At 46.0% G+C, this 57,671-nt stretch carries 44 protein-coding genes and 2 riboswitches (1 of these 46 running past the window's edge); of the genes, 29 read left to right on the plus strand and 15 right to left on the minus strand.

Features of this window, described 5'->3' with window-relative positions; genetic code table 11:
* Nucleotides 1-540: 540 nt before the first annotated feature.
* Nucleotides 541-762 (plus strand): hypothetical protein, encoded by a 222-nt coding sequence (locus A8708_RS36075; protein WP_068663433.1) that lies wholly within the window; start codon nt 541-543, stop codon nt 760-762.
* A gap of 167 nt (nt 763-929) precedes the next feature.
* Here the strand turns inward: A8708_RS36075 and A8708_RS10340 are convergent, their stop codons facing one another.
* Nucleotides 930-1,577, minus strand: coding sequence for a hypothetical protein (locus A8708_RS10340; protein ID WP_204787511.1), 648 nt, complete (start codon nt 1,575-1,577; stop codon nt 930-932).
* A 118-nt stretch (nt 1,578-1,695) separates the two neighbouring features.
* Between A8708_RS10340 and A8708_RS10345 the strand changes: the two genes are divergently transcribed.
* The 4 genes from A8708_RS10345 to A8708_RS10360 all read left to right on the plus strand — a co-directional run bounded on the left by A8708_RS10345 (nt 1,696) and on the right by A8708_RS10360 (nt 3,682).
* Nucleotides 1,696-1,992, plus strand: a complete 297-nt coding sequence (locus tag A8708_RS10345) for a hypothetical protein (RefSeq protein ID WP_068663435.1) — start codon at nt 1,696-1,698, stop codon at nt 1,990-1,992.
* Nucleotides 1,986-2,621, plus strand: coding sequence for an HAD-IA family hydrolase (locus A8708_RS10350; protein ID WP_068663436.1), 636 nt, complete (start codon nt 1,986-1,988; stop codon nt 2,619-2,621). The genes A8708_RS10345 and A8708_RS10350 overlap by 7 nt, the downstream gene beginning before the upstream one ends.
* A gap of 155 nt (nt 2,622-2,776) precedes the next feature.
* Nucleotides 2,777-3,253 (plus strand): signal peptidase II, encoded by a 477-nt coding sequence (gene lspA / locus A8708_RS10355; RefSeq protein WP_068663437.1) that lies wholly within the window; start codon nt 2,777-2,779, stop codon nt 3,251-3,253.
* Nucleotides 3,254-3,346: 93 nt separating this feature from the next.
* Entirely contained in the window at nt 3,347-3,682 is a 336-nt protein-coding gene (locus A8708_RS10360) for a hypothetical protein (RefSeq protein WP_068663438.1), read from the plus strand.
* A 64-nt stretch (nt 3,683-3,746) separates the two neighbouring features.
* On the opposite strand, the gene A8708_RS10365 is transcribed toward A8708_RS10360, so the two are convergent.
* Entirely contained in the window at nt 3,747-5,897 is a 2,151-nt protein-coding gene (locus tag A8708_RS10365; RefSeq protein ID WP_068663439.1) for a DNA topoisomerase III, read from the minus strand.
* Between the two features lie 194 nt (nt 5,898-6,091).
* Between A8708_RS10365 and A8708_RS10370 the strand changes: the two genes are divergently transcribed.
* The 3 genes from A8708_RS10370 (at nt 6,092) to A8708_RS10380 (ending at nt 8,846) form a co-directional block, all read left to right on the plus strand.
* A complete protein-coding gene (locus tag A8708_RS10370; protein ID WP_068663440.1) occupies nt 6,092-7,714 on the plus strand; it encodes a sensor domain-containing diguanylate cyclase in 1,623 nt (540 codons plus the stop codon).
* 20 nt (nt 7,715-7,734) lie between these two features.
* A complete protein-coding gene (locus tag A8708_RS10375; RefSeq protein WP_068663441.1) occupies nt 7,735-8,418 on the plus strand; it encodes an NAD(P)H-binding protein in 684 nt (227 codons plus the stop codon).
* A 134-nt stretch (nt 8,419-8,552) separates the two neighbouring features.
* Entirely contained in the window at nt 8,553-8,846 is a 294-nt protein-coding gene (locus A8708_RS10380) for a Dabb family protein (protein WP_068663442.1), read from the plus strand.
* Between the two features lie 146 nt (nt 8,847-8,992).
* Here the strand turns inward: A8708_RS10380 and A8708_RS10385 are convergent, their stop codons facing one another.
* The gene (locus A8708_RS10385) at nt 8,993-9,850 is read right to left on the minus strand and encodes an AraC family transcriptional regulator (RefSeq protein WP_068663443.1); all 858 of its coding nucleotides are present in this window, start codon (nt 9,848-9,850) and stop codon (nt 8,993-8,995) included.
* Between the two features lie 144 nt (nt 9,851-9,994).
* Between A8708_RS10385 and melA the strand changes: the two genes are divergently transcribed.
* Nucleotides 9,995-11,293 (plus strand): alpha-glucosidase/alpha-galactosidase, encoded by a 1,299-nt coding sequence (melA, locus tag A8708_RS10390; RefSeq protein WP_068663444.1) that lies wholly within the window; start codon nt 9,995-9,997, stop codon nt 11,291-11,293.
* A 280-nt stretch (nt 11,294-11,573) separates the two neighbouring features.
* A complete protein-coding gene (locus tag A8708_RS10395) occupies nt 11,574-16,841 on the plus strand; it encodes a M4 family metallopeptidase (protein ID WP_068663445.1) in 5,268 nt (1,755 codons plus the stop codon).
* A gap of 192 nt (nt 16,842-17,033) precedes the next feature.
* Here A8708_RS10395 and A8708_RS10400 read toward each other — a convergent pair whose 3' ends face one another.
* From A8708_RS10400 to A8708_RS34770, 6 genes are all read right to left on the minus strand, one after another.
* Complete coding sequence (locus tag A8708_RS10400) at nt 17,034-17,351, minus strand: dehydrogenase (protein ID WP_068663446.1); 318 nt, start codon at nt 17,349-17,351, stop codon at nt 17,034-17,036.
* A gap of 131 nt (nt 17,352-17,482) precedes the next feature.
* Nucleotides 17,483-19,681, minus strand: coding sequence for an MMPL family transporter (locus A8708_RS10405; RefSeq protein WP_068663447.1), 2,199 nt, complete (start codon nt 19,679-19,681; stop codon nt 17,483-17,485).
* Between the two features lie 73 nt (nt 19,682-19,754).
* Nucleotides 19,755-21,134, minus strand: coding sequence for a sensor histidine kinase (locus tag A8708_RS10410; RefSeq protein ID WP_068663448.1), 1,380 nt, complete (start codon nt 21,132-21,134; stop codon nt 19,755-19,757).
* The gene (locus tag A8708_RS10415; RefSeq protein WP_068663449.1) at nt 21,131-21,811 is read right to left on the minus strand and encodes a response regulator transcription factor; all 681 of its coding nucleotides are present in this window, start codon (nt 21,809-21,811) and stop codon (nt 21,131-21,133) included. The genes A8708_RS10410 and A8708_RS10415 overlap by 4 nt, the downstream gene beginning before the upstream one ends.
* Nucleotides 21,812-21,986: 175 nt before the next feature.
* Nucleotides 21,987-22,433, minus strand: coding sequence for a cupredoxin domain-containing protein (locus A8708_RS10420; RefSeq protein ID WP_068663450.1), 447 nt, complete (start codon nt 22,431-22,433; stop codon nt 21,987-21,989).
* A gap of 75 nt (nt 22,434-22,508) precedes the next feature.
* The gene (locus A8708_RS34770) at nt 22,509-22,991 is read right to left on the minus strand and encodes an HPP family protein (protein WP_082927412.1); all 483 of its coding nucleotides are present in this window, start codon (nt 22,989-22,991) and stop codon (nt 22,509-22,511) included.
* A gap of 113 nt (nt 22,992-23,104) precedes the next feature.
* On the opposite strand from A8708_RS34770, the gene A8708_RS10435 reads away from it, so the two are divergent.
* The 6 genes from A8708_RS10435 to A8708_RS10460 all read left to right on the plus strand — a co-directional run bounded on the left by A8708_RS10435 (nt 23,105) and on the right by A8708_RS10460 (nt 31,148).
* Entirely contained in the window at nt 23,105-24,016 is a 912-nt protein-coding gene (locus tag A8708_RS10435; RefSeq protein ID WP_068663453.1) for a LysR family transcriptional regulator, read from the plus strand.
* 359 nt (nt 24,017-24,375) lie between these two features.
* Nucleotides 24,376-24,975 carry an undecaprenyl phosphate transporter UptA gene (gene uptA, locus A8708_RS10440; protein WP_068663454.1) on the plus strand — a complete coding sequence of 200 codons (600 nt, stop codon included), beginning with the start codon at nt 24,376-24,378 and terminating at the stop codon, nt 24,973-24,975.
* Between the two features lie 75 nt (nt 24,976-25,050).
* Nucleotides 25,051-25,617, plus strand: a complete 567-nt coding sequence (locus tag A8708_RS10445) for a thioredoxin family protein (RefSeq protein ID WP_068663455.1) — start codon at nt 25,051-25,053, stop codon at nt 25,615-25,617.
* Between the two features lie 21 nt (nt 25,618-25,638).
* Nucleotides 25,639-26,262 (plus strand): MBL fold metallo-hydrolase, encoded by a 624-nt coding sequence (locus A8708_RS10450; protein ID WP_068663456.1) that lies wholly within the window; start codon nt 25,639-25,641, stop codon nt 26,260-26,262.
* 542 nt (nt 26,263-26,804) lie between these two features.
* Entirely contained in the window at nt 26,805-27,101 is a 297-nt protein-coding gene (locus A8708_RS10455) for a hypothetical protein (RefSeq protein WP_068663457.1), read from the plus strand.
* A 134-nt stretch (nt 27,102-27,235) separates the two neighbouring features.
* A riboswitch (cobalamin riboswitch) is annotated at nt 27,236-27,435 on the plus strand.
* A gap of 173 nt (nt 27,436-27,608) precedes the next feature.
* Complete coding sequence (locus A8708_RS10460) at nt 27,609-31,148, plus strand: S-layer homology domain-containing protein (protein WP_068663458.1); 3,540 nt, start codon at nt 27,609-27,611, stop codon at nt 31,146-31,148.
* 78 nt (nt 31,149-31,226) lie between these two features.
* On the opposite strand, the gene A8708_RS10465 is transcribed toward A8708_RS10460, so the two are convergent.
* From A8708_RS10465 to A8708_RS10480, 4 genes are read right to left on the minus strand one after another with little or no spacing between them, the layout of a single operon-like run.
* Nucleotides 31,227-33,701 (minus strand): energy-coupling factor transporter ATPase, encoded by a 2,475-nt coding sequence (locus tag A8708_RS10465; protein WP_068663459.1) that lies wholly within the window; start codon nt 33,699-33,701, stop codon nt 31,227-31,229.
* Nucleotides 33,674-34,564, minus strand: coding sequence for an energy-coupling factor transporter transmembrane component T (locus A8708_RS10470; RefSeq protein WP_068663460.1), 891 nt, complete (start codon nt 34,562-34,564; stop codon nt 33,674-33,676). The genes A8708_RS10465 and A8708_RS10470 overlap by 28 nt, the downstream gene beginning before the upstream one ends.
* Nucleotides 34,561-35,490: a DUF4430 domain-containing protein gene (locus A8708_RS10475; RefSeq protein WP_068663461.1), complete on the minus strand. Its 930-nt coding sequence runs from the start codon at nt 35,488-35,490 to the stop codon at nt 34,561-34,563. Before A8708_RS10475 ends, A8708_RS10470 begins: the two co-directional genes overlap by 4 nt.
* Nucleotides 35,490-37,133, minus strand: a complete 1,644-nt coding sequence (locus A8708_RS10480; protein WP_068663462.1) for an S-layer homology domain-containing protein — start codon at nt 37,131-37,133, stop codon at nt 35,490-35,492. Before A8708_RS10480 ends, A8708_RS10475 begins: the two co-directional genes overlap by 1 nt.
* A gap of 135 nt (nt 37,134-37,268) precedes the next feature.
* A riboswitch (cobalamin riboswitch) is annotated at nt 37,269-37,466 on the minus strand.
* Between the two features lie 148 nt (nt 37,467-37,614).
* On the opposite strand from A8708_RS10480, the gene A8708_RS10485 reads away from it, so the two are divergent.
* The 6 genes from A8708_RS10485 to A8708_RS10510 all read left to right on the plus strand — a co-directional run bounded on the left by A8708_RS10485 (nt 37,615) and on the right by A8708_RS10510 (nt 44,743).
* Entirely contained in the window at nt 37,615-38,526 is a 912-nt protein-coding gene (locus A8708_RS10485; protein WP_068663463.1) for a LysR family transcriptional regulator, read from the plus strand.
* A 101-nt stretch (nt 38,527-38,627) separates the two neighbouring features.
* Nucleotides 38,628-40,916, plus strand: coding sequence for a 5-methyltetrahydropteroyltriglutamate--homocysteine S-methyltransferase (gene metE / locus A8708_RS10490; protein WP_068663464.1), 2,289 nt, complete (start codon nt 38,628-38,630; stop codon nt 40,914-40,916).
* Between the two features lie 451 nt (nt 40,917-41,367).
* Complete coding sequence (locus tag A8708_RS10495; protein WP_068663465.1) at nt 41,368-41,907, plus strand: NUDIX domain-containing protein; 540 nt, start codon at nt 41,368-41,370, stop codon at nt 41,905-41,907.
* A gap of 120 nt (nt 41,908-42,027) precedes the next feature.
* Entirely contained in the window at nt 42,028-42,309 is a 282-nt protein-coding gene (locus A8708_RS10500; RefSeq protein ID WP_068663466.1) for a LysR family transcriptional regulator, read from the plus strand.
* 191 nt (nt 42,310-42,500) lie between these two features.
* Nucleotides 42,501-43,640, plus strand: coding sequence for a Gfo/Idh/MocA family protein (locus A8708_RS10505; RefSeq protein ID WP_068663467.1), 1,140 nt, complete (start codon nt 42,501-42,503; stop codon nt 43,638-43,640).
* A gap of 20 nt (nt 43,641-43,660) precedes the next feature.
* Nucleotides 43,661-44,743 carry a Gfo/Idh/MocA family protein gene (locus A8708_RS10510; protein ID WP_068663468.1) on the plus strand — a complete coding sequence of 361 codons (1,083 nt, stop codon included), beginning with the start codon at nt 43,661-43,663 and terminating at the stop codon, nt 44,741-44,743.
* Here the strand turns inward: A8708_RS10510 and A8708_RS10515 are convergent.
* Nucleotides 44,727-45,632 carry an AraC family transcriptional regulator gene (locus tag A8708_RS10515; RefSeq protein ID WP_068663469.1) on the minus strand — a complete coding sequence of 302 codons (906 nt, stop codon included), beginning with the start codon at nt 45,630-45,632 and terminating at the stop codon, nt 44,727-44,729. The genes A8708_RS10510 and A8708_RS10515 overlap by 17 nt on opposite strands.
* Before the next feature lie 605 nt (nt 45,633-46,237).
* Here A8708_RS10515 and A8708_RS10520 point away from each other — a divergent pair.
* The 7 genes from A8708_RS10520 to A8708_RS10550 all read left to right on the plus strand — a co-directional run bounded on the left by A8708_RS10520 (nt 46,238) and on the right by A8708_RS10550 (nt 56,771).
* A complete protein-coding gene (locus tag A8708_RS10520) occupies nt 46,238-50,842 on the plus strand; it encodes an RCC1 domain-containing protein (RefSeq protein ID WP_068663470.1) in 4,605 nt (1,534 codons plus the stop codon).
* Nucleotides 50,843-51,055: 213 nt separating this feature from the next.
* Nucleotides 51,056-52,279, plus strand: a complete 1,224-nt coding sequence (locus A8708_RS10525; protein ID WP_068663471.1) for a sensor histidine kinase — start codon at nt 51,056-51,058, stop codon at nt 52,277-52,279.
* A gap of 3 nt (nt 52,280-52,282) precedes the next feature.
* Nucleotides 52,283-52,915, plus strand: a complete 633-nt coding sequence (locus A8708_RS10530) for a response regulator transcription factor (RefSeq protein ID WP_068663472.1) — start codon at nt 52,283-52,285, stop codon at nt 52,913-52,915.
* A 162-nt stretch (nt 52,916-53,077) separates the two neighbouring features.
* Entirely contained in the window at nt 53,078-53,806 is a 729-nt protein-coding gene (locus tag A8708_RS10535) for a (Fe-S)-binding protein (protein WP_056618519.1), read from the plus strand.
* Entirely contained in the window at nt 53,803-55,317 is a 1,515-nt protein-coding gene (locus A8708_RS10540; RefSeq protein WP_068663473.1) for a LutB/LldF family L-lactate oxidation iron-sulfur protein, read from the plus strand. Before A8708_RS10535 ends, A8708_RS10540 begins: the two co-directional genes overlap by 4 nt.
* Nucleotides 55,310-56,050, plus strand: coding sequence for a LutC/YkgG family protein (locus A8708_RS10545; protein ID WP_068663474.1), 741 nt, complete (start codon nt 55,310-55,312; stop codon nt 56,048-56,050). Before A8708_RS10540 ends, A8708_RS10545 begins: the two co-directional genes overlap by 8 nt.
* A 13-nt stretch (nt 56,051-56,063) precedes the next feature.
* A complete protein-coding gene (locus tag A8708_RS10550; protein ID WP_068663475.1) occupies nt 56,064-56,771 on the plus strand; it encodes a FadR/GntR family transcriptional regulator in 708 nt (235 codons plus the stop codon).
* Between the two features lie 349 nt (nt 56,772-57,120).
* On the opposite strand, the gene A8708_RS10555 is transcribed toward A8708_RS10550, so the two are convergent.
* On the minus strand, nt 57,121-57,671 hold the 3' portion of the coding sequence (locus A8708_RS10555) for a Ger(x)C family spore germination protein (protein WP_068663476.1). Its footprint extends 529 nt past the window's final position; the window shows 551 of its 1,080 coding nt (coding positions 530-1,080); its start codon lies off the right edge, out of view — the gene reads right to left on this strand; it ends in the stop codon at nt 57,121-57,123.

Below are 57,671 nucleotides of genomic sequence, written 5' to 3' on the forward strand. Positions count from 1 at the left end.
TGTTGCGTTAGACCTTAAGGATCTTAATTATCCATCGTCCCGATGGATAATCCTACATTACACAAACTTCTTGACGCTACCCCTCGGGGAAGGGAATAGCGCCCAAAAAGGGCGCTATCTGTGTAAATCGCCCGCAGAATAGGCGGGAACTCGGAAATAAGGCCCAAAAAGGGCCTTATTCCAGGACGAGGCAGCCTCGGCGAAGGGAATAGCGCCCGAAAAGGGCGCTATCTGTGTAAATCGCCCGCAGAATGGGCGGGAACTCGGAAATAAGGCCCAAAAAGGGCCTTATTCCAGTGCGAGGCAGCCTCGGCGAAGAGAATAGCGCCCAAAAAGGGCGCTATCTGTGTAAATCGCCCGCAGAATGAGCGTTACAGGAAGATCGCTCACCTGATAACGATAGAAAGGGATATTCTTCAGGTCAAATTGGCCCAGGGAGTATCCCTTTCTTGTTAAGTATCTAATTTGTTTAAAGGATGAAGTATGCGCATATGTGGACGATTTTGTGAAGAGTAGAGGGAAGTAAGGATAGAGTGAGAGTTGGTAGCAGTAGCAGTAGCAGTAGCAGTAGCAGTAGGAGTAGGAGTAGGAGTAGGAGTAGGAGCAGTAGCAGAAGCAGACCGTAAAAGTAGCCAATTGTTTAATCTGATTGGACAATTCAAACAAATCAATGTGAAGTCTACTCTTAGCCCAGAAGGGAATGGGCTGATCAGTGGATGTAGTCCCTTAGACATTGTCCAATGTAGTGATACGGGAACGTAGGTACCCTATTTGGGCTATTTCAGCCGGATTTCATGTGAAACGGAACGTAGATCCGCTATTACCGGATTATCAGCCATAAATCGGCATATCGCGATGAGATAGTGTCTTCACGTTCCGTTACTCCAATGAAATGGGCAAAATTGTCTAAATAGCGCCATCACGTTCCGTTATTCTACCCGAACATTTGCCTGCGAGCTAATAATCTCGGTATTCGGAGCTCCATGGTTCCCGATGATACCAGCCTCGCTATCTGCCAATCCTGCTTCATCCAGGTTGTTTCCTTCGCGCAGTAAGTAGCCAAAAAACAAAATGTAGTACGACACGATGATGAAGAAAACGCCTGCGGTGACGGGATCTTTGGAAAATTGAGAGAAATCAGCAGGTGTGAAGCTAGTTGTTGACCCGGTTGAAATAGCAACACTAGCGTAGCGGTACGCAATGCGACCTAGGAAGAGTACAAGGACGGTGATCTCAATCCAGAGATGTGTGCGATAGTACCAGCCATCACTTCGATGCTCGAAGCGTGTATGGCGAATTGCAGTTCGTCCGAGTAAGGCGCCGCCGGCAAGTCCAATAAGATAGCCGATGAAATGGACGGGATGGACGAAGCCCAGGAGGAAGATAATCACCCCGAATAGGCTGAACAAAGACAGACGAAAGGTGAGTCTGCCACGGGAAAGCTTTTGAAAGCCAATGGTGCGCTTCACCCGTCGATAAATAAAAAAACTAAAGATAAGAAACGGAATTACATAATGTAAAGAGTCCTGCAGGAGAAGCACCTCCAAACCAATTGTTGTATTTCCTAATTGTAGCAAATTTGGACGGTCTATCGTGAGAAATGTTATTCCGTTTACAAAATTGTGTCATACACTTAATAGTAGTTCGATACACTTACTATTACACACTCAAAGTGCCGCAAGGAGTTGACGGTAAATGGCTATGATCACTCATGTTAATGTATGTAACACTGTTAATGAAATTTACTGTTGTCTTCGTAATAAAGTTGTGAAGCTGGACGCGCAGCAAAAGGAGCAATTCTGCAATGGCTGTCGAATGTTTGCAGGTGGTGCAACAGGCTACGACCATGGTGTTTCTTGTACGTGGGAGGATTTGCGAACGGTAAGTAATCCATATGTGGTCCTGGATCCAGCTCAAGAGTTTAAACATAATCAAATTCGCCAAGTGCCGCCCGAGGGTCCGGCCTTATTTGTATATACACCCAGATGGTAAAGCACATCCTATTCGATTTTGACGGGACACTTGTCGATTCCAGGGCGCTCCTGGTTAAGCTCTATAATGAAATGGCCATGCAACATCGTTTTCGTCCCATTCGCGAACAGGACTTGGGACCGTTGCGCTCTATGTCGATTTCCGAACGCGTAGATCGCTTAGGGGTACCTGTGCTCCAAATACCTAAGCTGATGGTGGCGGGGCGCCAGCTCTACCACGAGAACATCCGATCTCTGCAAATTGTGCCTGGTATGAAAGAGGTCATTGCGAAGCTTTCCACACAAGGGGTTAAAAGCTCCATTCTTTCCTCTAATTCAGAAGCGAATATTCGGCTTTTTTTACGAAAAAACAAGCTCGAAGGTGCGTTTAAGGAGATTATTTCTGCAAAGCATATTTTCGGTAAGCACCACTCGATTCGCAAAGTGATGAAGCAATGGGGAACGACGCCTGCACGGATGATTTATGTGGGGGATGAGTTACGGGATATTGAGTCCTGTAAAAAGTTAGGCGTACCCATCGTAGCCGTAACGTGGGGATATGATTCACCTCAACTACTCCTCAGTGGAAATCCGGACCATATGGCACACACGCCTAGTGAGCTGTACCGAATACTAATAGGCCTAAGTTGAGGAACCGTAGCCGATCGAGAAGAGCCGCCACAGAAGCGTCTGAGGGGGCTTTTTGATATGTCATATAATCAGAAATCGCAGAATTAACAGGTAGTCCCCCATTTCAAGTAAAATAAGAATAAAGTTGTAGTTTAAGAGTCGATGGGAGGGTTAAAATGCTATTCTATTCAATTATTGTCGTGATTACAGCTGTTGATCAGCTGTCTAAGTATTGGATACGCTCCGTGATGAAGGTTGGCGAATCCATGCCATTTTATAAAGATATCATTTCATTTACGTATTATCAAAATAGTGGGGCAGCAGGCAGTTCGCTGCAGGGATGGGCTCCTATACTCGGTGTTCTAGCGGTTCTCATTGTGGCAGGGATATGGTGGTATCGTAGAAAAGGCGGTTTTCCGGGAACGTTAAAACAAAGTGCTGCTGCACTCCTTGTAGGTGGGGCGATTGGTAACGGCATTGAGCGACTTCTATTCGGGAAGGTCACCGATTTCATCGTCATTAACTCGGGGAATGGGATTATGAATCTAGCGGATATTGCCATTAATATAGGTGTTGTTCTGTATCTGGTGGACATGCTGTTATCGCAGAGGGGGAGATGGAAAGGGAATGGGAAGAATCCGCAAATTTCTTAGGTATTTAAGCCCTTACATGAGAGATTCATATAGATCTAAAGAACTATTTGTGGTATCCTTCTAGTAGGAATACGTCATGGGAGGGATAGTCACATGAAAGAGGATCGACAAGTACTTGTTGATGAGTTTTTTGCGATGATTCGAAAGCTGAACCGCACGGGATCGGATATTATGCATGTAAGGGAGTTTTTCTGGCGATCTTCGGAAATTCGCGGATTTGTCCCGCCAACTGTTGAGTTTATGACGGTTCTCAAAACGTATAATGCAGTGCTTTTTCATGAGTTTCGGAAATCGCTAGTGCCTCATACTAGTATGCACATCCTAGCTAATGTTCACATGGAAGCCGGAGATGCACTGGTTAGCTTGGGGATCACAACGTTAGAAGATCTCGAATTAGCGGTAAAAGGCCGGATATTAACTAGAGCATAAGCATCGTCCTATCATACAAAAGCCCAAGCGAGCAACTAGTCGCTTGGGCTTTATTTGGTTGGTGTTAGTCTTCTTTCTTCTGCTGCTGAAGGGCTGCAAGCAGTTTGTCTGCAAGTGAGTTGCCAACGCCGGCAGAATCGGAGAATTGCTCAATCAGCTGGCGATTAACTTTGGCTGTAGCCTTGCGGCCGCCACCTCGTGACTCACCGTCGATTTTCTCAACAACATTGCAGGGACGACATTGAAAATATTTGCCGGCTTTACCCGTGTGTATTTCCATCTTTTTATGGCACTGTGGACATCTATGGTTCGTTAATTGTCCGTCAGCTTCACGTTTATACGAGCATTCACGACTGGAACAAACCAGATATCGTCCTCGTTTGCCTTTGACTTCTTGAAGGAATTCCCCGCAATCTGGGCATTTACTGCCGGTTAAATTATGCGGCTTATACGCTGCGGAGCTGTGTTTGACTTCATCGACTAGTTCAGCTGCTTTCTTGCGAATACTACTGAGGAAAGCTTCCATGCTGCCTTTGCCTTTGGAAATGCGTTCAAGTTCGAGCTCCCAGCGTGCTGTAAGCTCAGGTGAACGGAGCTCCTCAGAAGCAAGCTCGATGAGCTGCGTGCCCTTGCCAGTAGGAATGAGCAAGGAGCCTTGGCGTTCGATCGTGTCAGAGGACACGAGTTTCTCGATGATATCAGCACGAGTCGCAGGTGTGCCAAGACCGAACTTTTCCATCTGCGATAGCAGGGAAGCCTCATTATGGCGAGAAGGCGGCTTCGTTTGGCGGCTAACTTGGCGAACGTTGCGAGCGGTAACGGCGTCTTTCTCTGAAGCTTGGGGCAACAGCTGCCCTGTATCTTCTTCGGATTCGGTGTCTTCGCGATCAGGATCGGTGAAATCGGTGGCGCCGTAGACATCTTTCCAACCGGCTTGCTTCACGACTTTACCTGAAGCGTACAGCTTCTCTCCAGCGATTTCAATCGTTAACTTGGTTTCATCGTAGCGGCAAGGACCGCTGAATAAGGCTAAGAATCGGCGAAGAATCAGGTCGTAGAGTCGACGCTCATCTGCGCTTAATGTTGAAAGTGAGATCGCCTCGCCCGTAGGGATAATGGCATGGTGATCGCTGACCTTCGAATCATCGACGATGCGTTTGGTGATCGTCAGCGGCTTTCTAATAAAAGGTGCAGCTAGCGCCGCATAAGGGCCAATCGCTGCCCCTTTCAGTCGGCCAAGCAGAGTCGGTACCATGTCAGAGGTCAAGTAGCGCGAATCGGTTCGCGGATATGTGACCAATTTGTATTGCTCATAGAGTCGTTGCAAGACATTCGACGTTTGTTTGGCTGAGAAGCCAAATTTACGGTTCGCATCGCGTTGCAGCTCTGTCAAATCATAAGCGAGTGGATGCGGAATCTGCTTCTCGGTCTTATTTACTTGCACGATGCGGCCGCTCTGGCCTTGCAGCTTAGCTTTCAAGCTATCGGCGCGCTCGCGATCCCATATGCGCGAGTCGCCGGTCTTCGGGTCCCGCCACTGGGCGCGGAAGGACCCGAGCTCTGCCTCGATCAACCAATAGTCGACGGACCGGAAATCCCGGATTTCCGCCTCGCGGTTGATCATCATGGCCAGCGTGGGCGTCTGCACGCGCCCAGCGGATAACGACGCGCCGAACTTGCTGGTCAGCGCGCGGGTTACATTGAGGCCGATAAGCCAATCGGCCTCAGAACGACAGACGGCTGCTTGATACAGCCGGTTGTAGTCCGTGCCAGGCTTCAGCTGCGCGAAGCCTTCGCGAATCGCCTGATCCGTCTGCGACGAGATCCAAAGCCGTTTGAACGGCTTCTTCCAGCGGATCAGCTCCATAATCCAGCGCGCGACGAGTTCGCCTTCGCGCCCCGCATCGGTTGCAATGACCAGCTCGGAGAGGTCACCGCGACGGCTGAGATGCTCGATGGCACGAAACTGCTGCGACGTTTCTTTCATGACTTTGAGTTTCATTTTGCCAGGGATAATAGGTAGATCTTCCAGGTTCCAGGTCTTGTACTTCGGATCGTAATCATCGGGTTCCGCGAGTGTAACGAGATGGCCAAGTGCCCAAGTGACGACATATTTGGCACCTTCAAAGTGGTGCTTCTGCTTCTGATTACAACCTAATACACGAGCAATTTCTTTGGCGACGCTTGGTTTTTCAGTCAGTACGAGAATTTTCATAGGGGTAATTACCTCTTTTCTACTTACCAACTAGCATAAGCGAAAGGATCCTACTTTTCAAACGGACAATATTTCGCAATATTCGTAGTTTAATGAACTTTTATGCAGGAAATCAGCGTAATTTGTCAATTTTCAACGAGAAATAAGGTATAATGGATATATATAGATATAGAATAAAAAGGGGGGAAACCTCAATGGGGCATGTGTTTTCTCTTTTCTCCGAACATACGATTAAAACAAGACTTCAACTCTGGATAAGCGCAATTATATTGGTGCTGGCTTTTTCAATCATCGTTCCTTTTTACTTCATAGAGAAGAGCAATCGGTTAGATGAGGCTAGGGTTCAACTCAAACAAGTGATTGCGTTACAGAACTTATCTATCGAACGCTGGAATCAGGAAAAGTTGGACGCGATTAAGCGTTTCGCACTTTCAGATAACGCCAAGTTCCACCGGATTGGCGATTTGCAACGGGAGTTTCAAGACTATGCTAAGGTGAACTCGGAGTTTTATTCGATTACGTTCGTTGAGCCGGATGGCAACATTCGCACAGATACGACTTCGATTTACGTGGGGGATCGTCTGTACTATAAGCTTGGCAAGGAGAAGCAAAGCTATGTTTCGGGTATTGTGATGTCCAGGGAAAATGGAAATCCTGTCATTACATTTTCCTCCCCGGTACTTGGTGATCAAGGCGAATTTAAGGGAATTGTACTTGGCGTTGTGACACTCGAGATGCTGAATAAACTCATTGCTCGGCTAAGTTTTGGGGATACAGGTGAGGTCTATGTATTGGATGCAGAAGGCAATATTGTAACGGCCTCGAACAGGTCAGAGAATGACACAAATACGCAACGCGCGACATCGGAAATTTATCACCGTGCTGTGACGAATAGTACGGATTATAGTGCGTACATTGGCTTCTGTGGTGAAAACGTGTATGGTCAATACCAATGGTCACCAACGAAAAACTGGCTTGTTGTTGGGGAAATTACGCAGGGAGAGATTTTCCGCAAGTTAAATGCGTTAAGTATTACGATTATTGTCATTTCCTTGATAGCACTGCTCCTGAGTGTCGCGGCTGCTGTGATGATTGCCTCCAAGATCGAGAGACCGATTCGCTACTTGCTGCGCGCTACGAAGATCATTCAGAAGGGGAATTACGATTACCAGATCAATGTGGATAAAATTAGAACTGCTCCTGTGGAGCTGCGACAATTAGTGGCTACATTTAATCTCATGTCCGATCGGTTGAAGTCCAACATTTCGTTATTGGAGCATTCGGCATGGATGGATCAATTGACAGATGTTCATAATCGACGCTATATGATGCTAGAAGGCAACAAGCAATTGCATATGTGCATTATATCGGGGCAGACTTGTTCCGTCTTGATGATGGATATTGATCATTTTAAGAAAATAAATGATACGTACGGCCACTTAGTGGGGGATGGCGTTCTCCATCATGTCGCGAGTATTCTCAAACGGTATGCGGGGAACGATGCGATTGTAGCGAGATATGGCGGCGAAGAGTTCATTTTGCTATTACTGCGGAAGGATGCGCAAGAGAGTGCTGCATTAGCGGAGGAATTACGAAACATTTTAATAGATGAACCATTTATCAAAGAGTCTTTAGCTGTCAAAATAACGACAAGCATCGGAGTCGCAGAATACTCACCGACATTGGAATACGGAACGATGGTGTTGGAAGATATGGTTTCTAGGGCTGACCATGCGCTGTATCGCGCTAAGTCAGGGGGAAGAAATCGTGTCGTAGTTGATACCAAAAGGTTGTATGATGAAGAGGATCATGTATAAAGATGACGCGGAGGTGTGCAATGAAAGGGAGAACGGCAATCGTTGCTGGTGGATCGGGTTTAGTCGGCAAGGAACTGATCAAGCAACTAGTGAATGATCCAGACTATGATAAGATTATTGCTTTAGTTCGTAAGAAAATGGATCTAGATTTGCCGAATGGACAGGGGAAACTTGAACAGCGAGTGATTGATTTCGCTAAGCTGAGTGAAAGTCTGAAGTCCTCCGAATTCGCGCACGCACATGTCTACTGCACGTTAGGAACAACCATTAAGAAAGCAGGCTCTAAACCACAGTTTCGCAGGGTAGATCGCGACTATCCCCTCCTGCTAGCTGAAGTGGCGAGCAAGGGACAAGCCGACGCGTTCGCGATCGTGACAGCGATGGGAGCAGACCGCTCATCCTCCTTTTTCTACAATCAGGTAAAAGGAGAGGTGGAAGACAAGCTGAGGGGCATGCGTCTTCGCTCGCTTCACTTGCTGCGGCCTTCTCTCATTCTTGGCAACCGTGGGGAATTCCGCTTAGGGGAGAAACTGGGAGGCATCGTTTCGCGGGCTATTGCTCCGTTGATGACGGGTCGACTTCGCAAGTATCGTCCTATCCATGCACATACGATTGCTACCGGCTTGATAAGAGCCGCGAAATCGGGGAAAACAGGCGTTCAGGTGCTAAGCTCGGATCGAATTGCCTCGATTGCGGGTAGATGACCGGCTAGGACAGCCGCGTTTTTGCCATAGCTCTTCAAAATTGAGAGTGGTAGTCGGTTTGCGTTTTTGTTAAGATTAATGTCGTTCATTATTCATATCCTAAATGTCTATAGAAAGAAGGTAAGGATCACATCATGATTGATCATATCGTCCTTGTTAAATTTGCTGAAACTACTACACAAGAGCAGTTGCAAGAGGTTGTTGACCGTTTCAAAGCGCTGCGCCCTCATCTGACAGGTATCGTTGATATCCAAGCTGGTATTAACTTCTCCGAGAAAAATCAAGGATTCCAAGTTGTACTGTCCGTGCGTTTCGAAGATAAAGCTGCATTGGCAGCTTATGGTCCGAATCCAGAGCATCAAGCGGTTGCCGCGTATATTCGTGAAGTTGGCCGTGTGGACAGCTTAATCGTGGATATCGAGATTTAGAGCATTGGCACGTATCAGTGGAAAGAACCACATATAGATGGAGAAAATCCAGTTATCTTCCTATTTTGATGAAAATGGGCAGGAATAGCTGGATTTTTTCCATTTATTTCGTTGGTGAACATTCGTGGGGACAACCTGCCGAATAGTTAGACATTTCGGAGTTCTTTCCGATACACGGATGGTGCGGAACCGCTCCACTTGTGGAACTGCTTCGAGAAATAGAGTGCATCATTGAAGCCGACGGAGGAGGCGACTTGGTCAATGGTCATAGCGGTTTGGAGCAGCTGCTTGGCCCGTTCCATGCGGATGTTGAATAGATATTGCATCGGAGATGATCCGGTGGATTGTTTGAACATTTTGCACAAATAGGTACGGTGATAACCCAAGCTGCGAGCGAGATGCTCGATAGAGACCGCTTGTGTGTACTGCAATTCTAGATATCGGATAGCTTGACCGATCTGACGTTGGATATCGGTTTCGGCGATTTGCTTCGTCGTGATGTGATGTGTGTTTGTTCGTCCAAGCTCACGTAGGAGCAGCTTTAGCCAGCCTTCGGATTCCAATTCTTCGAGTTCTGGAAATTCTGTCTGTTGGAAAGAGGCACGAATATGCCGATAGTAGTGCCGAAGTTTACGCGTATTACTATTGGATATTACGGCTTGCTCAGGGGTGGCGCCAATATGAGATAACGTTGTGCTTGCACTACGTCCGGTAAAAGCGACCCATATATAATGCCAAGGAGTATCTGCATCTGCGATATACGAGAATAACTCGCCTGGATAAATGATAAAGGTATCGCCTGTAGAGCAAGTGTAGGTGCGACCTCCTATTTCAAAGATACCATTGCCTGATAGAACGGTATGAATTAAATAATAATCATGAACGGCAGGTCCCATTTTATGTTGGGGGAGGGGCTTGCCTTCGCCGCTGAAAAGGACAGATAAGTCCGGATTGCTATGTAAGGGATTAATTCTGACGTCGAAGTATGTATGTTCTGAATTCATAGGTGCCTCGCTTTTTTTATTATGATCGTAATCTAAAAAACTACAAATGTCCATATTGGAGTTGTTTCAATCCATGTTTTTCAAAGCGGGCTTGCGCTATAGTAAGAATATAATAATAGATTATTTGTTGGAGGAGATTCTTACATGTCCAAAATTACTTTTTTAGGTGCAGGAAGCACAGTTTTTGCCAAAAATGTACTAGGTGATTGCTTGCTTACACCCGCACTACAAGGCTATGAAATCGCTCTCTTTGATATTGATCATCAGCGGCTGCAAGATTCTGCTAATATGCTGAATAATATTAAAAAAACGAGTGGAAGCACCTCCATTATTAAAGCGTATACAGATCGTAAAGAAGCGTTGAGCGGTGCCAAATTTGTGGTAAATGCAATCCAAGTAGGTGGCTATGATCCATGTACGATTACGGATTTTGAAATTCCGAAAAAGTACGGTTTGCGTCAAACGATTGCAGATACGGTTGGAATTGGCGGAATTTTCAGAAACTTGAGAACGATTCCGGTTATGCTGGATTTCGCAGCTGATGTACGTGAAGTATGTCCGGATGCCCTGTTCCTTAACTACACCAATCCGATGGCTGTACTGACAAATGTAATGAACACATACGGCGGTGTGCGTACGGTTGGTCTGTGCCATAGCGTGCAAACTTGTGTACCTGAACTGTTCAAGCACCTAGAGATTGACCAAACAGGTGTGAAAGCCAAAATCGCGGGCATTAATCATATGGCTTGGTTGCTCGAAGTGTCGAAGGATGGCGTTGACCTCTATCCAGAGATTAAGAAACGTGCTGCCGAGAAACAAAAAGAGAAGCACAAAGACATGGTTCGCTACGAAATGATGCTGAAATTCGGTCATTATATTACGGAATCTTCCGAGCATAATGCTGAGTATCACCCGTATTTCATCAAACGGAACTACCCAGAGTTGGTTGATCGCTTCAACATCCCATTGGATGAGTATCCGCGTCGTTGTGTTGATCAAATCAGCCGCTGGAAGCAAATGCGCGAAGATCTCGTAAATGATGCGAACTTGACGCATGAGCGTTCACATGAGTATGCTTCGTACATTTTCGAAGCAATCGAGACGGATGTTCCGTTCAAAATCGGCGGTAACGTCATGAATACTGGCTTGATCACGAACTTACCTCGCGAAGCTGTAGTTGAAGTGCCATGTTTGGTTGACCGTAACGGTGTAACACCTACTTACGTCGGTGATCTGCCTCCGCAATTGGCAGCGCTGAACCGTACGAATATCAACACGCAGTTGTTGACGATTGAAGCGGCGATTACTGGTAAGCGTGAGCATATTTATCACGCAGCGATGCTGGATCCGCATACCTCAGCTGAGCTGTCCATGGACGATATCATCGCGATGTGCGATGAAATGATTGAAGCTCATGGCAAGTGGTTGCCAGAATATAAATAAGATAGGCATTATAACCTGGGCAATGTATGCATAGAATCTTTTATTTTCGCTACTCAAGATAGAGAAATTGTATATGATTCGTTCATAATGTCTACTTGATAAGATAAGACCAGTGCAGTTTGTTGCATTGGTCTTTTTACTTTCTTCTGGGGATTCTCCTAGATTAATAAAAATAATTTGTACTAGATTACGCACTATACTATAGTTGTTTATAGATCCTAGCAATTTCCATTTCTAGTAATATACTTTTAGCCGTTATAACAGCCAAGGAGGATTTTAATTGAAATTTTATCGTATTATGCCAAAGTTTTATCTTTTTTTAGCTTTTTTGTTATTCATTTCTAGCCTTGGATTCCAGAATATTGTATTTGCCTCTGAAATAGTTCAGCCGCAGTCGACAATTTCACAGCAAAAAGAACCTATCCTAACCGACAAAATTCAAGCCCCAGCTCCTCGCATGCTTCAAGGCAATCTATCAGGTGCTATTCGTAGTGATACAGAGATTTATAATTATCTCACGTCTCAAAAAAGTGTATTTGGCTTCACAAACCCACAGAATGATCTGCAAATTCTAAAGAAAGATATAGATAAAGAAGGGCAAATCCACTATTTACTTCAACAAAATTACAACGGCATTCCTATTTATGGTAAGTATATACGTGCTCATTTAAATACTGCACAATCTCTATATGCCATTACCAATCAATCCAGTTCCGAGATCAATTCACTCTCACTTGATACTAATCCTATAATTAACGCCGATCAAGCCATTGAGAGTTTGCACAAAGATATTGAAAACGCAGTAGGCTATTCTATTCAGTTAGGCGGCAATATTGGTCCAAGAAATTTGCCGGAGCCTACATCAGCGCTTATTGTATATCCTTATCAAAACCAATATCTCCTTGCCTATCAAATTGACATCGAGTATATGACCCCCACCTATAATCGTTGGGTTGGCTTTGTCGATGCAAAAACAGGGAGTGTCATTCATAAATTTAGTCGTATGACGGAAATTAGTGCGGACAGTGCGTCTGGAACAGGGAGGGGCTACTATGGCGATTCCAAAACCTTGAACATTACACGTGACTCCAATGGTTCTTATTCACTCGTTGACAAATCCAAGCCGATGTATCGTATTGTAAATAACCAAGAAGACGGCGTTATTGCTACCTATGATTTTAAGAAACCGTTTACGGGGCCGATATCTAGCAATTCGCAGACATTTAATGACCCGACAGCTGTAGATGCGCATTATTTTTCTAGCATTGTATATGACTACTACCAGCAGAATTTGAAACGTAACAGCATTGATAATAAGGGGATGTCAATTGTTTCTGTTGTTAATGTAGGGGCAATAGATAATGCCTATTGGGATGGTTATGAAATGATTTATGGGGATGGTTCCCGTGATTTTGCCTGCTTGTCCTGTGGTTTGGATGTGGTGGCTCACGAGCTGACTCACGGCATAACTGAATACACCGCTGGTTTGGAATACGCAGGTCAACCAGGAGCATTGAATGAATCTCTGTCGGATATTATGGCAGTTGTTATTGATTCAGATGACTGGACGATCGGCGAGGATATTGGCGTTACGCAAGCGACATATGTGCTTCGTGATTTGAAGAATCCTTCTCGAGGATTAACTGCCCAGCCTTCTCATATGAATGACTATCGAAACTTACCTCTTGATATTCAACACGACAACGGTGGAGTCCATATTAACAGTGGCATTCCAAACCATGCTGCCTATTTAATAGGAACCGGAATCGAGCAAATACAAGGACTTAATGGACAAGGAAAGAAGTTGCTAGGACAGATTACATATGGTGCAATGACTTCGTATTTGACGCCAACCTCCGATTTCGCAGATGCGCGCGACTCTTTCGTTTTGGCTGCCGGTGACCTAACCGTAACTGCTGAACAAAAAGCAAGCATTGTTCAAGTCGTCAAAAGCGCATGGGCGGCTGTTGGATTACCTTATACCAATGATGAGAATAATATCGTTTCTTTTTATGTACCGAATATGGTAGGAACTCCAATCATTGATAATTCAGCACATACAGTGGATTTTACCGTTACTTATAGCTCATGTTTGAATGCTTTAGCGCCAAATGTTTTTCTTTCACCTGGTGCAACAATCATATCAGGAGCTTCCAGTTCTCAGGATTTTACTTCACCAGTTTCTTATACAATCCGATCTCAGAGCGGGATTTCACAAGTGTGGACCATTAGGGGCGTGGCCGCAAACGCAATCTCTTTCGGAGATATTATTTCTTTATCTGTCAAGGAACAAACGGGAGAAACTTTAATTAATCCCGCGGCACACACCGCAACTTTCTATGTTGAAGGAAATACGGATATTTCCGCTTTGATTCCTTATGTAGAGGTATCACCAGGGGCTTCCGTTTCTCCTGCGAGTGGTACTCGTGTAAACTTTACGAATCCTGTAACTTACACGGTTACGGCACAGAATGGTTCAATTGAACAGTGGACCGTGCGAGGAATTAAAGATTCCGCCAGCCCCAAATTACTAGGAGCAGAATCTTCTTCACAAACGACAATTAATTTGTACTTTAATCAGGCTATGAATCCAAATACGATTAATTCCATTGCTAATTACGTGATTGAGCCACTAATTTCTTCTGTGCCAGTGGCTCAGGTTAGTAGTTTAATCGTCGACAATGCGGCTTCTAGAGTAACATTAACTGTAAGAAATCTTGCTTCTGAAGTCGCTTATAAAATAACGGTGTCGGGTGCTAAATCGAGCAGTAACATCCCCTTGCGCCCTGATCGTAACGTAGGTTATGTACTGGTTGGGGATACCAATCCGCCTAACTTACTTACGGCAAGAGTTGATAATGATCAATTAGTTCTCACTTATGATGAATATGTCAGATATTACTATTCTTATAGTTCTGGTGGGTTTCAGGTTAAATTAAATGGCAAACAAATTGCTGTTAATAACATAGAAGCCAATGCAAGAGCGGTTACACTGTATTTGGCACAAAAAGTAAGGCCTAGCGATTCGGTCGCCATTTCATATTCACAGCAATCAAATTCCAGCATAATAGTCGACTGGAATAACAATGCAGCTCCTGCTTTCAACGAATTACCCGTCATTAATCGGACTGTGGTATCACAGCCTGTAGGCGAGCCAAATAAATTTTATATCGACAATTCACTTAAGCAAATCGTTAAACATCCGTCTAAACCAGTAGTGTATACCATTTACCAAGGGGACACACATGTTGTTTCTGCAGATCTGGTAACTGGGGCAACTAAGATCGTAGAACTTGACCATCCTGCGGAGCGAATATTTGCAACGGAGAATGAAGTTTTCGTAGCCTTGTCACATCAACCTCATAGTTCTTATTGGTGGAAGGATGAACAAACTGGGAGTATGGCTATCCTAGATGGTACTGATCTGCGATTAAAAGATGAGTTCCAAATGAGTGTAGATCCGTTCGATTTGGTTGTTGACAGTCAAGGAGTCATCTATGTTTCCTCTGGTTCCGGTCAATGGACTTATTTTAATTCGTATTCCTCTGTTACGAAAAGCGTTTATGACTATGCAAACATTCGCCAAGAATCTTACCTGCAAATAAGTCCTACTTTGAGCAAAATATATGCAATAAATACTGACGTCAGTCCTAGAGATATTCAAGCTTTTAACGTCAGTGACAAAGGTATATTCCTTGAAGGCCATTATTTCGGCGGTTATGATTCTCCATACCACGGAGACTATGCCATGACAACATTGATGCGGATCTCTCCTGATGGAAAGTATTTATTTAACGGAGCAGGTACTATCTTTACTAGTACTTCCCAACAATCTACAGACATGAGATATGTGCAGACTATTGACTCATTCACTGATATTGCTTTTGATTTAGGACAAGACCGCTTCTACACACTTAAGGATAATGTCTTAATCACATGGAAATACGGCACATTCGAGAAGCTGGGGCAGATTCAATTAAGTCAGCCTGTAACGAATATTTTGAGCAGTGGACAGGCGAATAAACTATATCTAGTTAGTTCAGAATTAGGTGGAAAGCGTACATTGGTTACTACGTATACAATTCCTGGAGTTGCAACCTTGAATGCTATCAATGCTTCAAGCCAGTCTATTGCTTCGGTAAATGGATGCGCACCTCCCGTTATCATCAAGCCCCCAGTGATAATCCCTGGTGGTGGTGGTGGTGGTGGTGGTGGTGGTGGTGGCGGTTTCTTTATGCCAACTGGTAATTCGAATCCAGGTTCAACACAAATTTTGGACAGTGATGCAATCGAAACGAAAACGATAATCGACAGCCAAGGCAAAAGTATTCTTAGTGTGAAGCCCGATACAGACAAGCTTATGGATGCCATTCAATTAGCACTTTCTGGCTCGATTGATGAGTCGGAAAAAAATAAGCAGTCATCTATCCCGACTGTTAAGATGCCAATAGAAAAATTTGGAAATGGTATTCAAGTGGAGTTACCTACACAATTCTTTATTGAAGCTGCTAAACAAGCGCCAACGGCAGTTATTTCTATTCAATCCGGAGTTACTTCATTTGTACTTCCAGTTCAACTGCTTGCCAATTTAACAAGCGCTTCGGGTATTAAGAGCAATACAAAAGACATGAAGCTTACTATTAACGTGGAAAAGCCGGATAGTAATCTCAACGATCAAATTAAAAGTTCGATGGCATCGGAAGGATATTCGCCAATAAGTGATTCTATAGAATTCAGAATTTCAATCGTTGGTAACGGTAGCTCTGAGGAAATTACCGACTTTAACGGGACATATGTCACGAGGTCGATTACAATTTCTGGGAATGTCGATACTTCCAAGATTTCCGTATTAGTTTTTAACCCAGAAACGAATGAATCTACTTTTATTCCTGCTTTTGCTAGAAATGTAGATGGTCAAACAATTGTTGATATTACTTCACCTCATAATAGTATTTATACCGTTGTTCAAGCGTCCAAAACATTTAATGATATTGAACAGCATTGGGCTAAATCGGATATTGAATTAATGGCTTCCAAGAAAATTGTATTAGGATTAACAGAGCAATCCTTTATGCCAGATAAACAGATCACACGTGCAGAGTTTGCAACGATTCTGATCCGTGCACTTGGTATTAACGTGATTGAAGAGAATTCTAAGTTTAATGATATCCTTGCAACCGACTGGTATGCTAAGTCAGTAAATGCAGCAGCGAGAGCGGGGTTAGTTTTAGGGTATGAGGATGGGCGATTTAATCCCAATGGCTCAATCTCACGTCAAGAGATGGCGGTTATGATTGGTCGTGCAATGAAGTATGCGAATACAGCGCAATCCATCCAGAGTTCTGGACAAGATCAAAGTAAAGTAAATTTATTTACTGATCGAGGGGATGTTTCGAACTGGGCTTCATCAGATATTATTTCCTTACTAAACAATGGAATTATGGAAGGTGTTACACAAAATTCTTTTGAACCTGGTTCGCTTGTTACTAGAGCGCAAGCTGTCACAGTGCTTAAACGGATGCTACAACATTTGAAATTCATTAACTAACCATTGGATTTAATACTTTACACAGAAAAGCCTAACGGGAGATTGCACCTGTCAGGCTTTTCTGTGTACGCAAGTGAGTAGACAAGATCACTGTAAGTAGTACAAAATGGCTCGCTATTCCCGATTGAGTGCAGTTGTAAAGATTTCGGGCTGTATATTTCTAGTTTCTTACGGAACCCTGAAGGGGGAGAATTACCCGCCAAATGCGTCGCGAAACGCTTCATTCAAGCTATCCAGCTCTACGTTCCATATCGGAGCGACCTCGGGCGCAACATGTTCACCGAACCAATCGGCTAACAATCGACGGTTGCTGCCATTGTCGACGATGAAGGGAAGATTGAGCATCACTTTTTTCACGTAAATGGTCTCGGCAGATTTGATTTGCTCGGGGGTGAGCCATATTTTTAACCGCTTAATGGTCCGATACAGCTCCTTGTTGCAAGCTCTCCGAATGGCACGAGCGTTAGGGTACTGCTGTTTATGTCGTTCACTTTGTTTCTGGTACACCATACAGGATCGACGCTCCTCTCTCTGTTATGTGTATGCACAGAGAGGGCGGAGAGCGACTCGAGACAAGAACCTATTGCGCCCAAGTTATGGGGCTGGAAGATAGGTTAAGCAACGGTGGCAGCACAGTGTGATCAGGTTGGCAAGGTTAGAGGCGGAGCCTTTGCCACACGCGGCCTCATGTGTGTCATCAGGGCTGGAAGCAGCATGCCTCGAACAAGGAAGGTATCGATGAGAATCCCTGCCGCCATGGCGAAACCAAACAGCATCAGCTCCTGCAAAGGCTGCGTCATTAAGACGCAGAATGTTGCTGCTAGCACGATGCCAGCTGAAGAGATGACACCGCCAGTCAATGCCGCACCTCGCTGTACAGCTAATCGCCAAGGATGCCGCCGAGCTTCCTCTTGTACCCGTGAGACTAGAATGATGTTATAGTCCACACCTAACGAGATGAGGAAGATAAAGGTGTACACAGGCAGACGGTAGCTAAAGGCTTCCTGTCCAAATCCAAAATGAAACACGCTCCACACAATCCCCATCGTAGCCGCGTAGGACAGCAGCATGGTGACCATCATGGTGAGTGCCAAACGAATGGAGCGGGCCTGCCAAATCAACATAACCGTAATCAATAACGTAATGAGTGAGAAAATGACTAACGTATCACGCTTATTCATCGTACGGACATCAAGTTGCTCCGCAGTTTGGCCTGCGTAATGCAGGGTGAGTTGTCCAGGCTCAAAGCCACTCTGTTCAAGTACGGCAGCACTATCCTTGCGTAAGCCAGAGATTACCGCAAGCGCCTCTTGATCATAGGGATTCATCTCCAGAATCAGCTGGAACTTCATCGTATGCTTCGGTAAATTCGCATTGCCAGCCGTTAACTCAGCTGGATTGGCCCCCGGTGTAAATGAACCAATCCCCTCATGCCCTCGGATAAGTCCAGTCAATGTGTTCATTTTGCCAATAAAAGCCTCATCCCAAACGATTTCCTTCTTGGAGTCCATAAGAACCGTAACAGGCGCTAATTGCCCTGGTGGAAACTGTGCTTCCAACGTGTCAAAGCCTTGTCTGGAAGAAATATCGGAGGGAAAGGATTTCATGAGATTAAACGAGTAGCGCATGCTTAGTGTGGATAGCGCAGGGGCCACCAATACTAGAATGAGCACAAGCGCGGTTATCCGTGGCTTTGCGGTAACGCGCGTACTAATCCAGGCCCAGAAGCCGCAAGGCTCCTCTTGCACTAGCGCAGCATCCTCACGTGGAATAAACGGCCAGAATGCTTTGCGTCCAATCAAGGCAAACATCGCAGGAATTAACGTCAGTCCACCAAGCAAAATAACCAACATCGCAATGGAGAAGACTGGTGCAAAGTTATGATAGGGCTTGAACACAGCTGCGAATAACGTGAGCATAGCGATGAGCACAGTGCCGCCGCTGAAGAAAATGGGTTCAGCCACGTTGGAGAAGGCTTTCGACATCGCATCGTACTTGGAATCCGTTGACCGCAGGGCGATACGGTAGCGCGCAATGATAAATAAGCAGTAGTCCGTCAGCACAGCGAAAAGTAAGATCATCATGATGGAGAGGGACTGCTTCTCGACGAATATCCAGCCCATTTTGCCCGCTAAACCGATGACTCTATCGACAACCGCATACACCATGCCAGCAATCACTAAGGGTAACAAAGCCAGCAGTGGGGAGCGATAAATGACGATTAAAATGATGAGAATAATCCCAAGTGTGGCGAGCATTAACACGAAATCGGCCTTCTTGAAGAGCATGATGGTATCCGATGAGATACCTGCAGGACCTGTGATGTCAAGCTTCATCGACCCTAGGCCTTGCTGCTCTGACCTATGACGAATGAGTTCAAGCGTATCGTAGACAGGACCTGATGCCAGATCCTTCTGGAGGGATAGCGTTAGCAAGAGCGTTGTTCGATCTGCGGAAAATAAGAGCTCTTGCTGCGCGGCGGGCATGTGATGAAAAGGTAGAGAACTCGTGACGTAAGGTGGTTTCTGATCAGAGGCTAGCCACGAACTGATGCTCGTTATAGCATCCCGCTCAGCATCCGTAATGGGTTGCTCGGCATGGAACACGAGGAGGGCGGTTAAGCCGTCTGGGGAAGGATAGGCTTCTTGTAATACCTGTTTAGCTTGTTCAGACAGTGTATGGCCAGCTAGACTGCCTTCACCGCCGCTTAAGGCAACTTCTTTGGAGGATGGCGCCAATGCGCTTAATAAAAGAATAGCGGCAAGCCAGCTAATGAGTACGATTTTGGCGCCTTTGGCACTGCTAACGAACTGGGCAAGACGTGATAACGAATGTTTCATTCAGGTTCATTCCCCTCTCCTACATCTATTTCAAATAGTAGGAGAGGAATATGAACGGATGATGAATGGGAGATTACATTCGGGGCAGTTGAACGGTGAAAGTCGTACCTTTGCCGAGCTCACTCTGCACATGAATGCTGCCGCCGTGCAGCTCGATGATTTTCTGAACAATCGATAAACCAAGGCCTGTGCCCGCACTAGCGCGGTTACGGGAGCGATCCGCTTTGTAGAAGCGGGTGAAAATATGAGGCAAATCCGCCTCCGACATGCCAATCCCTGTGTCGCTCACGACGACGGTGACCCATGTCTCTGATAACTGAATCGCAAGGTGTAACGTGTCCTGTGGACGAGCGTATTTGATGCCATTCGTAATGAGGTTCAGCCAAACTTGATGCAGCAATTGGTGGTCGGCCGATACATCGGTTTCAGGTAGGTCTAGTTCGATGTCGAGCCGCTTCTCCGACCATTGCCACTCGGTAAGAATGAGAATTTGCCGGATTTGTTCATCCAATCGGTACACGGTGCGTTTCACTACATGACTTTCTTTATCTAACGAAGCTAGGGTTAAGAGCTGTTTGCTGAGAGAAGACAATCTACGGCTTTCGTCTAAAATGATATGAAGATAGCGCTCCTTCTCCTCCTCGGAGGTCGTCTGATCCAAAATAGATTGGGCGAAGCCCTGAATCGAGGTTAAGGGAGATTGGATTTCATGGGAGACATTGCCCACGAATTCTTGCCGCATAGCTTCTACCTGTTTGAGCGATTGCGCCATGTAGGTGAAATCCCGCGCTAGCTCCCCAATTTCATCCTGCCGGGAAACGTCCATCTTCATATCGTAGTTTCCGCCAACGATTCGCCTTGTGGCTTCTCGTAATTTGGTGACAGGCTTCACGATAAATTGGGAGAGTAGAATGATAAGGACGATGCTGAAAAGGAACGTAAGTCCCAGCAAAAAGGCCATCAAGACGCGCACGCCGCCGATCTGCTGTTCCAGATTAGGCCGGACAAATAAGGCATACGTTTTCCCTTGCACCTGAAGGGGGACGCCGATACTGTTGCGCAGACTATTCTCAAAATACCCGATCACCATGAGAAGATGACGCTCCTGCAGCATCCCACGGTACGTTTCACCTGCTAGAACGCGTTTGACTTGCTCCGGATCGAACTGTGTATGTTTATACGGTGTTCCATAGAAGGTCCCCGCCATCTGGTCATCAACGACATAAAGCTGGAATCCCATATTGGCAATGTGGGTGAAATAGGAAGCGGGTGCCACACTTGGCATTTCCTTGTACAGCTCGCTGATTTCCGTTGTGATTTTCCAAATCTGCTCCTCGTTCTGATCTCTTAATTTCGCTAGATAATACCAATTCGAAAGAAAGAGTGCGAGCACGGAGCTGACCATGGCGATGAGAATAAATGTCACTACGATGCGAAAATATAAGGTTTTCACCCTTCCGTCACCTCAAGCTTGTAACCAAGTCCCCTCACCGTCGTAATCATAAAGTCACTTGTTTTGTCATTAAAACGCTCCCGCAGTCGCTTGATATGAACGTCGATGGTTCGGCTGTCACCCTCATAATCTGTGCCCCAAAGCATGTGAATCAACTGCTCACGCGTGAAAATGCGTCCTGGATGACTCGCCAATTGAGCGAGCAGCTGAAATTCTTTGAGCGGTAACAGCAGGCTTTCACCTGCGATCGTGACTTCATAGCTCTTGCGATTAATGACCGTGTGGCCAAGTGTAATCATCTCCGAGGAAACGAGTTGGTATCGCCGTAATAAAGCGCGAGCTCGGAAAAGAAGTTCCTTCGGCTCGAACGGTTTTACCAGATAATCATCGGTGCCGGAGGCAAAGCCCTTTTCTTTATCCTCCATGTCTCCTTTGGCGGTCACAAGAAGAACAGGAATATCGTAGTGCTCGCGGATTTCCGCACACAGCTCCAAACCGTCACGCAGAGGCATCATAACATCAACGACGGCTAGGTGGATTTGTTCCGTTTCCAGCAGTTTTGAGGCTTGTTCACCGTCACTTGCCTCGAAGACTGCATACCCTTCTTTGGAAAAAAGGAAGCGCATCAGTTCGCGAATATGGGCATCGTCATCAACGACGAGTACATGTGTTTTCATAGGGGAGGCACCTTCTTCATTGGGAATCTTTTGAGCTTGGCCTCAGTGTAAACGAAAAAAAACCTTAATGCCACTTCTGATCTCGATACGCTAGAAAATAACGACTCGAGGTGAGAGAAGGAGGACATAAGGCTTGGGTGAAACTGCTCTGACGAACAAAATTGGATAAAGGAACTTAATGAACTTCAATATAGCCAATCATGGGCCCGTTATGTGCCATGTCCGTATGTGTCATGCAGATGAGGCGATAGGTGCCAGCTTGATTGGCGGTAAAATGAACGATGGTTTCTTTGCCTTTTTTGATCTCACCAGAGATATTGAGTCCCTCTATGAGAAAGGGGTGGCTCTCGCCATTGACGCCAAGGATGCTGAGCTTAATACGCTCGCCTTTTCTCACGTCGACAGAACCAGGATCCCAGCGATAGGCTTCGATGGTTTTGCCATCGGCAGTAGTGGATTTGAATTCCCCAACAACCATGTGGATCGTACGTTCAGACGTAGGCTCGGCTAAAGTTGGCAGGACGGTATCACGATTGACATACAGCCATCCAATGAGAAGGAGAAGAAGTGCGGCTGCAAGCTGAAGAACATGTTTCCGTTTGATAATCCATACTCGGGACATAGGGTCCGCCTCCTGTACAAGGGTCTTGTACATCTTATGCGTGGGCTTGTCAGCGCATGAATGGGATTTGCTCACCTACCACCAGGCGGTGGGGTAGGAAGTACGAGTTGCCCGGTGATACCCGTAGGCAACGAGCACGATCAGCGCTGCGCCGAGCAGCACCGGCGTGAGCAGGAAGCTCCAGCCTGCGCCCGTGAGCATCACGAGCAGCGGGTCGGCGCCTGCAGGCGGATGCAGCGTGCGCGTCAGCTGCATGAGCGTGATCGCGGCGCCTACCGCGAGAGCGAGGCTCCACGCGTGCACGCCGAACACGGTGAGGGCGCAGAGCCCGACGAGCGTGCTCAGCACGTGGCCGCCGATGAGGCTGCGGGGCTGGGCAAGCGGGCTCTGATGGAGCGCGAAGGCGATGACGCAGGAGGCGCCGAAGGGCGCCATCAGCAGCGAGATGCTTGCGAGGTCGCCGAGCAAGCTGCACAGCAGGATGGCAAGGAAGCCGCCAATGCCGGGGAGAAGTTTTATGAGCAAGGGTGAGAAGTGCGGTCGAAGACGAGCGAACATAGGGTGTGCCTCTTTTCATTGTGATATCTCTGATGGTATCATGAGATGAGATATTTGAATAACGAATGATTTCGATAGTTGATATTCGATAATTCGATGGGTGGTGTGCTCGTATGTTGGAACAGTTGGATGGCCGCAGCATGAAAACCTTCATCACGGTGATGGAGGAAAAGAGTTTCAGCAAAGCCGCGCTTAAGCTCGGTTATGTACAATCCACCGTTACGATGCATATTCTGCAGCTGGAGCAAACCCTGGGACAGGCGCTTTTCACACGGTTGCCGCGCGGGGTTGAATTGACAGGGGCGGGACGTGAGGTGGCGCCGTTCGCTTACCGTTTCTTGCAGTTGGGCGAATCTCTGCAGGAGAAGCTGATGGGCTTACAGGAGCCCAAAGGCGTAGTGCGCCTGCGTGCGCTGGAGTCATTCTGCGTGCCGCATCTGCCAATGATGCTGCCAACGTTGTTCGAGCGGTTTCCACAGATCCAGCTGCAGCTGGAAACGGGTTTTCAACGCGACATCATGCAGGAGGTGTCCGCGTATCGCGTGGATTTAGGCATTGTACCGCGCGATCCCAAGGTGCGCAATCTTACATTTATCCCGCTGCTCGCGGATGAATTGGTGTGGGTAGGGGCTCCAACGCTCGTGAAGCGCATCGAACTGGATGGCTGGGAAGCGATCGCGCAGACGCAGGTCATCGGCTTCGGCAGTCGGTGCATTTATCAATCGTTGGCCTCTCAGGTTCTGGTGGACAAAGGGCTTGCTACGTTTACCGAAATGGCCTTCGACAGTACGGAAATGCTCAAACAAACGATGATGTGCGGCATGGGACTTTCTTTGCTGCCTATCACATCGGTTCAAAGGGAGCTAGAAGCAGGTAAGCTGCTTCGTGTTGAATCGGAGCCAGGGATTCCGTTAGAACACGGGCTGATTCATCGCGTAGGCAAAGAGCTCAGCGCACCTGTGGAAGCATGCAAATCGCACATATTGGCGTATTTCAACGATGAGTTGCATACAAGTAGAGGATAGCGGCCTGTCTATGATAGAATGTGGATGAGATTAGAAAATTCAGGGTTAAGAATAAGGCAGTATGTTCAAGTTAGATTTGATCTCATACCTCATAGGGAAGTTCGGAGCTTCTAGCGCTTTTAACAGGAAAAACTACAGCTAATTATGAGGGTTTCCACTGAAAGATTAGAATACATGGAAAATATCCAGCTATTTTGTGGATTATAGGTGATTTTGAGAAGAATGGGTGATTTTAGATGGATAAAATCCAGTTATTCTCTTTATTTTGATCCTATTGGGGAAATTAGATGTACTTTTTCCAGTTAAGTTTGAAGTAAGTAGTAAATGTAATGGAAAGCGAAGCGAAGAGAGGGTTACGTATGCATGAGTTGATTCAAAATGTTTTGGTATATTTGGAAGGCCTGGGGTACTGGGGGATTTTCCTTGGACTCATGTTGGAGGTCATTCCGAACGAATTGCTTTTAGCCTACGCAGGGTATCTGGTATCCAAAGGTCAAATTAACTTCGTGGGTGCTATGGTGTGCGCGGTCGTTGGGGGAACACTGGCTCAAGTTGTTTTGTACTGGATCGGACGTTACGGTGGCAGACCTTTTCTGGAAAGATACGGTAAATACTTATTGATAAGCAAGCACCATATCGATGTGGCGGAGAACTGGTTTAATCGGTACGGCACAGGTATGATTTTTACAGCGAGATTTATTCCGATTGTGCGACATGCGATCTCACTGCCAGGTGGAATGGCCAAAATGCCATTAGGTAAGTTCACTTTGTACACAGGACTAGCGTTAGTTCCTTACTCGTTTTTGTATATTTATCTGGGCATGAAGTTGAAAGACAACTGGGAGACGATCGGCGAATACGCAGGGCCTTATATTAAACCATTAATTATCGCTGCGGTCGTTCTGACGATTCTGTATGCGGGCTATCAATTTTATCTCAAAAGAAAAACGAAAGTCTAGCAAGTAGATTTGGCGGATTCGTTTGCTTTTGTTACAATGAGTGAGAAATAGGATGATCCTGGGAGGATGACAACGATGGGTGCTAATCTTGCTAGTAAGTTAGGTACAGGCCTGAAGCCGAAACAGTTTATCGAGAGTATGGAGAAAAATAAAGAGCAGTTTTTGGCGTATTACGATGGTTTTGCCTGGGACAATGAAGAGGATAAAGAGTATTTCGAATCCCTGAATAATCGCGATGATCTTCGCTGCTTGATTATTGCTGCTGACTGGTGTGGCGACGTTGTGCGCAACGTTCCTGTCGTTTTCAAGGCTTTGGAAGATAGCGGCATTCCTACGGAAGTGCTTATCATTGAACAAAACTATGATGTTATTGACCAGTTCCTAACTGGTGGCGGACGTGGGATTCCAATCGTCGTATTTACGGATACTGGCGGCTTCTCGCTTGGACACTGGGGACCTCGTCCGAAGAACGTGCAAGCGGTTATGACGCAATTCAAGAAAGACAATCCAGATCGCGATGCGGCTGACTATAACGAAAAAATCCAAGTAGCGAGAGCTGAAATGGGCCGTCAATATGGCGAAGGTAATGGATACCATGCTGTTATTGTGAAGGAACTTCGTTCATTGATCGAATCGTTCTAAAAAGGTGAAGGTGGCAACACGATGATCAACATTCAATCCTTCGTCCTGGGTCCGGTTCAGACGAATGCGTATTTACTGTCGAATCCAGAGACGAATCAAGGTATTATTATCGATCCCGGTATGAATCCGAAGTCGCTGATTAAGAAAATTGCCGACATGGATATCGTGGCGATCCTGCTGACGCATGCGCACTTCGATCACATCGGTGGCGTTGATGAGATTCGTAAACTCAAGGGCTGTCCGGTGTATATTCATGATCTAGAAGCCGATTGGCTGACGAATCCGAAGAAAAACGGCTCTGCACGCTGGCCTGACCTCGGCGCTCCGATTGTAACGGATCCAGCGGAATTCGCTTTGGATGAGGGGCAAGTGCTGGAGTTCCTTGGCATTAAGCTCAAGGTATTCCATACGCCTGGCCACTCGCCGGGTAGTGTGAGCTTCTTGTATGACAATCACCTGTTCAGCGGTGATGTGTTGTTTAAACTATCAGTTGGTCGTACCGACTTACTCGGTGGAGACAACAATACCTTGTTGGATTCCATTCAGGACAAGTTGTTCCTGCTGGATGACGAAGTCATCGTCTACTCGGGGCATGGCGCGAAAACGACAATTGGCTTTGAACGTGAGAATAATCCATACGTGTAAGATTGGAAGGGCTGCTCCTGCTGTTGTGGGGGCGGCCCTTTTTGTGTTTGAAGGGGGTTGAGGTGATAGTCGAGATAATCGAGTTAGAGTATGGGAAAGTAGCTGTGTAGCTGCTGTAAGTCGAAATAATCGAGTTAGAGTATGGAAAAGTAGCTGAGTAGCTGCTGTAAGTCGAAATAATCGAGTTAGAGTATGGAAAAGTAGCAGTGTAGCTGCTGTAAGTCGAAATAATCGAGTTACGCGGGGGGAAAGTGGCTGTCTAGGAGGCAGATAGTCGAAATAATCGACTAACGCGCGGCGAAAGTGGCTGTGAAGCAGGTAGCTAGTCGAAATAATCGACTAGCTACCTGCTTATGCTCGTTCGCCCATGACACCCACCCAATTTATTATGAAACTGGGTATTTACCGTGTGCAACGTAGGTGGTTCCCCATAGACTGATGTTGTAAGCTATTCACCCAACTTAAACAATAACAAGCCAGTTTAGCTCATTTATGTACGTGTAAGTTCCCGATAGGGAAAATCCCAAGGAGGTGCTCTTCACATGGAATATGTAAAAGTTCCGAATTACCCAATGCAACCAATGCCGATGCCAATGCCAACCCCGATGCCAATGCCAATGCCGACGCCTACTCCGCTTCCTGCGCCAGCGCCAATTATGCAACAACCGATGCACAATAATATTCACCTGCACGCGTCCTACCAACAAACTGAATTTGTTTTCCCGAAACCAGTTCACACGCAAGCAGTCGCTTGTCCTCCGAAGAACAACTCAGCTGCTAGCATTCTAGTCCTTTTCATTTTGCTAGTTATCATTACGCGTAGCATTTGTAAATATTAATCCAATTACCTACCGACTGTTCAAGTAATAAGAAGGGTAATCCCGCCGGGCTTAGAGGTCTTGGTGGGTTGCCTTTTTTGTTTTAAGTAGACAAAACTATTAAAAGGGGGTAACATAAGTTTGCTTTGATAATTTCATATGTTCTAAATAAGGGTGTAAGCATACTACTACAGATGCTTACTTAAAAGGGAAGTTCGGTAGAAGCCGACGCGGTCCCACCACTGTACTTGCAGAGTAACTCTTTCATATGCCACTGTCTTGTTTACGAGATTGGGAAGGCGAAGAGAAGCGATGACGCATAAGCCAGGAGACCTGCCTTTATTTATTGGATGTTTCTAATTCCTTGGGGGTGGGGATTAGTTACTAAGCGTATGCTGCTCACATAAGGCTTATTTGTGTTGTGTGAAGTATGTATGTTCTGATTAAAGTTGAAGTCACCCTAGTAGTTGAGGGTGGCTTTTTTTGTACCCCTTTATGCAATTTAATAAGGGAAAGAGGAATGGGAAAATGAGTTATCGTTATGTACCAAAACGAGTTATTGCACTTATTATGTCTGTTATGCTTCTATTTTCGTCGATTGGTTTCTTATTTGGAACCAGTAAACAAGTAGTTGCTGCTTCAAGTACTGGGCCTAGTTCAATCCTAGAATGGCTTCCAGCACCAGGTCAATTCACAAATGAAGCGGGTTGGGGGGGCACTGGCGATATAAACGCCAAATGGACGAATACGCCTGGATCTACTGGTGTTTCATTAGGAGCATTTGGTGGAAGTATCGTGTATAAATTTGATGATCCTATTCAAAATAGTTCATTGAACCCATATGGGGTTGATTTTACAGTGTTCGGGAATGCTTTCTCGGGCAATGAAGAACCGGCAGGTGTCGCTGTTGCACAGGATGATGGGACAGGCAATCCAGGCACATGGTATTACATTGCAGGATCCGAACATTATGAGGATAGTACGATTTGGGATTACCAAGTTACATATACGAATCCTGAACCCGAATTTACAACAGTAAATGGGGTAAATGTACCGTGGACTGACAATAAATCTGGTAGTGGAAATGTCAAAGTTAACAGTTATCATAAACATGCCTACTACCCAATACCTGCTAATTATCCTAATGCACCAATAGGTTTTAATAATCTGTCCCAAACTTATACGGGTGTAAAAATTAATGTAAAGAAAAATGCGTTCGGATATCCCGATACACATGCTAACGGCAATGCACCCTATGATGTACCTGTGAATCCATATTTAACCTCACCAACCAAAGGTGATCCGATAGATATAAGCTGGGCAGTTGACAGCACAGGTAAACCTGTAAGCTTGAACAGCATAAGTTACGTTAGAGTGTTTAACGCTGTCCAAATGGATGGTGGTGCATTAGGAGAAATCGGCGCTGAAATTTCATCCTTGCAAAGAGTCACAGCGAATAGTTCAGTTAGCGAAACAGCAGATCTTTCAAGCATCGTTTTATCAGGGACAGGCGCAGATTCCTCGGCAACGAAACAAGTTACCGTAACTGCAGGTGTGTACGAGTATAACGATATTCTCATTAACGCAGATAAGATTAAATTAACAGCTAATGGAACAGCTTCAAATATATTTATTAACAATAAAAGTGGTACGACTGGTACGCTAATTGATAAAGAAATCACACTAAGTGAGACAACACCCAAAATCGTTAGAGTTATTGCGCAAGATGGACTCAATACACCGAAAATATACTATTTGAGTATCCGCAAAGGACTCGAAGAAGTTAATAAATCATCCTTAAATGCGGCGATTACGAATGTTGATAACATGCAAAAAGGCGACCATACAGACGTAAGCTGGCAAGCGTTGCAAAACAGTTTGGCAGCCGCCAAATTGATCTCGGCGAGTCCAACTGCCTTACAAGAACAAGTAGATGTCGCCTTATCTGACTTATTAGCAGCAGTGCAAGGTTTACAAATCAATGCTCCTCCGGGAACACCGCAACAACTAACAGTTTCTGTAATCATTAGCGGGTATAGTGCAACAGCGGGCAAATCAGTTACCTTAGCCAAGGCGGATACGCAAGTTGAAGAGGGTAAAACAGCTGCCTTTGCGATTAATAAATTAACGAGTCATCTAAACGTAATAAATGCGAGTGGCAATTACATTACGAGTATCGGTGGTTTGGCAACTGGAGATGGTGGTCCGAAAAGCGGTTGGATGTACCTAGTCAATGGTCAATTTGCTGATGTAGGTATTGCTGACTACGTGTTAAAGAGCTCGGATATCATTACGTTAATCTACACAGATGATTACGAAGAAGATATTACTACTATTGCAAATAAGACAGCATTGAATGCAAGAATAGTAGAAATGGATGCCGTACAACAAGGTAATTATACAGATGTGAGCTGGCAAGCTCTTCAAGTTAACTTAACGCTTGCTAAAGGGGTGGTAGCGAATAGTTATGCTATTCAATATCATGCGGATAGTGCGCTATCGAAGCTTAACTCAGCATATCAAAACTTACAAACGAAACCCATTCCACAAATTATTTCTGTGTCATTCCAATTAAATGGTTATAGTAAAGTTGCTGGGAAAAATGTAACCTTACCGAAAACTACCATAAGTGTCGAAGAAGGTAAAACGGCAGCTTACGTAATAGAAAAAGTATTAAACGAAGCTAGCATCCCTTTTGAAAATAGTTCAGGAAATTATATCTCTAGTGTTGGCGGATTAGCAGAGTTTGATGGCGGAGTTAATAGTGGATGGTTATATTCTGTAGATGGTATCGATCCTGAAGTGGGTATCGCTGATTACATTCTGACTAAAAATGCAAGTATAATTCTTCGCTATACAGAAAATTATGTAAATGAGTCTAGCGGACCTTATGTAGGTGGAAATTCTCTTGGAGATAAAAAGTCAATCATTGAAATCCCATCTGATAGTAAAGCAGATCATCCAGTAAACATCACGAAAGATATGAACGACAAAGAATTAATTACCATCAATATCCCTGTTATCACATCCAAGGTCATTCTTAATTTAACAGATGTGAAAGACAGTATTCCTATGATTTCCGCTGTGAAAGGTGACATTTCATTCTCCATCGATAAGGGAACAGTTCTAAAATCGGGGAATGTAAATGTAGAACTACTCACTTCTTTAGATACTAAGGATTCAACGATTCAGGATTTGGTAAAAAACGGATTAAGCGAAGAAGTTGCGAAACAGCTCAAGCTTGGTCAAGCTTTTGCCATGGGCAACCCGAATGAGTCCGTTCTATTCGATCGACCTGTAACCCTTGTACTGAAAGGCGCCAAAGGCCAACAAGTCGGATTCATCGAAGGCAATGTGTTTACGCCAATTGAGATTTATGGAACAGAGGCTGAAGGCATCGAGGCAACGAAGGGTAAAGAAAAGATCACTTACGCTTTTGTACAAGACAACAATTTGATTATTAAAACGAATCATTTTACGAGCTTTGTGTCTTATACGACTAGCGAAGTAACGGCTGTAGCAGTTGATTTAAATAAGCTGTACAGCGATGTTACATCAATCTCTACTTGGGCTCTTGATGCCATCCGTGAAGCGACGGAGAAAGCGTTTGTTGAGGGTAGCAACGGGAAATTTAGTCCTCAAGCAACGGTAACTAGAGCAGAGTTCATGAAGATGCTAGTTGGTGTTCTTGGGTTAGATGTGAAGGCAGTTAAGGTCATTAACTTTAACGACGTTGCGCAAGGGGACTGGTTCTATCCTTACGTGAACGCAGCGTATAAGGCAGGGCTGATCTCGGGTACGAGTGCGGACGAGTTTAGTCCAAATGAGAAGCTAACACGTGAGCAAATGGCAGTCATCATGGTTAATGCCCTTAAGCTTCAAACAGCTGAACAAGCACTAGCTATCGACGATATGGAGCAGGTATCCGAGTGGGCTAAAGCGAGTGTGCTAACGATTATGGCACGTGGCTTGATGTCTGGTTGGGATAACCAGTTCCACCCGAGTGATGAAGTAACACGTGAAATGGCAATCGTTGTTGCGATGAGAGCTTATCACGAGAAGAAGTAATTCAACTTTTACTTAATCCTTATTTAAAAAACAGCACCCCAAAGGTTAACTAACCAATGAGGTGCTGTTTTTCTATTTTTACGAAACCAATCCATACTTCTCTTTAATCCGGTCTAATTTCTCTAGCATCGGTCTTGCAAGCACATATAAGAAGATCACTGTTGCAGCGGCATGAACCAAATCAAAGGGAATGCCTCGGATACAGGCAAGCACAAGTAGGCTAATTGTTGGTTTGGCCTGCGTCATCATGATGGAAGAATAGTTCATAATGAACCCATAAATCACAAAGGTTGCTGCGCCTCCAAACATACAAAGAGCCATGCGATTTCTTCGTAAAATCCCCTTTTTAAACAGCGCACCAGCCAGAAATCCTATGATCCCGAAAGCGAACATTTGCCAGGGCGTCCAGGGTCCTTGTCCAAAAAAGTAGTTCGATACAAATCCTGTGACGGCACCGACGAGAAAGCCGGTTTCTGCGCCAAAGGCGATGCCGGAAATGATAACAATCGCCACGACGGGTTTGAATTGAGGAACCATGAAAAAAGCCATTCTGCCAAAGACGCCAATCGCACATAACACGGCTATGACGACAAGTTCTCTGGCCTGGGGCTTTCGCCCTTCAAAAATCAAAGCGAACGGAAGCATCGTTTCCAAGATGACCAGCATGCTAATGAAATAGTATTTTCGATCGTCCAGATAGTAGATGCCAAACCAGATGGTTAATGGGATTAATAAAAAAATCATGAGCATGGCGGTCCGTGTACGCTTGGAGAGGCTTCTGTGTTCGATAGGTGTTTGTTCGTTAGGATCAGCCACGATGGTTGTGTTGGTACTTTTACGAATCAGTGGAAGTACAGGCTCCCTAGGTGTAAAATGATCCATTTCTTCATTCCCGTGAAAAGCTTTAATGATGTCATTGGTAGTAATGGCCTTCGGAATCAAGTCTCTCGCCATGCGGCTTGCAGAAGTCGTATAGAAACTGTTCCCAGCAAAAAATTCGCGAGGATTGTCCTCTGATACGATCGTTCCATCGAAGAACATGGCACACCTATCAGCATAGTTAGCGCAAAATTCGATATCATGACTCACCATTACGATGGTTGTTCCATGCCGTTTTAAATTCATTAATATGTCTGCAAATATGACTTTATAATGGGCATCTAATCCTTTGGTCGGCTCGTCCAGCAGCAGAATGGAAGGCTGAAGAAGCAGGATCTTGGCAAGCGCGGCGCGTTGCTGCTCACCTCCAGACAAATCATAGGGATGGCGGTCGAGAAGATCTTGCAATAGGCAGAGTTCTGCAACTTCTTGTACGCAGGCTTGACTACGATCCTTGTCCAGCTTGCTATCGGACAGCATCTCGAAGAGATCAGCCCGCACTGTTTTATGGACGAAGAGTGCTTGCGGATTCTGGGGAAGAACGCCAAGAAGTCCATTGAATTTCTCACGGTCCGAATACTTGTCGAGGTCTTTCCCTTTCATCAGGACTGTTCCACGATAAGGCTTATGGAGTCCAGAGATCAGGGAGAGGGACGTTGTTTTGCCCGTTCCATTGCCGCCGACAATCGCATAGATTTCGCCTGGATAGGCACGTAAACTAAGGCCTTTCACAACATCAGGGGCGTGTTTCTCATACTTAAACCACACCTCGTTTAGCTCAAGCGTTGGTTCAGTTGTTCGCACGGGATTGTCCACACTTGAATTGTCTTGCGTGTAGGCTTGCTTCTGTGCAAGATGATGTAGAAATTCCCTTCCCTCACGCACTGTAATAGGGCAAGGAAGCTGATTGTCGATGCGTGCATACACACGCATCGGTGTTGGCATGGCATGAAACATGTCGTGCCCTAGATCCCGAAGGTTCTCGCCAACCTCTTTCGGTGTTCCCACTTGGAGAATTTCACCATGATCCATCACGATAACCCGATCGGACAGCGGCATAACTTCTTCGAGCCGATGCTCGGAGATGAGAATGGTGACGCCGAGCTCTCGGTTGATTTTGCCAATAGCAGCTAGAAATTCAGATGCAGCGATCGGATCAAGCTGACTGGTGGGTTCATCCAAGATCAAAATTTTGGGCTGCATAGCCATAATGGATGCTAGATTCAGCAGTTGCTTCTGTCCGCCGGACAAATCGGTAACTGGCTTATGAAACCACGCCTGTATGCCGAAGAAGCTGGCCATCTCAGCAACACGCCGCCGAATCTCCAGGGTGTCGTATCCAAGGCTTTCAAGACCGAAAGCGAGCTCATGCCAGACTTTGTCAGTCACGATCTGGTTGTCGGGAGACTGTAGGACATAGCCGATTTGGGCAACTTGGGTGCGTCGGTCAAGCTGTTCGAGAGGCGTCCCATGAAATAAGATCTCGCCACTTCGTGATCCATGAGGGGTAAGATCGGTTTTCAAGTGCCGTAAGAGCGTTGATTTACCGCACCCCGACTTGCCGCATATTGTAATAAACTCCCCTTGCCCTATAGCTAAAGTTACCTCATGAAGCGCATGTCCCAGAGAGCCAGGATAGGAGAATGTTAATTGTCGGATTGTAAAGACTTCCATTTTCTATCCTCCGTTATGTTGATAATAAGCGGTATTGCACATAGAAAGGCATAGGCCATAAAGACGCTTATACTGTACAAAGAAAGCCCCGTACTTCGCATAGAAGGGAAGTATCGGAAATACATCGCTTTCGCAGCAGCTCCAATGAAGATATAGCCTGCGGTTGCGAGAAGGGTGATAAGCGCGGTTCGATTACGGCTTTCCCATGTGAAGATGGAGAATGCCGTTCTTCCTTTCAACCCGTACCCACGGCTTTTCATCGAATCTGCCGTTTCAATGGCATTTTCAAGCATCCAGGTCACCATAATGGATAGGATCCGTAGGCCATGCTGAATCCTATGGATGAGGCTGCCATTGGAGACATCTCTGCCGATGCTCCTTTGTGCATTGGAAACGATGAGGAGCTGAGCCTTAAAGCGAGGCACAAAGCGCAGCACCATGGAGAAAATGAGTGACAGGGCAGGGATTATTTTACCAAATAAATAAATGAATTTATCCGAGGTCATGACCGCGTTATAGCAAGAAAACCAGCAGATGACGGATATGAACATCGCCGCTGCCCCAAAGCCATAGGTAATTGATTCCAGGGTCAGTGGATTGCCGCTATGCAAATACATCAGTATCGTGACGCCCTCGTGATTAAAGGCAGGATTAATTAACGCGGTGATGATAAGAAAAGGAAGCATGTAGATAAAGTTGAACTTGATGGCTTTCTTCCCGTTGAGATAGATCGAATAAGCAAAGGCAAAGCTCAGGGAAATCACTAGACTGACCGGATGCATAAAGACCATAGAGAACAGGATGACGCATGTGAAATACAGAAAATTAACGAAAGGGTGGAAGCTGGCAAAGGAATCCCTCATTGCTTCTTACCACCGCCTGCTGAATTATAGGTGTCCCCGACGTCACGTCCCAAATCACAGGTGTATACCCATTCAATGACATCCCCTTGCTTCAGTTGATAGCGGCTTGCGCCATAATTGGGGAACCAGCCATTCACTTTGTACATCCAACCTGAGAGCTCTCCACAATCAAATTCATATAGGTTGTTAATCCCTTCGATATAGGCGGAATTATAAATCGGGGTATTCACGAATTCCATATGAATTTTGTTCTTCTTCATCTCTCTTTGTAGGACATTAAACACGGACTCTCCCTCATAAAAAGTCACCTGCTGGGCTTTGAAAATCATACCATCCTTCGGGACAAGCTCGGCCTTCTCAGGATCGAGAAGTTTCATGTTGTTAAGTATTGTTAAGCAGCTTACCGAAAGCGTAGCTGTCAGTTGTTTGTCAGAAGTTTTCGCGTTCTCCGGCTCTATGGGAAGCGGCTTTCCCTCAGGAACAGGTTCGGTAAGGTAGTGGTCCTTACCCGTCTTAGGGTCTATGTCCATAGCTGATCTCGCGCTTGGTTCGGTAGCCTTGGGTAGCTCTAGTTGGCTGCCGTCCGCATCTTTACCCGATGGAGCGGGGGGCTCCACGGCCTGCGTCGAGGCAGGTGGAGATGGGGACGCAGCCGCAGAAGCAGACGCTGACGGAGATGCCACTGTCGGACTTGCCGCCGGTGTCTCGGTACTTGAAAGTGAAGCGTCGGGTGATGGGGGAGCTGGCGAACGTTCAGCGTCCGGTTCAGTCACAGCAGGTGATGCTATTGGTGGACTGCTCGTTTCTAGCGCGATGGTAGACGTCGGAATGGCCTGCTGGCGCGGCTGTCCGCTGCTCAGGTAGGCAATGACGAGTACGGTCAAGATAAGTGCTGCGGCAATCCCTTTATTTTTGGTAAGTCGCATTAGCTCGCCTCTTTAATTAATTGTGCTGCAGTGAGTAAACGGTAAAGCATCTCCGCTATTTCAGCCCGTGTGACTGTTTGAGTAGGCTCAATATTGAGCATATCCTGCGATAATAGATGTTCGCGATAGTTAAAAGCCAGTGCATTCCTCGACCACTCCGCCGTGCGTGTGTAATCCCCGAATTGCGCTAGCATATCTCGGATTTCACTTGTACTTAACGTCGTATTCATGCCGGCGAGCTTGCCTGCATTGGCAATCATGACAGCAGCTTCCTGTCTCGTAATCGTGCTATTCGGCGTAAATGTGGTATCGGATGTACCGCTTACGATGCCATAAGAATACGCTGCGCCAACATAGTCCGCATACCAGGATGCAGCAGGGACATCGTCGAATCGTGCTTGTTTTCGCAGAGGAAGGCCGAGACCTTTGGTTACAATGGTTGCAAATTCAGCGCGAGTCATTGTTTGGTCAGGTGCATATTGATTGTCCGTCAACCCATTAATAATGCCTCTCGATGCTAGGGATGAAATGGCCGCTTGGTTCACATGGTGGGTAATATCGGAGAAAGATGGATTCGCAGCGATGACGGGCATCACTTTGATATCCTTGTTCTTGTTGGCTAAACCGTTAGCAACTACATGCGTAGACGAAGTAGTTAGCTTGACGTCATTCATTCTGTAGAGGCTGCTCTGACCCGATAGGATGCGTTGCACATTCACAAGTCCATAGAGAGCCTGCTCTGTTGACATGCCCGTTGCTCCGCTGCCATCCTTGGTATGTTGAAATCCTTGTCCTTTTGAATAAAAGGAGAGTAAATTATCGACAATTGTGTTGCCATTTTTCACAAAACGACTGTCGTGGAGGTCAATGCCAAGTTCACATAGTGCCATCAATACCTGCACAGTGCTCTCCGAAGTACTTACACCCAAGCTTGCAAAGCCGCCTTCATTGTCCTGTATGCGAGATAGAAGTATAATGGCCTTCTCTGTTGCTGCTTTGACTTTCGTATTGCTCTGATACCTAGCTAGAGCCTGCAAGGCCATACCGGTAATGTCAGGATCAGCAGACGTGCCCGAAAGTGCAAAGCCGCCATCTTGCAATTGATTCGATAATATTTCGTCAATGTACATCTCTCTCGTTGCCTGCTTCTTGGCAGTTGTGTTGACGGGTATCGTGTAATTGCCGCTGTCCAGAGAAATTAAAGCAAATATTGGCCCGTTGATCCCTTGCCATATCGTCTTGTCAAAGTCGCCGAGCGGCTTCAACAAATTATAGCCACCAACGTTACTGGGATCCGCGCCAATTGCTGTTAAAGCTATAATCAAGCGGGAGTATTCGGTATACTTTTTATCATGCAGATTGCCATTCAACGCTTTAACGTAGGTTTCTACACCTCTGTAGTAATCATCGTAATAGCTTTGCGGCACGTAAGCGGAGGAGCGAGCAAGGCCAAGAATGGCCCATTCACCGCCGATTGAACCAACTTCCGGTTTCTGTACCGTTTGAAGTACATACTGCGCTGTATCCTGTACAGCATTGTCTACAGCTGCATTCGGCATAGCGGATACGGGATTGATGTGTAGACTGCTTGCCAATAGGAATAGAGCCATGAAAAGGGTAAACATCCTATAAGGTAGTTTCATTGTGAGCCTCCAAGTGAAAAATGATTGGGATGGTGAATATACAAAAAAGCCCTTGCATGGAAAAAATCAAGGGCTGTGATGTCAGTATGGGTCGTAGACAACGAAAAAAAGCACCTCCTCTATCATCCGTAGAGTGTGTGAATACACAGTAAGGCTGGTCTCCTGACTTATGCGTCAACGCTTCTCTCGCCTTCCCAGTATAGCTATACCAGTGGCCATTTCTAGAGTCGCTCGTCATTTACAGTGGCGGGACCGTGCTGGAATTTCACCAGACTTCCCAATTAAGCATTACCTACTTATCGTAAGCATGCACCTTAACTATCCATTATTTAATTAGTTTAATCATATATATAGTTGAATTGTTTGTCTATGGAAGTTTCCTAGCAACTGACCTTTCCTATAAGGCAATTCACGTAATATGTGTTACCATAGTCATAATTCACGAAGCGCTGGTTCGTATACCAGTGGGAGGGACGAAGCCATGACATTGCAACAATTAAAATATGTGATTGAGGTTGCGAACCGAGGGTCGATTAATGAAGCAGCGAAACGGCTGTTCATTTCCCAACCGAGCCTTTCCAATGCCATTCGAGATCTGGAGGAAGAACTCCAAATCTCTATCTTTGATAGATCCAATAAAGGGATCTCACTTTCCAAGGAAGGTGTGGAATTCCTAAGTTATGCGCGGCAAGTTGTCGAACAGGCGGAGTTACTGGAAAGTCGGTATCTCAATGCGAAGCCTTCATCGCAGCATTTCTCTGTATCGACGCAGCATTATGCGTTTGCCGTGAATGCATTCGTGAGTCTGGTGGCGGAGTATGGGCAGGATGAATATGAGCTTGCTTTACGTGAAACCAAAACATACGAAATCATTGAAGATGTCAAAAACTCGCGGAGCGAGATTGGCATTTTATACGTGAATGAGTTCAATGGAAAGGTGATAAACAAGTTGCTGAAAAGCGCAAACCTGCAATTTAATAGTTTATTTATCGCCAAACCGCATATTTTTATCTCCATCAAAAATCCTCTCGCTAAGCAATCCATGGTGACCATTGACCAGCTACAGAGCTATCCGTATTTATCCTTTGATCAAGGGGAATATAATTCTTTTCATTTTGCCGAAGAAATTCTTAGTACGATGTCACATAAGAAAAGTATCCGTGTGAATGACCGGGCGACGCTGTTCAATTTATTAATCGGTTTAAATGGATATACGATTTCAACGGGGGTCTTAAGCTCCGATCTGAATGGCAATGAGATTATTCCCGTACCACTGGATTGTGATGAAACCATTAATGTGGGTTGGATTTCCCATAGCCATATCTCGCTATCCAAGCTTGGAACAGCTTATGTAGAAGCCCTTCAACAGGCTGTTGTCCCCATGGTGCTGTAATATAGCTTTTAGCTATATCTAGATATACATAATACCAGTTACGTTATAACTACTCCGCTATGTTATCTTTTGTATAACAAATTGCAGAGGGGTTATGTCCGATGGTAAGAAGCAGTAGTTTGGGATATCCGCGTATTGGTGCTGACAGAGAATGGAAGAAGGCACTGGAGGCTTTCTGGGCAGGTAAGCTGGAAGAATCAGAGTTTGAATTACAGTTGCAGGAGATTCGTTTAAGTCATTTGCGCAAGCAGCAGGAGAAAGGTATCGACCTTATTCCTGTCAACGATTTCAGCTATTATGATCATATTCTAGATACGGCTGCTATGTTTGGCATTATTCCTGAGCGTTTTGCTTTCGAGGGGAGCGCAGTGCCCTTGTCAGTGTATTACGGAGTTGCCCGAGGAACGAAAGATGCTACAGCAAGTGAAATGACCAAGTGGTTCAATACCAATTATCATTATATCGTGCCTGAACTGAACGGAGCTTCACCTGTCATTACGGAGAACAAGCCTCTAATTGCTTACCGGGAAGCGAAAGAGAAGCTAGGTATCGAAGGTAAGCCAGTTATCGTCGGTCCTTTGACGTTCTTGAAGCTGTCCAAAGGCTACAGCGCATCGGAGTTCGACACGTGGTTGAATACGTTGCTTCCGTTATATGTACAAATTCTCAAAGAGCTTTCTGCCGAAGGCGTTCAATGGGTACAAATTGACGAGCCGATTCTCGTCACGAAGTTGAGCGATGCGGATGTTGCTAGACTGAAAACCATCTATGAAACGTTTGCCGAAGCCGTGCCTGGCTTGAACATTGTGTTGCAAACGTATTTTGAATCCGTAGATCGTTACGCTGACATTATTTCCTTGCCGGTCAAAGGATTTGGTCTGGATTTCGTTCATGGGCTTCAAGGAAACTTGGAAGCTTTGAAAACTTTCGGATTCCCAGCTGACAAAGTATTAGGTGCAGGTGTCATCGATGGACGCGGTATCTGGAAAGCGTCGATTCGCGAGAAACTCGAACTGGTGGAAGAGCTCACTAAGCACGTTGCAACGGAGAATCTTGTTATTCAATCGTCAAGCAGCTTACTGCATGTTCCAGTAACGACTGAAAGAGAGACGAAGCTTTCTTCTGAACTAAAGAATGCACTAGCCTATGCAGATGAGAAGTTGGATGAACTTGTTCTTATCACGAAAGCAATCGCTTCGGGCACAGCTGGAGTCCTTGAAGAAATCGAACAAAGCGATCGCGCTATCCAAGCACTTCAACAATCGGATGAGCGCAACCGCAGCGATATTCAACAGTCCGTAGCTGCACTAAATGTTCAGCAGCCAGAACGTTCCCGTCCTTTTGCAGAGCGTCATGCCGCGCAACAAACGAAGTGGCAGCTGCCACTATTCCCGACAACGACGATCGGAAGCTTCCCGCAGTCTGCGGAAGTGCGCAAGGCACGTCAATTGTGGCGTAAGGGCGAGTGGAGCAATGAGCAGTATGAGGCGTTCATTCGGGAACAAATCGACATCTGGATCAAGCTTCAAGAGGAGATTGGCATCGATGTACTCGTTCACGGGGAATTCGAGCGGACGGACATGGTTGAGTTCTTCGGCGAAAAATTAGCCGGATTTGCCTTTACGCAGTACGGCTGGGTCCAATCGTATGGTTCCCGTTGCGTGAAGCCGCCAGTCATTTACGGAGATGTTGCCTTCATTGGCGAAATGACGGTTGAAGAAACGAAGTATGCGCAGTCGCGCACTAGCCGTCCTGTCAAAGGGATGTTAACGGGACCTATTACCATCATGAACTGGTCGTTCGTCCGTGATGATATCTCTCGCGAGCAAATCGCTTACCAACTGGCTTATGCGCTAAGACAAGAAGTCGAAGCCCTAGAGCAAGCTGGAATCGGTATGATTCAAGTCGATGAGCCTGCGGTTCGCGAAGGCTTGCCGCTGAAGGAAGAAGAACAAGCGGGTTACCTTGCTTGGGCTGTCAAAGCTTTCCGCATTGCGACTTGCACGGTGCAAGACACAACGCAAATTCATACGCATATGTGCTACTGCGAATTCCATGATATGATCGATTCCATTGAAGCGATGGATGCGGACGTTATTTCCATTGAAACCTCCCGCAGCCACGGTGAATTGATCCATAGCTTCGAGCTGAATACTTATAAGCTGGGTATTGGCTTAGGCGTATACGATATTCACAGCCCACGCGTTCCGAGTGTAGAGGAAATGACAGCGATGATCGAACGCGCCCTGCGTGTACTTGATCCGAAGCTATTCTGGATTAACCCGGATTGCGGTCTGAAAACGCGCGGACTTGAAGAAACGGTTGCTTCCTTGCGCAACATGGTAGCAGCGACGCAAATTGCTCGCGACCAGCATGCTGCTTTAGTATAGTACGGAGACGCTACTGTAGGACATGAACAAGTACGTGGGATGGTAAAGGCATTAACTGTGCAATGCGTGCGGGCTTGAGTTACGTTTGGAAGAAGTATTTGGTCTTAGGATCAAATACTTTTTTTCATGCAGAGCGGTGGCATGTGGGGGATTTGGTGAATTTACCTGTGTTTCAGGAGAATACATGGATTTTATACAGTTAAATTTGGGAGATTGGTGACCAAATGCAGATTAGATGGAAAACCTACAGTTAAATCGATCTGTTTTATCCGATCCGAGAAAAAGTGGCAGTTTTACCTACATATTTTACAGTTAAATTAAGTAATCAAGGGAATATGGCGGAAATAGCTGTATATTTTCCATTTAAGTGAAAAGGGCCCCTCCGGAATCGGAGGAGAATCCCTCAGAGGAATCCCTTAACATACATCAACAAGAAAACGGAGTGTATCCTGTGAAACAGAAACCCTTCCTTAGCATTGATTATAATCAGAATCGTTTGCTATTTCATGCGTTTGCTGGTGCTCTGCCTAATCAACATATCCTATTATCGAAAGAGTGCCTGATGGAAGAAGCAGCGAATTGTGTTCTGATTTTTGCTTTCTATCAAGGTAAGCTGGTTCTTGTTAGGCATAAAGATCGCGGTTGGGAATTACCTGGAGGAACTAGGGAGGAAGGCGAGTCTATCATACAAACGGTTATCCGGGAGATGCATGAAGAGGCTGGCGGAGAACTCGATGCGATTGAACGAATTGGGCAATACCTCATTTATGAAGAGAACCATCTTGTATTTGTGAAAAATATATATATTTCAAAGGTAAGTACGCTTAATGAGCTACCTGCTGGATTCGAGACGGATGGTGTCATGCTGTTAGATGTAGTTCCGAAGCAGGGAGAAATTATGAATGACTCCACATTTAGTCCCTTAATGAAAGACAATGTGTATGCGACTGTCTCCGAATGGATTAGAGAGCACCGCTTTACCAATCACTAGTCATTCGTATGTTTCGACAGAAGCAGAAATGCAGTGTAATGGGGGATTGGTATTGTCCTATGCATTGACAATTTTTATTGATAATGATAATCTTTATCGGTAAAAGAGGGTTTTGTTTAAATGGGAGTGATCTGTCTGAAATGGCTGGATAAAATAGAAGCCTTTATCACACTAGCTGAGTGTCTTTCTTTTACGGAGACGGCTAAACGTTTGTACTGCTCCCAGCCGACCATTACGACGCAAATTCAGCAGCTGGAGGAGCAGTTTCAGGCAACTCTTTTTCTTCGATTAGGAAAGAAAATTGAACTGACGAAGCAGGGAGAAGTACTGCTTGAATATGCGAAGAAAATGACATGTCTGGTCGAAGAAGCGACTGTTAAAATAAAAACGGCAGATCAATAGAACACTAGGGTCAAGTATTGTAATAGATCAGAGGGAAGAGTCCTTGCGGTGTGCAAGGGCTTTTTTGCTTTCCCCTCCTGACATTGGATTTGAAAACCGCAAAGTAACGGTATTTTTGCACAAGGTAACGTTACTTTTGTAACCGTATTCTTGGTATGCTTGGAACAACAAAAAGCAAGGAGATGAAGTGGATGCTGAAGGTAGCGATTATCGGTGCTGGCGCGATCTCGAGGGCGCATATTGAAGCGTATTTACAATTTCCAGAGCGGTGTACGATTGTCGCGATTAGCGATATTTATGTGGATAAAGCGCAGGAACGCATTGACCAGTTTGAGCTGAAAGATGCCAAGGCTGTGAAGGAGTACAAGGAGCTGCTGGAAGCTGGGATTGATCTGGTGTCCATCTGTACGCCACCGTATACGCATGCTTCACTTACGGTTGAATTCCTTGAGGCAGGCGCGCATGTGATGGTGGAGAAGCCAATGGCTTCCTCGCTAGAGGAATGCGACATCATGAATGAGGCTGCGCAGCGGACAGGCAAGCTTCTCTCGGTGGTCGCACAGAATCGTTTCAAGACGCCGATGATGAAAATGAAATCGGTGCTGGAAAGCGGCCTCATGGGCAACATCGTCCACACCCAGGTCGATTCTTTCTGGTGGCGCGGCCACTGTTACTATGATCTGTGGTGGCGCGGCACGTGGGAGAAAGAAGGCGGCGGCCCAACGCTGAACCACGCGGTGCATCATATCGACGCCTTGCTGTGGATGATGGGCAGCCCGACGGAAGTGCAAGCGTTCATGAGCAACGTGTCGCATGACAACGCGGAGGTCGAAGACCTCTCGATCGGGATGCTGCGCTTCGCAAACGGATCGTTAGGGCAGATCACGAGCTCGGTTGTGCACCATGGTGAGGAGCAGCAGTTGATCTTCCAAGGTGCGAAAGCACGTGTATCTGCGCCATGGAAAGTGAAGGCGTCGAATTCGACGTCGAATGGTTTTCCAGAGCCGAATACGGCGCTGGAGGAGGAGCTGCAAGCTTTGTACGATGGGCTGCCGGAAGTGATTTACGAAGGGCATGTCGGTCAGATCGATAATGTGTTAACCGCGATAGAAACTGGTGCACCTGTGTTAATCGATGGGATTAGCGGGCGTCAAACGCTGGAGCTTATTACGGGTATTTACAAATCAGCGAGCACGGGGGAGCTTGTGAAATTCCCCCTAGGCGCGGAAGATGCCTTCTATACAAGAAGCGGCGTGCAAGCGAATGCGACCCATTTTTATGAGAAGAACACATCGATCGAAAATTTCGCACCACAGACGATTACGACTTAAATAAGAGGAGACTGACGAACATGCAAAAAACGGATGGTATGAATTACGCTCCACAAGGGAGCTTTCAAACGGTATGTCAGCCAGGGGAGTTTGTATTCGCAGCGGCAGCGTTGGATCATGGGCATATCTATGGGATGTGCAATGGTCTGCGGGAAGCAGGCGGGGAATTGAAATGGGTGTACGATCCAGATCCGGCCAAGGTAGATAAATTCCTGAGCACCTACCCTGGTGTGCGTGCAGCAAGCTCGTTGGAGGAGATTCTAGGAGATGCTGAAGTAAAATTGGTGGCTGCGGCGGCGATTCCTTCTGATCGCGGTCCTCTAGGGCTGCGTGTAATGGATAGCGGCAAAGATTATTTCACCGATAAAGCACCGTTTACGACCCTAGAGCAGTTGGAAGCGGCGAAGGCGAAGGTAGCAGAGACAGGTCAGAAGTACGCGGTCTATTACAGCGAGCGTCTGCATGTCGAAAGTGCCATCTACGCAGGGCAATTAATTGAACAGGGCGCAATCGGTCGCGTTCATCAAGTCATTGGACTAGGGCCGCATCGCATTAGTTTATCGAGCAGACCGGATTGGTTTTTTGAAAAGGAGAAATTCGGCGGCATCTTGTGCGATATCGGAAGTCACCAGATTGAGCAGTTCCTATATTTTACAGGGGCAAAAGATGCGAAGGTTGTGCACAGTAAAGTAGCCAACTACAATTACCCGCAGTATCCGAATTTTGAGGATTTTGGGGATGCGACTCTAGTCGGGGATAATGGGGCAACGGGCTATTTCCGAGTGGATTGGATGACGCCAGATGGGCTGAGTACATGGGGCGATGGCCGCATGACAATTCTGGGGAGTGAAGGATATATTGAGCTTCGCAAATATGTCGATATCGCCAGAGAGCAGACGAGTAATCATGTGTACCTTGTAAACAAGGATGGGGAGCAGCACTTCGCCGTTAGCGGGCAAGTCGGTTACCCTTACTTCGGGCAACTGATCTTGGATTGCTTGAACCGCACGGAAGTAGCGATGACGCAGGAGCATGCCTTCAAAGCAGCAGAGCTGTGCCTGATCGCGCAGCGCGATGCGATGATTATTACGAGCGCTGAGTAAAGGATGCCTCGTGATGCTTCTGTAGTTGCTTGCGATATTGGTAAGGCGTAATGCCGATGTGGCTTTTGAACATTTTGCAAAAATAAGAGCAATTCGTCACTCCAATCGCCTCGCCAATGCGAGCAACCGCCTGATCCGTTGACATAAGCAGCTTCACGGCTTGCTGCAACCGCCGAGCAGTCACATAGTCGGAAATACTCGTTCCCGTGCACTCAGTGAATAGATGGGACAAGTGGTAGGGGGAGAGATGCAGTTCAGCGGACATCAGCTCCAAACGCAGCGGTTCGGTGTAGTGCTCCTCCAACCAGCTAAGAATACGCTCGGCTTGATGGGTTTTGCGTGTGCGCGTGGGGCCAGAGCGATTCTGATCTTCACTTTGTGCCCACAGCGGCATGAAGCTACGGAAAAAAGCGATGAGAAAGAGGGAATATTCCTCTAGCTCATCTTTTTTGTCTATGGAGGGCAGCTTCGTTTCTAAGCTTTGGAAGATCGAATGGAACTGATTCTCCTCCTCTAGTCCATAGAGACAAGGAGCATGCAGCGTGCTGGTATGGATATGCTTGAAAAAAGCCAACATCCGCGGCCAATGTGCGAAATAGGATTCATAGACGGAAGGTTCGAATTGAACGACAGTCCGCACGAATGGCGTTTCGGGGTCCATCTGAATATGGTGCAACTGAAACGGCTGAAACACGCACAGCATGCCCGAGGTTATTTCATAGCTCTTCTGATCAACGATCAGCGTCCCACGACCCTCATGAACGACTAGGATTTCAATGCCTTGGTGGGCGTGAAACGTACCCTGATATTTGTCAGATCCAATGGTGCTTCGCTGATAGGCAAAATAGAGCGGGATCTCGTTCAAGCCGATATTTTGAACATAGGACATCAGGGTCACTTCCTCTTCGGTGTAGAATTATAGGCGCTCGGTGGCTCGTTACAGCCAAAGTATACAGGAATGGAGATTCACTCGGCAAGGTGTAGCGTTTAGCGGCTCATACGTTCTTAGATAGGTACCCTCAAGACTATTGTCTTGGGGGTATTGTGGTTGGTGGAGTCCGAGTCCTAGGCTGAGCGGATAAGCGGTGAGCCAGATATGGATTAGCTGCATTTTATACAGCTAATCTTGTGCCTTTTTCTCATTTTCGAGGATTACTTGTACTTCCTAAAGCTAATTGAACTCAATGTGAGGCGAATTGCGTGATTTGGCTAGATTAGCTGTACTTTTTACATGTAATTGATACATTTGGGCGAATTTCAAGAATTTAGATGTACTTTATACAGTTAGTTGTAATTTAATGAAATAAAAATACAGATCCCCAAAATTTATTTGGGGATTTTTTGTTGTAATCAGACGTAATTTATACATATTTCTCCCCCGAATGGGGGATTTTTTTGTCGAAAAATTAGGAATATAGTTATTCCGATACGAATTCTGTAGTTGAAATGTAGCTATTCACAGTAAGTAGCTATTAAAAGTATAGGAGGAAAATGATGAGCAATCTATTAGTCAAAAAAGTGCTGTCCATACTCGTTATGGCATGCCTATTATTTTCGTCAGTTGGTGTTGCATTCGGTGCGACTACAACGGGGACGCCATCAGATATACAGGGTCATTGGGCAGCAAATAACATGTCTGAATGGATCGATAAAGGTTTCATTGAAGGGTATGATGACGGCAATTTTAAGCCGGATAACCAAATTACAAGAGCAGAATTCATAGCATTGATCAATCGTTCGTTTGGATTTACAGAAACGACGGATATCGCATTCCGCGATGTGCCATCTGATCATTGGGCGCATGCCGAAGTAGCCAAGGCTGTTAAAGCTGGCTATATCAGTGGCTATGCAGATGGAACAGTTGGAAGTAATAAACCAATTAGTCGCCAAGAAGTGGCGGTAATTGTAAGCCGATTATTAAAGTTAGACGTAACCGCTTCTGCGGTTACCTTTCTAGATAATAGCCACATCGCAAGCTGGAGCAAGGACGCAATCGATAAGGTTGTCGCTTCGCAGATCATGATGGGGTATGAGGCTGATCATAGCTTTAAACCAGAGGCACCTATTACTCGCGCTGAGGCGGTAGTTACTCTAGATCGTGCACAAGCCGCGCAAACGGTGTCTTATCAAGCAGCTGGAACTTACGGTCCGGAAACGGGCGTAGAAACGATTAATAGAAATGTAATCGTGAATGTAGCCGGAGTCACACTTCGGAATATGGTCATTCATGGTGATTTATTATTGGCAGAAGGTATTGGCAATGGCGATGCGTTCCTTAAGAATGTGAAAGTTACGGGCAAAGTTACCGTTCAAGGCGGTGGCGAAAACAGTATTCATTTTGATAACTCAGTACTTGTAGACATTATCATTGATAAGAAGTCTGGTACGGGTACAGTTCGTATCCTCTCTGAAGGAACAACTACAATTGCTTTAGTAAGTGTGAATTCCCCTGCTATTCTTAAAGAAATCAACTCAACAGGCAGTGGGTTTGGTAATGTCAACATTAGCTCATCACTTCCTTCTGGCTCGAAGGTCACTTTGGCAGGTTCCTTTAATACGGTGAATGTGAGCTCACAGCAACTACAAATTGATATGCCCGAAGGTTCGATTGAGAAAATGAATGCAAAATCGACATCAACAGGGATGGTACTTAACCTTAACAGTGGTGCAAAAATCAATGACCTTGTCCTAGATGCTGTTATTAAAATGCTAGGTCGAGGTACGATTGTTGTAGCGACGATGAATATAGGTGGTTCTACGTTCGAGACACCTCCAACCAAAACGGATACCTCAACACCAGCTCCAACATCAACACCAGCTCCAACATCAACACCTGCACCAACATCAACTCCTGAATCAACGTCAACACCCGCACCAACATCAACACCTGCACCAACGCCAACACCAGGGTTAACTGCTGATGAGGCTATTTCGGCGGCTAAGGCTTCGCTTACTGCAGATACAATTCGCAATTCAAACACAGCGTTAACTGGGGTAATAACAGATCTAACTTTAGATACTTCAGGAGCAAATGGCACAACGATTGCCTGGAGTTCAGATAACACGGCGGTGCTTACCAATACAGGCGCTGTTACGCGCCCTGCTTTTACAGATGTAGATGTCATTGTTCATTTAACAGCAACATTGACCAAATCCGGCGGAACCGCGCAAACGAAAGTATTTGAAATCACAGTAACGAAGCAACAGCAGTCAGCAGATGAGGCTATTTCGGCGGCTAAGGCTTCGCTTACTGCAGATACAATTCGCAATTCAAACACAGCGTTAACTGGGGTAATAACAGACTTAAACTTAGATACTTCAGGAGCAAATGGCACAACGATTGCCTGGAGTTCAGATAACACGGATGTTCTTTCCAATACTGGCGTTGTTACACGTCCTGCATTTACAGATGGCAACAGCGTAGTTCATTTGACTGCAACAGTCACCAAATCTGGTGGAACACCGCAGACGAAAGATTTCGATATAACTGTACTAAAGGATACAACAGAGAAAGATGGACGATTACTTGCGTTACATTTGAGCGATGTAACCTTTATAGAAGCCTTTTCGCCAGATACTTGGAGTTATAAAGCAATTGTACCGTTTAACGTAACAAGCACAACAATTACTGCCACACCAATGAATCCTGGTGCATCTATCCATTTAAACTATGAAAATGCTACGAAACAGTTAGAAGTAGGATCCAATGAAGTACAAGTCTATGTGAATTATGCAGATCGATCGTATTATGATATTTACTCTGTTCAAGTCCGTAGGCTAGCTGCTGATGTAGTTGCACAAGCAGCAGCTGTTGCGACAATCGAAGCTTACCATGGGGAAGATATTAATTTGGTTGAGGTTTTAAATACGGCAACTGGAAGAAATACGGCTATTGCAATAAATTCAGCTTTTTATCGAAATGCGATTCTCGCTGCGGCGACAGGTGATCTAGATACAGCGGAAGAGATTGAGTGGATGATCGATGAAGTCAATTATGAGAATGAAGTGCCGCCGGCTGATAAAACAGATTTAATTGCAGCCATTGCTGAGGCAACTACATTGCTTGGTAATCATTCAATTGGCAGTCAGGTGGGGGGAGTTTCACAAGAAGCTCATGATGCCTATAACCTTGCTATCACTGGAGCATCTGCCGTTCAAGCTGCATCCAGTGCAACACAAGAAGAGGTAGATGACGCGATTTCAGCACTTGCGATAGCAACCAGTGTCTATCAAAGTGCCATTATTGTTCCCATTCCTACGATAACGTTAGATGGCAGTCTATCTAACTATATGCCGATGATCACGATTGCAAATGTAGTGGTTGGTAATCAAATCACGGTCTACGATACAGATGGTACGACTGTGATTGGTTCCGGTCAGGCTACACAACCAGCACTTACGCTTGCCATTGATTCATTAACAGTGGGAACGCACACGATAAAAGTAAAATCCGCAAATCAATCTGGAAGTCCCAGCGTCTATTCGGCGGAAGTGAGCTATCTGGTCCAACCTATTGCAATTTTGCCAGCAAACCGGATTTCGGAAAGCCAAGCACATATCGCCACCTTAGCTAATAACGGTCAAGTCTACACATGGGGCGGTAATTATGGTGGGCAAATTGGAGACGGTACGACAACACCCCGACAACAGATATTTGCAGTGCCAAACCTTCCTGCTAACATCATTGCTGTACAAGCGGGGGAAGGATACACCGCATCCGTAACAGCTGACGGCCATATATGGAAATGGGGCTATTATGATTTAACTGGTCCTAAAATAGTTGCTGGCATAGACCATGTCGTTTCTATCTCTGCGGAAGGAACCAATATTTTTGCTTTAAAAAGTGACGGTACGGTTTGGAAGTTCGCATCATATGGGACTCCTGCTCAAGTTCAAGGTTTAGATCACATTATTGCTGTTCGAGGTGAATGGTCTGATGTAGGGATTGCCTTAAAATCGGATGGAACCGTTTGGGCTTGGGGAGCGAACGATAATGGGCAGCTTGGTGATGGTACAAGGGCAGATAAACCTGTACCTGTTCAAGTTGGGGGTCTACCGTTTATCGTTGATATCAAAAATGGGAATCAACATACCTTGGCATTAAGTGTAACTGGCGCTGTTTATACGTGGGGTTTCAATACAATGGGCCAAATTGGCAATGGAACCGAAAATAATAATCAATTAGTGCCCTATGAAGTCGAAGGTTTATCTAACATTACGCAAATTGGAGCAGGAAATTATTATTCATTTGCAATAGATGGCCAGGGTAATATGTATGCTTGGGGTTACAATGAAAACTCAGCTTTAGGTGTAAATGCGGATGGTGGTAACCGGAATACACCTACCCTCATGACAACTAGCTTAAGCAATGTGATCGCGATAACAGGTGGAGAAGGAAGCACAAGCATTGCGTTGCAGTCCAATGGTGATGTGTGGACATGGGGTTCATCTTCGGATGGCCGTCTCGGAAGTGGTGAAGTCTCCGGTCGTAATACACCAGGCAAGGTTGCTAACTTCAATCTATTTAATGATCCAATGACACCATTAGCAGTAGCGGTGTCTGGTGTTAAGGAAGGTGCCTTCTATAAAGATGCAGGGTCTTTAAACCCAACTTGGGTTGATGCGCCGAATACATCCAGCACAGCAACCTTAAATACGAACGGACAGGGTGAAATCGCCTATACGAAGGGGACTTCAATAACGGCAGAAGGCAGCTATACGTTGAAGATAACCACAACATTGCTCAGTAACCCTAGTTTAAATGTAAACCAATATATACACTTTAATATCGATCGAACAGCTCCAACTGTTACAGTCGTTGGATCTAATAACATCGTTCTATCTAATTTTGTACAGGTCATGGCATCAAGCAATGAGGTTACTGAATTGTATATGGTATTAAAGTCACAAAACATTACGGACCTGAACAGCATTAAAACAGCTGCTGGAAGCAAAGTAGGGGCTGTATCTACTGCAAATACAACTGGCTATCTTTACATGTATGATGGGTCTGTAGGCATCTATGTCGTGTACGCAGTAGATGCAGCAGGAAACATTTCTGCACCATCAGCAGATATCCAGATCGTGAATCCAGCGTAATACAAGTAAACACGAGCTTTTTGCAAAAGAAGATGAAAATGGGGGCTGCCTTTCTAGTAGAACGTTTACTAGAAGGGCAGCCTCTTGCCAATTAGGAGATGCCATATATTCTCCAATCATCTAAATGAGAAGGCATTTCGAGGGGGATGTCGAAATATATATAATAATGTCGAATATAGGGGGGCGTACCCCGAAGAGGTAGAAGGTGATCCAATGAGTATGAACATCGTCAAAGACTTTCTACTGCAATTAGCTATTATTGCAACGATAGTATTCACATTCCAAACGTTCTTCGCGACGAAATCCATGCGTTATAAGCAACACATTGGGGTGATTCAAGCTGTACTACTGGCAGTAGCTATTGTTCTCTGCATGTCTTTTCCTGCTTATGCCACATCCAATGTTCGATTAGATATCCGAGTTGTTCCGTTATTATTAGGAGCCCTGTATGGGGGTTGGCGAACAGGCATTTTCTTATCTGCCATGATAATCTTGTATCGATTATTTCTCGGAGCAGATTTAGGACTATATGTGACCATTGCAACTCTTGTTGTTAGCATGCCAGTTATTCTCATCTCTCGGAAGTCATTCCAGCATGGCGGGAAGAATAAAAGAATAAAACTAGCCCTGCTTCTTTCCATTTTTTATTGTCTTGTAGGCACAGCTTTGGGATCTGTATTTAGAGGCGTATTCATCATTAATCTTATCCATGTCTGTATCGTCACATTGGCTGTCTGGTTATTCACTTCTTTAAACGAAATGATCAAGGAAATACTCTTGAAGAATCAACAGCTGCAATCAGCCGCGAAAGATGCAGAAATCTCCTTTTTACGATCCCAAATAAATCCCCATTTCTTGTACAACGCACTGAATTCAATAGCCGCATTGTGCATCGACGAACCCCAGAAGGCAGAAGCATTAACACTAGATCTTTCAAAATATATGCAAAGTAGTTTTAACTTCAAACACATGGATATCTTCACGACCATTGAAAGTGAGCTGGCATTAATTAAAGCTTATGTGAATATTGAGAAAGCGCGTTTTGGCACTAGATTAGTTGTGGAATATGACGTGGATACCGAAGTAGATGTTTGTATTCCGCCGCTCATTCTTCAACCATTGGTAGAAAATGCAATTAGGCACGGTTTAATGACTACTTTGCAAGGGGGAACTGTGATCATATCGATCAAAAAAGAAACGGATGAAGTCGTTCGTTTTGCGGTAGAAGACAACGGGATTGGTATATCTACAAGCACCCAGGAACACATATGGCTTGTTGATAAAAAAAAACAAGGTATTGGGATTGGGTTACAAAACTTAAGTCAGCGCATAGAGCTTCTCTATGGGCAGCGTATTCGTATTGAAAGTACGGAAGGTATAGGCACCAAGGTATTCTTCGACATCCCCATTCAACCTTTGAAGCCAATTGGAGGTTAAAACATGCTGCGTGCTATTATCGTGGACGATGAAGAATTATCGTTGAAACGTATGAGAAAGTTACTAGTGGATAGCGGTGAAGTTGAAGATTGCCATACGTTCATGAATCCTTTGGAAGCATATGAATTTGTAAAAGCGAACCCAATTGATATCGTTTTTCTCGATATTAATATGCCGGGTATCAATGGGATGCGATTTTCAAATTTATTATTTGACCTTGATGCATCTATCTATGTAGTCTTCGTAACAGGATATGACCATTACGCAGTTCAAGCCTTTGAAAAGGACGCTTTAGATTATTTGATGAAACCCGTAACGGTGGAACGGCTGTCCAAAACATGGGATAAAATTAGAAAGATACAGAAAAATACTTCAGATGCACACAGCACACTAACATTGGAGAGCCTCACTATACCGAAAAGTGCGAAGGGGGCACCGCATGTTATTCTAACTGATCAGGAGACGAAGATTCTTCGATTAGTGACGGATGGACTGACAAATAAAGAAATAGGTGCTCAGATGAACATCGCTGCTGAAACGGTCAAGTCACATGTGAAGAATTTGTGCAGAAAGTTAAATGCCAATAATCGGATACAGGCGATTCAGCGTGCTAAAGAATTAAAGATACTACACTAATGAACACCCATGTCCTATGGCCTATGAAATTATTTTTGAGCGGAAACTTGAATAATGCTCATTTATCCGCAATTAACCCCTTCTCAAGACAAGGGGTTTTATGCTACACTCAACTTGTCTGACAACCTGATAAGTTAACGAAAGAAAGTGGGGCTTCTCCTTATGAAGGTTTCCTTATTTATTACGTGTCTAAGTGATGCACTATATCCGAAGGTTGGCGAGGCTATTGCTCGACTGCTCGGGCACTATGGCGTCTTGCTAGAATTGCCGACGGTGCAAACATGCTGCGGTCAGCCTGCCTACAACAGCGGCTACTGGGATGAAGCGCGAGCAACAGCGAAGACGATTCTTACTGCATTTGACGATAGTGACTTCGTAATTTCGCCATCGGGCTCATGCACGTATATGATTCATCACTATCCGAATTTATTTAAGGATGAACCGGAGTGGTTGGAGAAAGCCACACAGCTTCAGAACAAAACGTATGAATTTACACAGTTCCTCGTCAATGTGCTAAACATCGAAGACTTGGGCGCTGTGTTTCCACATAAGGTAACGTATCATCCGTCCTGTCACGGGAGCAGGCTGCTCGGCGTGAAGTCTGAGCCGCTCGCGCTTCTCCAAGGCGTCAAAGATTTGGAGCTGGTGCCGCTTCCTTTTGCAGAAGATTGCTGTGGATTCGGTGGAACTTTTGCGGTGAAGATGGCTGATATCTCGGGTGCGATGGTGCAGGAGAAGGTCGATCATGTGAAGGAAACTGAGGCTGAGGTGCTGGTTGGCCTGGATTTGGCTTGTTTGATGAATATTGCGGGCAATTTGCGCTATCGAAATGAGCCGGTGAGGGTCATGCATCTAGCTGAGCTGCTATATGAAGGGGTGAAGCGGGCATGAGTCAAGCGATGAGTAAGTCAACAGTGAAAGAGCGGGCCGACATCGCGTTGAACGATGAGTTTCTGCGCAAAGCGGTCAAGTTTACGACGGAGCGGCTTCGCGGCGGCAAACTGAAAGCAGCGGCAGATCACGGCAATTGGGACGATTGGCGCGAACGTGGCAGACAAATTCGGCTGCATACGATTGCGCATTTGGATTATTATTTAACGACATTTGCGAACAATGCGAGAGCGAATGGGGTTCATGTGCATTTTGCCGATACAGATGTCGAGGCGGTTAAAATATCATTGGAAATCGCAGCGGCTAAGCAAGCCAAATCGGTCGTCAAATCCAAATCAATGGTGACAGAGGAGCTGCATTTGAACAAGGCGCTGGCCTCCATTGGGGTTGAAGCGATTGAGACGGATCTAGGCGAGTACATCATTCAGCTTGCGGACGAAACACCGTCCCATATCATTATTCCAGCGATTCATAAAAATAGATATCAAATCGCCGAGCTCTTATCGAAGGACGCGGGGGAGACGTTGGCTCCCGATACGACGATTCTGGCAGGCTACGTTCGTAAGAAATTAAGAGAGAAATTCCTGGAAGCCGATATCGGGATGACGGGCTGTAATTTTGCCATTGCGGAGAGCGGATCGATGGTCCTGTTCGAAAATGAAGGCAACGCCCGCATGGTCACGACGGTGCCCAAGACGCAAATCACGCTCATGGGAATGGAACGGATTATCCCAACGTGGGCGGATCTCGAGGTCATGGCGACGCTGCTTCCTCGTTCCGCAACTGGGCAGAAGCTGACCGTGTACATGTCCGGCATCACGGGTCCGAGAAGAGATGCAGATGCGGATGGTCCGGAAGAGATGCACATCATTATCGTTGATAACGGGCGCTCACAGCAACTCGGCGACCCTGAGTTCCAAGAGCTGCTCAACTGCATCCGCTGCGGTGCATGTCTGAACGCGTGCCCGGTATACCGCCATATCGGCGGCCATGCCTATGGGGGCACGTACAGCGGGCCAATCGGCGCGGTGCTCACGCCGGCGCTCAAGAAAAACGTGGCGGAATGGGACGACATCGCCAACGCTTCAAGTTTGTGCGGCGCCTGCTACGAGGCATGCCCAGTGAAGATTCCGCTGCACGACATGCTCGTGTCGCTGCGTCGCCGCAAGGTCGAAAGCGGCCATGGCGATAAGATCGAAGCCGCGGGGATGAAGGGCTTTGCTGCGCTGATGGGCAACTCGAAGCGGATGGGTGCGGTGCTCAAGCTGGGGCGCATCGGTCAAAAGCTCGTCGTCCGCGACGGCGGTATTCGTCTGAAGGTAGGACCGCTCAAAGGGTGGAACTCCTATCGCGTAACACCAAGCCTGCCGAAGGCCTCTTTCCGTGAGGGTTGGAAAACACTCGAGCAAGAAATTCGCCATGGGCTGACAGAGGCTGATCCTGCCATTCAAGCAAAGTTGGCGGAAGCACTGGCTGCACGAAGCAAAAAGGGAGGACATCATCATGGCTAAACGTGACATCACGCCAGAGTGGCAGGCGAAGCTACAGGAGCTGGATCAGCAAGCGCTAGTGGAACAAGAGCGTTTCATTCAAGGCATCGCCCAGAAGCTCGGGCGCGCACGGGTAACGGAGAAGCCAGCCCATCCGTTCCAAGGGGCTTCAGATAGTTGGAAAGCGTTCAACTGGTCCCCCGAAGAACGCATTGAGAACTTCACGGCGAACTTCCATGCTGCAGGCGGGCACGTCGTCCGAGTACCTTCGATGGAAGCGGCGAAGGCTGCGATTCAAGAACTTGTTGGCACGCTAAGTGTCAAGCGCGTGATCCATCAGGATCAAGCGGAGCTTCATGCGCTTGAGCTTGGTGATGCCCTTCCAGAAGTTGACTTCGCGGTATGGAATACCGATGAGGACACGAATTGGAAGGCCAGCGCAGCGAATGCCGACATGGGTATCGTCCTAGCTGATCATGCCGCGGCTTACACAGGCTCGTTAACTGTGTTATCATCAAAAGAAAAAGGCCGATCGGTGAGCTTGCTCCCCACAGCATTAATCGTCCTGCTGCCGATTGAACGATTGCGAACGAGACTAGGCGAGATTCTCGCTCCTCTTGATGGCATAGCAAGGAAGGATCTGCCTGCTGGCATTCACTTCATCTCAGGGCCAAGCCGTTCTGCGGATATTGAGAACGATTTGACAATTGGTGTTCACGGACCAGGGATTGTGCACGTGCTACTTATCGGATAGAAGAGGTATTCCTATGGAAGTTACGAAGCTGCAGAAACAGAATCATTATGACGAGATCGCTCAGCAGATTAAAGAGATGATCATGCAGGGTCAGTTGAAGATGGGCGATAAGCTTCCTTCTACCAAAGAGCTGTCCGAACGCTTCGGTGTCGGCCGTTCTACGATGCGGGAAGCCCTCAGCGCCTTGAAGGCGATGGGCCTCATTGAGATTCGGCAAGGCGGCGCATGCCGCGTGATCCGGCAGTCGCCTTCCGAAGTCTCCTTGCCCGAGTGGACGTCTCTTCGCATGAATCGCACGACGCTCCTAGAGCTCATGGAAGTGCGGCAATCACTGGAGATTTCGATCGCAGCGATTGCTGCACGGAAGCGAACTCCGGAGGATTTAGCTCAGCTGGAGCGCATCATGCAAGACATGGGGACTTCCGTAGGGAATGATGCGGAGGGGGAACGAACGGACCTCGGTTTTCATCAGTTGCTCGTTCAAGCAACGCATAATAGCATTATGGAGCAAACCTTCGAATCCATCCGCAACGCGATGGAAATGATGATTCGCGATATCCGACGCGCGGAGCTGTATGCGAACCAGGAAGTAGCAGTCCAGCTACTGAGAGAGCATAAAGTCATCTATGAAGCGATATGCAGCGGTGACCCGGTGCTAGCATCTCAAGCGATGCGTGAGCATTTGGAGCATGTGGAGAGCATTTTGATCAAATATATATAAATTGTTGGAGGGGCTTCCCACATCTCAATAAGGTGAGGGGAGGCCTCTTCTTTATGTATGAGTGAAAATCTGCGTTCTCAATGCGACAATTAGGCATACATCTCCATGTTACGCGAGTGAGTGCCTCTTAGGCGCGCAGTAGGCCTCGATAGTCGAAAAAATCGACTTACGGCAAAGAAAGCGTTGCACCGCAGCTCCGCAAGTCGAAAAAATCGACTTACAGCAAAGAATTACTCGCGCCGCAGCTCCGTAAGTCGAAAAAATCGACTTACAGCAAAGAAATCGTCGCTCCTGAGCTCTCCGTCACATAAGCCTGAGCTCTTAGCCCCTGCTCCTTTTAGGTGCGCTCTCAATGCACTAATCCCGTACCCACAATTTTTACATGTGTCTCCACCTTGAATTTAACCTGTGGATAAACGGTCTGCCAATAGGCCCAATCCTTCTCTTTGCCAAAATGCTGAGCTAAATAGTGAAGCCCGAAGCCATACGGGTCAACATTGGCATCCCTAATTTTGTACAGGAGTGCCTCTACAGTGTGGTTGACATGCTGTTCAAGTTGCGTCTTGACTTGGTGAGTATCCAAATTTAATATACCTTGTTCAATCATGCCTGTAAGATCGAGTTCGAGTGTGACGACAGGCGTAGTTTCTTTGGAAATCGAAATATGCTTCTTGACACGTGCTACATAGAAGCTCAGTGGTTCTGCCTGATAAGTGATCGTAATCCCAGCCTTGCTGAACTCATTCGCACTCAAATTATAAAGCTGAGTTTCGTGTGGGTTGAGGACGGTACGTTGCGTTTTTTTATTAAGTAAAGCAAGGTGCTCAACGACATAAGAATCACCATCAAAGCTAATAATCGGAAAATAGGGATCTAATCCGGTTTCTTTGAAGCGTCGGA

The sequence above is a fragment of the Paenibacillus oryzisoli genome, assembly GCF_001653565.1.
Classification (GTDB): Bacteria; Bacillota; Bacilli; order Paenibacillales; family NBRC-103111; genus Paenibacillus_E; species Paenibacillus_E oryzisoli.

What these genes read in the sequence shown, in the direction of transcription:
- A8708_RS10405 (WP_068663447.1), bottom strand. Translation starts at nt 19,681, where the DNA reads ATGAAACATTCGTTATCACGTCTTGCCCAGTTCGTTAGCAGTGCCAAA.
- lspA (WP_068663437.1), top strand. Translation starts at nt 2,777, where the DNA reads ATGCTATTCTATTCAATTATTGTCGTGATTACAGCTGTTGATCAGCTG.
- A8708_RS10380 (WP_068663442.1), top strand. Translation starts at nt 8,553, where the DNA reads ATGATTGATCATATCGTCCTTGTTAAATTTGCTGAAACTACTACACAA.
- A8708_RS10435 (WP_068663453.1), top strand. Translation starts at nt 23,105, where the DNA reads ATGTTGGAACAGTTGGATGGCCGCAGCATGAAAACCTTCATCACGGTG.
- A8708_RS34770 (WP_082927412.1), bottom strand. Translation starts at nt 22,991, where the DNA reads ATGTTCGCTCGTCTTCGACCGCACTTCTCACCCTTGCTCATAAAACTT.
- A8708_RS10455 (WP_068663457.1), top strand. Translation starts at nt 26,805, where the DNA reads ATGGAATATGTAAAAGTTCCGAATTACCCAATGCAACCAATGCCGATG.
- A8708_RS10350 (WP_068663436.1), top strand. Translation starts at nt 1,986, where the DNA reads ATGGTAAAGCACATCCTATTCGATTTTGACGGGACACTTGTCGATTCC.
- A8708_RS10515 (WP_068663469.1), bottom strand. Translation starts at nt 45,632, where the DNA reads ATGTCCTATGTTCAAAATATCGGCTTGAACGAGATCCCGCTCTATTTT.
- A8708_RS10500 (WP_068663466.1), top strand. Translation starts at nt 42,028, where the DNA reads ATGGGAGTGATCTGTCTGAAATGGCTGGATAAAATAGAAGCCTTTATC.
- A8708_RS10485 (WP_068663463.1), top strand. Translation starts at nt 37,615, where the DNA reads ATGACATTGCAACAATTAAAATATGTGATTGAGGTTGCGAACCGAGGG.
- metE (WP_068663464.1), top strand. Translation starts at nt 38,628, where the DNA reads ATGGTAAGAAGCAGTAGTTTGGGATATCCGCGTATTGGTGCTGACAGA.
- A8708_RS10450 (WP_068663456.1), top strand. Translation starts at nt 25,639, where the DNA reads ATGATCAACATTCAATCCTTCGTCCTGGGTCCGGTTCAGACGAATGCG.
- A8708_RS10415 (WP_068663449.1), bottom strand. Translation starts at nt 21,811, where the DNA reads ATGAAAACACATGTACTCGTCGTTGATGACGATGCCCATATTCGCGAA.
- A8708_RS10550 (WP_068663475.1), top strand. Translation starts at nt 56,064, where the DNA reads ATGGAAGTTACGAAGCTGCAGAAACAGAATCATTATGACGAGATCGCT.
- A8708_RS10510 (WP_068663468.1), top strand. Translation starts at nt 43,661, where the DNA reads ATGCAAAAAACGGATGGTATGAATTACGCTCCACAAGGGAGCTTTCAA.
- A8708_RS10465 (WP_068663459.1), bottom strand. Translation starts at nt 33,701, where the DNA reads ATGGAAGTCTTTACAATCCGACAATTAACATTCTCCTATCCTGGCTCT.
- A8708_RS10520 (WP_068663470.1), top strand. Translation starts at nt 46,238, where the DNA reads ATGAGCAATCTATTAGTCAAAAAAGTGCTGTCCATACTCGTTATGGCA.
- A8708_RS10370 (WP_068663440.1), top strand. Translation starts at nt 6,092, where the DNA reads ATGGGGCATGTGTTTTCTCTTTTCTCCGAACATACGATTAAAACAAGA.
- A8708_RS10530 (WP_068663472.1), top strand. Translation starts at nt 52,283, where the DNA reads ATGCTGCGTGCTATTATCGTGGACGATGAAGAATTATCGTTGAAACGT.
- A8708_RS10375 (WP_068663441.1), top strand. Translation starts at nt 7,735, where the DNA reads ATGAAAGGGAGAACGGCAATCGTTGCTGGTGGATCGGGTTTAGTCGGC.
- A8708_RS10445 (WP_068663455.1), top strand. Translation starts at nt 25,051, where the DNA reads ATGGGTGCTAATCTTGCTAGTAAGTTAGGTACAGGCCTGAAGCCGAAA.
- A8708_RS10475 (WP_068663461.1), bottom strand. Translation starts at nt 35,490, where the DNA reads ATGCGACTTACCAAAAATAAAGGGATTGCCGCAGCACTTATCTTGACC.
- A8708_RS10505 (WP_068663467.1), top strand. Translation starts at nt 42,501, where the DNA reads ATGCTGAAGGTAGCGATTATCGGTGCTGGCGCGATCTCGAGGGCGCAT.
- A8708_RS10365 (WP_068663439.1), bottom strand. Translation starts at nt 5,897, where the DNA reads ATGAAAATTCTCGTACTGACTGAAAAACCAAGCGTCGCCAAAGAAATT.
- A8708_RS10360 (WP_068663438.1), top strand. Translation starts at nt 3,347, where the DNA reads ATGAAAGAGGATCGACAAGTACTTGTTGATGAGTTTTTTGCGATGATT.
- A8708_RS10345 (WP_068663435.1), top strand. Translation starts at nt 1,696, where the DNA reads ATGGCTATGATCACTCATGTTAATGTATGTAACACTGTTAATGAAATT.
- A8708_RS10525 (WP_068663471.1), top strand. Translation starts at nt 51,056, where the DNA reads ATGAGTATGAACATCGTCAAAGACTTTCTACTGCAATTAGCTATTATT.
- A8708_RS10535 (WP_056618519.1), top strand. Translation starts at nt 53,078, where the DNA reads ATGAAGGTTTCCTTATTTATTACGTGTCTAAGTGATGCACTATATCCG.
- A8708_RS10400 (WP_068663446.1), bottom strand. Translation starts at nt 17,351, where the DNA reads ATGGTGTACCAGAAACAAAGTGAACGACATAAACAGCAGTACCCTAAC.
- A8708_RS10420 (WP_068663450.1), bottom strand. Translation starts at nt 22,433, where the DNA reads ATGTCCCGAGTATGGATTATCAAACGGAAACATGTTCTTCAGCTTGCA.
- A8708_RS10470 (WP_068663460.1), bottom strand. Translation starts at nt 34,564, where the DNA reads ATGAGGGATTCCTTTGCCAGCTTCCACCCTTTCGTTAATTTTCTGTAT.
- melA (WP_068663444.1), top strand. Translation starts at nt 9,995, where the DNA reads ATGTCCAAAATTACTTTTTTAGGTGCAGGAAGCACAGTTTTTGCCAAA.
- A8708_RS10545 (WP_068663474.1), top strand. Translation starts at nt 55,310, where the DNA reads ATGGCTAAACGTGACATCACGCCAGAGTGGCAGGCGAAGCTACAGGAG.
- A8708_RS10460 (WP_068663458.1), top strand. Translation starts at nt 27,609, where the DNA reads ATGAGTTATCGTTATGTACCAAAACGAGTTATTGCACTTATTATGTCT.
- A8708_RS10385 (WP_068663443.1), bottom strand. Translation starts at nt 9,850, where the DNA reads ATGAATTCAGAACATACATACTTCGACGTCAGAATTAATCCCTTACAT.
- A8708_RS10480 (WP_068663462.1), bottom strand. Translation starts at nt 37,133, where the DNA reads ATGAAACTACCTTATAGGATGTTTACCCTTTTCATGGCTCTATTCCTA.
- uptA (WP_068663454.1), top strand. Translation starts at nt 24,376, where the DNA reads ATGCATGAGTTGATTCAAAATGTTTTGGTATATTTGGAAGGCCTGGGG.
- A8708_RS10540 (WP_068663473.1), top strand. Translation starts at nt 53,803, where the DNA reads ATGAGTCAAGCGATGAGTAAGTCAACAGTGAAAGAGCGGGCCGACATC.